This window comes from Prevotella phocaeensis (assembly GCF_900065875.1).
Lineage (GTDB): Bacteria > Bacteroidota > Bacteroidia > Bacteroidales > Bacteroidaceae > Prevotella > Prevotella phocaeensis.
Genome location: NZ_LT160626.1, coordinates 806,853 through 864,523, shown reverse-complemented (window position 1 = coordinate 864,523; position 57,671 = coordinate 806,853). Strand labels below are relative to the sequence as shown.

The 57,671-nt window shown below is 47.2% G+C and carries 37 protein-coding genes and 1 pseudogene (2 of these 38 cut by a window edge); 24 read left to right on the top strand and 14 right to left on the bottom strand.

Going from position 1 to position 57,671, the window contains the following annotated elements; all coding sequences use genetic code 11:
* From tsaB to BN3912_RS11600, 8 genes are all read left to right on the top strand, one after another.
* Positions 1 to 121, top strand: partial view of a tRNA (adenosine(37)-N6)-threonylcarbamoyltransferase complex dimerization subunit type 1 TsaB gene (gene tsaB / locus BN3912_RS11630; RefSeq protein ID WP_036859312.1) — the 3' portion only. 575 nt of this gene lie to the left of the window's left edge; only the last 121 of its 696 coding nucleotides appear in the window; its start codon lies off the left edge, out of view; it ends in the stop codon at positions 119 to 121.
* Between the two features lie 7 nt (positions 122 to 128).
* Complete coding sequence (locus BN3912_RS11625; RefSeq protein ID WP_004368795.1) at positions 129 to 722, top strand: DUF4290 domain-containing protein; 594 nt, start codon at positions 129 to 131, stop codon at positions 720 to 722.
* A gap of 6 nt (positions 723 to 728) precedes the next feature.
* Complete coding sequence (gene murA / locus BN3912_RS11620) at positions 729 to 2,039, top strand: UDP-N-acetylglucosamine 1-carboxyvinyltransferase (protein WP_004368796.1); 1,311 nt, start codon at positions 729 to 731, stop codon at positions 2,037 to 2,039.
* Positions 2,032 to 2,556 (top strand): ribosome maturation factor RimM, encoded by a 525-nt coding sequence (gene rimM / locus BN3912_RS11615; RefSeq protein ID WP_023983877.1) that lies wholly within the window; start codon positions 2,032 to 2,034, stop codon positions 2,554 to 2,556. Before murA ends, rimM begins: the two co-directional genes overlap by 8 nt.
* A 1-nt stretch (position 2,557) precedes the next feature.
* Positions 2,558 to 3,712, top strand: coding sequence for a 1-deoxy-D-xylulose-5-phosphate reductoisomerase (locus BN3912_RS11610; protein ID WP_023983878.1), 1,155 nt, complete (start codon positions 2,558 to 2,560; stop codon positions 3,710 to 3,712).
* A 70-nt stretch (positions 3,713 to 3,782) separates the two neighbouring features.
* Positions 3,783 to 5,180: an RIP metalloprotease RseP gene (rseP, locus tag BN3912_RS11605; RefSeq protein ID WP_023983879.1), complete on the top strand. Its 1,398-nt coding sequence runs from the start codon at positions 3,783 to 3,785 to the stop codon at positions 5,178 to 5,180.
* An 18-nt stretch (positions 5,181 to 5,198) separates the two neighbouring features.
* Complete coding sequence (locus tag BN3912_RS12595) at positions 5,199 to 5,321, top strand: hypothetical protein (RefSeq protein WP_262502685.1); 123 nt, start codon at positions 5,199 to 5,201, stop codon at positions 5,319 to 5,321.
* Between the two features lie 167 nt (positions 5,322 to 5,488).
* Positions 5,489 to 6,835: an alpha/beta hydrolase family protein gene (locus BN3912_RS11600; RefSeq protein ID WP_023983880.1), complete on the top strand. Its 1,347-nt coding sequence runs from the start codon at positions 5,489 to 5,491 to the stop codon at positions 6,833 to 6,835.
* Between the two features lie 172 nt (positions 6,836 to 7,007).
* Here BN3912_RS11600 and BN3912_RS11595 read toward each other — a convergent pair whose 3' ends face one another.
* Positions 7,008 to 7,283: a hypothetical protein gene (locus BN3912_RS11595; RefSeq protein ID WP_004368802.1), complete on the bottom strand. Its 276-nt coding sequence runs from the start codon at positions 7,281 to 7,283 to the stop codon at positions 7,008 to 7,010.
* 191 nt (positions 7,284 to 7,474) lie between these two features.
* Positions 7,475 to 8,662, bottom strand: a complete 1,188-nt coding sequence (locus BN3912_RS11590) for an acyltransferase family protein (protein ID WP_036859489.1) — start codon at positions 8,660 to 8,662, stop codon at positions 7,475 to 7,477.
* A gap of 187 nt (positions 8,663 to 8,849) precedes the next feature.
* Here BN3912_RS11590 and gpmA point away from each other — a divergent pair, with 187 nt between their 5' ends.
* Positions 8,850 to 9,596, top strand: a complete 747-nt coding sequence (gene gpmA, locus BN3912_RS11585; RefSeq protein ID WP_004368804.1) for a 2,3-diphosphoglycerate-dependent phosphoglycerate mutase — start codon at positions 8,850 to 8,852, stop codon at positions 9,594 to 9,596.
* Between the two features lie 140 nt (positions 9,597 to 9,736).
* On the opposite strand, the gene BN3912_RS11580 is transcribed toward gpmA, so the two are convergent.
* Positions 9,737 to 10,387 (bottom strand): NAD(P)-dependent oxidoreductase, encoded by a 651-nt coding sequence (locus BN3912_RS11580; RefSeq protein ID WP_023983882.1) that lies wholly within the window; start codon positions 10,385 to 10,387, stop codon positions 9,737 to 9,739.
* Positions 10,388 to 10,659: 272 nt separating this feature from the next.
* On the opposite strand from BN3912_RS11580, the gene BN3912_RS11575 reads away from it, so the two are divergent.
* From BN3912_RS11575 to BN3912_RS11565, 3 genes are all read left to right on the top strand, one after another.
* Positions 10,660 to 11,016, top strand: coding sequence for a winged helix-turn-helix transcriptional regulator (locus BN3912_RS11575; protein ID WP_004368806.1), 357 nt, complete (start codon positions 10,660 to 10,662; stop codon positions 11,014 to 11,016).
* A 10-nt stretch (positions 11,017 to 11,026) separates the two neighbouring features.
* Entirely contained in the window at positions 11,027 to 11,992 is a 966-nt protein-coding gene (locus tag BN3912_RS11570) for a transporter (RefSeq protein ID WP_004368807.1), read from the top strand.
* Positions 11,993 to 12,245: 253 nt separating this feature from the next.
* Positions 12,246 to 14,435, top strand: coding sequence for a glutamine synthetase III family protein (locus BN3912_RS11565; protein ID WP_023983883.1), 2,190 nt, complete (start codon positions 12,246 to 12,248; stop codon positions 14,433 to 14,435).
* 117 nt (positions 14,436 to 14,552) lie between these two features.
* Here the strand turns inward: BN3912_RS11565 and BN3912_RS11560 are convergent, their stop codons facing one another.
* The gene (locus BN3912_RS11560) at positions 14,553 to 14,951 is read right to left on the bottom strand and encodes an HU family DNA-binding protein (RefSeq protein ID WP_023983884.1); all 399 of its coding nucleotides are present in this window, start codon (positions 14,949 to 14,951) and stop codon (positions 14,553 to 14,555) included.
* 342 nt (positions 14,952 to 15,293) lie between these two features.
* Between BN3912_RS11560 and BN3912_RS11555 the strand changes: the two genes are divergently transcribed.
* The 4 genes from BN3912_RS11555 to BN3912_RS11540 all read left to right on the top strand — a co-directional run bounded on the left by BN3912_RS11555 (position 15,294) and on the right by BN3912_RS11540 (position 21,603).
* A complete protein-coding gene (locus BN3912_RS11555; RefSeq protein ID WP_004368811.1) occupies positions 15,294 to 15,929 on the top strand; it encodes an HdeD family acid-resistance protein in 636 nt (211 codons plus the stop codon).
* A gap of 202 nt (positions 15,930 to 16,131) precedes the next feature.
* Positions 16,132 to 18,951 carry a TonB-dependent receptor domain-containing protein gene (locus tag BN3912_RS11550; protein ID WP_023983885.1) on the top strand — a complete coding sequence of 940 codons (2,820 nt, stop codon included), beginning with the start codon at positions 16,132 to 16,134 and terminating at the stop codon, positions 18,949 to 18,951.
* 17 nt (positions 18,952 to 18,968) lie between these two features.
* Positions 18,969 to 20,402 (top strand): tetratricopeptide repeat protein, encoded by a 1,434-nt coding sequence (locus BN3912_RS11545; RefSeq protein WP_023983886.1) that lies wholly within the window; start codon positions 18,969 to 18,971, stop codon positions 20,400 to 20,402.
* 205 nt (positions 20,403 to 20,607) lie between these two features.
* Positions 20,608 to 21,603 carry a YqiA/YcfP family alpha/beta fold hydrolase gene (locus tag BN3912_RS11540; RefSeq protein WP_023983887.1) on the top strand — a complete coding sequence of 332 codons (996 nt, stop codon included), beginning with the start codon at positions 20,608 to 20,610 and terminating at the stop codon, positions 21,601 to 21,603.
* A gap of 163 nt (positions 21,604 to 21,766) precedes the next feature.
* On the opposite strand, the gene BN3912_RS11535 is transcribed toward BN3912_RS11540, so the two are convergent.
* Positions 21,767 to 23,116: an MATE family efflux transporter gene (locus BN3912_RS11535; RefSeq protein WP_023983889.1), complete on the bottom strand. Its 1,350-nt coding sequence runs from the start codon at positions 23,114 to 23,116 to the stop codon at positions 21,767 to 21,769.
* 373 nt (positions 23,117 to 23,489) lie between these two features.
* Between BN3912_RS11535 and BN3912_RS11530 the strand changes: the two genes are divergently transcribed.
* Positions 23,490 to 25,253, top strand: coding sequence for a 1-deoxy-D-xylulose-5-phosphate synthase (locus BN3912_RS11530; protein ID WP_023983890.1), 1,764 nt, complete (start codon positions 23,490 to 23,492; stop codon positions 25,251 to 25,253).
* 239 nt (positions 25,254 to 25,492) lie between these two features.
* On the opposite strand, the gene BN3912_RS11525 is transcribed toward BN3912_RS11530, so the two are convergent.
* The 9 genes from BN3912_RS11525 to BN3912_RS11485 form a co-directional block, all read right to left on the bottom strand.
* On the bottom strand, positions 25,493 to 26,377 hold the full coding sequence (locus BN3912_RS11525; protein WP_023983891.1) for a carbohydrate kinase family protein: 885 nt from the start codon (positions 26,375 to 26,377) through the stop codon (positions 25,493 to 25,495).
* Positions 26,378 to 26,454: 77 nt separating this feature from the next.
* On the bottom strand, positions 26,455 to 27,612 hold the full coding sequence (locus tag BN3912_RS11520) for an MFS transporter (RefSeq protein WP_023983892.1): 1,158 nt from the start codon (positions 27,610 to 27,612) through the stop codon (positions 26,455 to 26,457).
* A 13-nt stretch (positions 27,613 to 27,625) separates the two neighbouring features.
* Positions 27,626 to 29,425 (bottom strand): glycoside hydrolase family 32 protein, encoded by a 1,800-nt coding sequence (locus BN3912_RS11515; protein ID WP_023983893.1) that lies wholly within the window; start codon positions 29,423 to 29,425, stop codon positions 27,626 to 27,628.
* Between the two features lie 186 nt (positions 29,426 to 29,611).
* Positions 29,612 to 31,207 carry a glycoside hydrolase domain-containing protein gene (locus tag BN3912_RS11510; protein WP_023983894.1) on the bottom strand — a complete coding sequence of 532 codons (1,596 nt, stop codon included), beginning with the start codon at positions 31,205 to 31,207 and terminating at the stop codon, positions 29,612 to 29,614.
* A 17-nt stretch (positions 31,208 to 31,224) separates the two neighbouring features.
* Entirely contained in the window at positions 31,225 to 32,619 is a 1,395-nt protein-coding gene (locus tag BN3912_RS11505; RefSeq protein ID WP_023983895.1) for a DUF4960 domain-containing protein, read from the bottom strand.
* Positions 32,613 to 34,346, bottom strand: a complete 1,734-nt coding sequence (locus tag BN3912_RS11500; RefSeq protein WP_004368825.1) for a RagB/SusD family nutrient uptake outer membrane protein — start codon at positions 34,344 to 34,346, stop codon at positions 32,613 to 32,615. Before BN3912_RS11500 ends, BN3912_RS11505 begins: the two co-directional genes overlap by 7 nt.
* A 15-nt stretch (positions 34,347 to 34,361) precedes the next feature.
* The gene (locus BN3912_RS11495; protein ID WP_023983896.1) at positions 34,362 to 37,466 is read right to left on the bottom strand and encodes a SusC/RagA family TonB-linked outer membrane protein; all 3,105 of its coding nucleotides are present in this window, start codon (positions 37,464 to 37,466) and stop codon (positions 34,362 to 34,364) included.
* Between the two features lie 163 nt (positions 37,467 to 37,629).
* Positions 37,630 to 40,272: a substrate-binding domain-containing protein gene (locus tag BN3912_RS11490; RefSeq protein WP_023983898.1), complete on the bottom strand. Its 2,643-nt coding sequence runs from the start codon at positions 40,270 to 40,272 to the stop codon at positions 37,630 to 37,632.
* Positions 40,273 to 40,444: 172 nt separating this feature from the next.
* A complete protein-coding gene (locus BN3912_RS11485; RefSeq protein WP_023983899.1) occupies positions 40,445 to 41,143 on the bottom strand; it encodes an alpha/beta hydrolase in 699 nt (232 codons plus the stop codon).
* Between the two features lie 262 nt (positions 41,144 to 41,405).
* Between BN3912_RS11485 and BN3912_RS11480 the strand changes: the two genes are divergently transcribed.
* The 7 genes and pseudogenes from BN3912_RS11480 to BN3912_RS11455 all read left to right on the top strand — a co-directional run.
* Entirely contained in the window at positions 41,406 to 44,966 is a 3,561-nt protein-coding gene (locus BN3912_RS11480) for a glycosyl hydrolase 2 galactose-binding domain-containing protein (protein ID WP_023983900.1), read from the top strand.
* 74 nt (positions 44,967 to 45,040) lie between these two features.
* A complete protein-coding gene (locus tag BN3912_RS11475) occupies positions 45,041 to 47,257 on the top strand; it encodes a CotH kinase family protein (RefSeq protein ID WP_023983901.1) in 2,217 nt (738 codons plus the stop codon).
* Positions 47,258 to 47,276: 19 nt separating this feature from the next.
* Positions 47,277 to 47,526 (top strand): annotated as a pseudogene (locus BN3912_RS12270) (phage integrase SAM-like domain-containing protein); the annotation flags it as partial.
* Positions 47,527 to 48,038: 512 nt separating this feature from the next.
* The gene (locus tag BN3912_RS11470) at positions 48,039 to 51,275 is read left to right on the top strand and encodes a SusC/RagA family TonB-linked outer membrane protein (protein WP_023983902.1); all 3,237 of its coding nucleotides are present in this window, start codon (positions 48,039 to 48,041) and stop codon (positions 51,273 to 51,275) included.
* Between the two features lie 12 nt (positions 51,276 to 51,287).
* A complete protein-coding gene (locus tag BN3912_RS11465) occupies positions 51,288 to 53,114 on the top strand; it encodes a RagB/SusD family nutrient uptake outer membrane protein (protein WP_023983903.1) in 1,827 nt (608 codons plus the stop codon).
* Between the two features lie 19 nt (positions 53,115 to 53,133).
* A complete protein-coding gene (locus tag BN3912_RS11460; protein WP_023983904.1) occupies positions 53,134 to 56,175 on the top strand; it encodes a SusC/RagA family TonB-linked outer membrane protein in 3,042 nt (1,013 codons plus the stop codon).
* Positions 56,176 to 56,180: 5 nt separating this feature from the next.
* On the top strand, positions 56,181 to 57,671 hold the 5' portion of the coding sequence (locus tag BN3912_RS11455) for a RagB/SusD family nutrient uptake outer membrane protein (RefSeq protein ID WP_023983905.1). The gene runs 264 nt beyond the window's last position; 1,491 of the gene's 1,755 nt are visible here — the first part of the coding sequence; its start codon is at positions 56,181 to 56,183; the stop codon falls past the right edge of the window.

Here is a 57,671-nt window from a genome sequence, read left to right as displayed (position 1 = left end):
CAAGAACATGTTACCATTGGCCGAAAAGCGCATGGCACAAGGTGTATTCGAAGATGTTGCATACTTTGTGCCGTTTTACCTGAAAGACTTCGTGGCCAAAACACCCAAGAAATTACTCTAATATAGATATGAAGATAGAAGGATTAGACTATAATACCAAGCGCGAAAGGCTCATCTTGCCGGAATACGGGCGCGAAATACAAAACATGGTCGACTATGCCGTGGCGCTTACAGACCGCGAAGAACGCCAGAAATGCGCCGAGGCAATCGTGCAAATAATGGATCGTATGTTCCCTCAAAACCGCGAGAACGAAGATTACATGCAAAAGCTATGGGATCATCTTGCCATTATGAGCGACTTTAAATTGGATATAGACTACCCGTATGACGTATCTCAAGCCAAGGAAATAGATACGAAACCGGAGCCTTTGAAGTACCCTATGCAGAACATACCCGTAAGGCATTACGGCAATATGTTGTTCGAACTCTTCGAACAACTCAAGCACATGGATGCGGGAGAAGAGCGTGACGAGCTCATCAGAGTAACCGCCAATCAGATGAAACGCAACCTTGTACAGTGGAGTCATGGCTCGTCCGACGATGAAAAAGTGGCCTCCGATCTCGCACGTTTTACCGACGGAAAGGTGCAATTAGACCTCGATACCTTTCAATTTGATAAGGTAAATGTGAAAGAAACCGAGAAGAAACGCAAGAAGAAATAAGCGCCTATGGAGTCTTTTATTATAGAAGGCGGGCACTATTTAAGCGGTACGATCACCCCGCAAGGTGCTAAGAACGAGGCTCTGGAGGTTATCTGTGCGTCGTTGTTGACGCAGGAAGAGGTGACGATCGATAACATTCCCGACATTTTAGACGTAAACAACCTCATTAAACTGCTGCAAGAAACAGGTGTAAAGGTTACACGCAATTCGCGTAACAACTACACTTTCCAAGCGGATAATCTGCATTTAGACTACTTACAAAGCGACGATTTCGTTAAAAAATGCTCGTCATTGCGAGGCAGTGTGCTGATGATAGGCCCGTTACTCGGCCGTTTCGGCAAGGCTACCATTGCCAAACCGGGCGGCGATAAGATAGGTAGACGCCGCTTAGACACCCACTTTCTCGGCTTTAAAAGGCTGGGCGCCAAGTTTATTCGTAACGAAGAACGCAACATTTACCATATTGAAGCCAAGCAACTCAAAGGATGTTACATGCTTATCGATGAGGCCTCGGTCACAGGAACGGCCAATATAATTATGGCGGCCGTGCTTGCCAAGGGCACCACAACGATATACAACGCGGCTTGCGAACCCTATATACAGCAACTGTGTCGACTTCTGAACGCGATGGGTGCCAACATCAGCGGCATTGCATCCAATCTGTTGACCATCGAAGGGGTAAAAGAACTGCACGGAGCAAGGCACTCTGTTTTGCCCGACATGATAGAAGTGGGCTCTTTCATCGGCATGGCAGCCATGACAGGCAATGGTATCAGGATTAAAGATGTATCGGTGAAAAACCTCGGCATGATACCTGAAGCCTTCAAAAAACTTGGGGTTAAGATCGATATAGAGGGCGACGACCTGTGGATTCCGCACCAACCGCACTACCAAATCGAATCGTTTATCGACGGTACCATCATGACCTTGGCGGATGCTCCGTGGCCCGGACTCACGCCAGACCTACTGTCTGTGTTGCTTGTAGTGGCCACCCAAGCCCGCGGAAGCGTCCTCTTCCACCAGAAGATGTTCGAAAGTAGGCTGTTCTTCGTAGATAAACTCATCGATATGGGGGCACAAATCATCCTTTGCGATCCGCATCGAGCGGTGGTAGTAGGCCATGATCATAAGCTCAGACTGCACGCCGGGCACATGACAAGTCCCGATATACGTGCCGGAATTGCACTGCTTATCGCCGCTTTGAGTGCCAACGGAACCAGCCGCATTGCCAATATAGCGCAGATAGACCGCGGATATGAAGACATCGAAAAGCGACTCAACGCCCTTGGAGCGAAAATCAAACGCGTGAATGATTAAACAAGAAGACGTTTACAAGATAGGGAAACTGGGCAAACCCCACGGGGTGAAGGGAGAAATCAGTTTCATATTCAACGACGATGCGTTCGACCGAACGAACGCAGAATATCTTATTATCGAAATTGAAGGTATCCTGATACCGTTCTATATGGAGGAATACCGGTTTCGCAGCAACGAAACAGCATTCATAAAATTTTGCGATATCGACACTCAAGAGCAGGCCAAAGAGCTCACGGGGCACGATGTGTATTTCCCAAGAGCACAGGCCGATGCTGATAGAAGTACCGTATCATGGGCACAGATGCACGGTCTAAGGCTCATAGATGCCATATCTGACAAGCCTATAGGTACTGTCTGTCGCGTAGATGATACCACTCTAAATGTTCTCTTCGAGGTAAACATCGCCGACGGACGCACGGTCCTCATCCCCGCCAACGAGGATTTTATAGAAGAAATCGATACGGATAAGCGGGAAATAAGAATGAAACTGCCGGACGGCATCTTAGACTTAGAATAAAATGAAACAACAGATATGTATCTTAGGCTCTACCGGTTCGATCGGTACGCAGGCACTCGACGTCATCGATCAGCACCCTGATCTTTACGAAGTCTATTGCCTTACGGCCAACAACCGCGTGAAAGAGCTCGCAAAGCAGGCACGCAAATTCCGGCCAGCTGCCGTGGTTATCGCCAACGAAGCGCACTACAAGGAGCTTTGCACGTTGCTCGAAGACCTCACAGATATTAAGATATACGCCGGTAAAGAGGCACTCGACCAGATTGTAGAGGCCGGTCCGATAGACATGGTGCTTACTGCTATGGTCGGTTTTGCGGGACTTTCGCCCACTATACATGCCATCAAAGCCCGTAAGAAGATATGTCTTGCCAACAAAGAAACACTGGTTGTGGCCGGCGAACTTATCTGTTCCTTGGCGCAGGAATACCATGCACCGATACTGCCCGTAGACTCTGAGCACAGTGCAATATTCCAATCGATCGTCGGAGAGGGCGATAATACAATCGAAAAGATACTGCTCACCGCCTCCGGAGGGCCATTCCGCAACCATTCTTTGGAACAAATGAAAACCGTAACCGCGGCAGATGCCCTCAAACATCCTACGTGGGAAATGGGCTCGAAGATTACTATAGACTCGGCATCCATGATGAACAAAGGCTTTGAAGTAATCGAAGCGAAGTGGCTCTTCGGCGTTCCATCAGAGAAAATACAGGTACTTGTGCACCCTCAAAGCATCGTTCACAGCGCCGTTCAGTTTACTGATGGAGCCGTAAAGGCACAACTCGGCGTGCCTGATATGCGCCTCCCGATACAATATGCGTTCTCTTTTCCGAAACGACTCCCACTGAACAGCGATCGTTTAGACCTGTTCAAGCAGCCGTTGGAGTTCTTCGAACCCGACTTAAACAAGTTCAAATGCCTCGCTCTTGCCTTCGAATCTATCCGACAGGGGGGCAACATGCCCTGCATAGTCAATGCTGCCAACGAGATTGTAAACGAAGGTTTCCGCCACGGGAAGTGCTCTTTTCTCGGCATGGGCGACGTTATAGAACAAACAATGCAGCGGGCTACGTTCGACAGGAGTACCGACTACGACACTTACATACAGACCGATGCGGAAGCACGGCGCATAGCTACAGAATTAATGAACAAGTAATTTACGGAAGAAACGAACCGAAGAACCGGCGTTCTTTGTCGTTTCTCCACTCTTAATCCCATCAAACAACATGGAAATATTTTTGATCCGATTGCTACAGTTTATACTGGCAATTTCGCTTTTGGTACTGCTCCACGAGGGCGGACATATGTTTTTCGCCAAACTCTTCGGCGTAAGAGTAGAGAAATTCTTTATCTTTTTCGATGCCGGAATAGGCAAATGGAACGGAAGTTTGTTCAGTTTCAAACCAAAAAACAGTAACACTACCTACGGTATGGGGTGGCTCCCGCTGGGCGGTTACTGTAAGATATCGGGCATGATCGACGAGAGTTTCGACACCGAACAGATGAAAAAGCCCGCACAGCCATGGGAGTTTCGGTCGCATCCCACATGGCAAAGGCTGCTTATCATGATAGGCGGAGTGCTCGTGAATTTCCTTTTAGCCCTCTTAATTTATTCGATGGTGCTCTTTCACTGGGGCGAAGAATACATTCCCATGAAAGATATGTCGATGGGAATGCGGTTCAACAGCGAGGCTAAGGCCATCGGATTTCAAGATCACGACATTCTCTTAGGTACCGATAAGGGCGACTTCAGAGGCCTTAATGCCGATGTGTACCGCGACTTGAGCACTGCCAAACAGGCGCGAGTGCTGCGCAACGGCAAGACTGTAAGCATCGACATGCCGGGCAATCTGAACCTTTTGGGCATGCTGAAGACCACGCCTGTGTTCGCCAGTCCGTATATTCCGGCCGACATAGACAGCGTTGCAGCGGGCACACCTGCCGCGCGTATCGGTATGAAGAAGGGCGACCGAATTATCGCGTTCAACGGAAAGAAGATGAGTACATGGAACGAATTTTCCGACGAGATGAGCCGGCTGAAAGACCAGATGACGGCTGCCAAGACGCACGAAGACAGCATGAAGATACGACAAACCAGCCTTCTATTCGTGCACAAAGGCGATAACAAGGCGATATACAGGGCATATTTCGCGCTCACACCCGACCTGAAGCTCGGCGTAGACAAGTCTAATCTTGCCGATTACTATAAGCCTATCACCGTTAGCTATGGCTTCTTCGAGAGCTTTCCCGCAGGTATCAAATACGGGATCAACGTACTTGGCGGTTACGTAAGCGACCTTCGTTACGTGTTTACGGCCGACGGAGCCAAGTCGCTCGGCGGGTTCGGCTCCATCGGAAGCCTCTTCCCGCCCACATGGGATTGGCACATGTTCTGGCTGATGACGGCATTTTTGAGCATTATCCTTGCCTTCATGAACATCTTGCCCATACCTGCACTCGACGGAGGCCATGTACTTTTCTTGCTTTATGAGATGGTTACGCGGCGCAAACCGAGCGAAACGTTCATGATACGTGCCGAATATGCCGGCTTCGGCATACTGATATTGCTCATGATTATAGCCAATCTGAACGACGTGCTACGCTTTTTCGGCCTCATGCAATAGCGCGAATTTCATCGCTACATGATAACAACAATCGCAGAAGTCTCGCAGGATTTCTGCGATTTTTCGTACCCCTTTGCCAACCGCGTGCAGCACATACTCCTTACAGATATGCCGTCTAAGGCAGGCAGATGGTATATCTAACGCGCATAGCCCATAGGTGTAAGAAACACATCCCCCTGCTCCGCCCGATTTTCTGCCATAAAACATTAATGTTCGCGTGTGCATATACATGAAAAATATAACCTTAGTTCTGCCTATAAAGAAATAAATTCGTACCTTTACCCCCGCAACATAAGAAAAATATCTTTATGAAAAACTACCGAAAGATACTGCTGCCGATGCTGCTCTGGGCCGCATGCAGCATCGCCGATGCACAGGAATTGCAAGGCGACTGGAAAGGAATATTAGACGCAGGCGCCATGAAACTATCGATCGAATGGCACTTCGACAAGGAGAAGAGCACCATGAGCAGCCCCGATCAGGCCGCATTCGATATCCCTACCACGTGCAACTTGCTAAGCAATGATAGTGTAGATGTGGCGGTAAACGCAATAGGAAGCCGTTACGCAGGGCGACTGCAAGGCGATTCCATCGTAGGAACGTTCACTCAAATGGGGCGTTCTTTCAAACTCAACCTGCACAGAAAGGAGGCCGACAAAGTGCGTCCGCAGACACCGAAGCCACCGTTTCCCTACACCACAGAGGAGGTTTCGTTCACCAACAGTCAGGCTCCGGCCACGCTGAGCGGTACGCTCGTCGTGCCCAACAGCTTCAAGAAGGGCAAAACACCCGTAGTGCTAATGGTGACGGGCAGCGGACTCGAAGACCGCAACGAAACGCTCTTCCGCCACCAGCCGTTTCTCGTGATAGCCGATTACTTGGCACGCAACGGTATCGCCTCGCTCAGATACGACGACCGTTCGTACGGGAAGTCTACGGGAAATGCCACAAATGCTACCACCAAAGATTTCATGGAAGACGCCCGTGCAGGCCTCACGTATCTGAAAAACCTGCACCGTTTCGGTAATATCGGCGTGCTCGGTCACAGCGAGGGCGGCACGATAGCTTTCATGCTTGCAGCCAATGGCGATGCCGACTTTATCGTATCCATTGCCGGAATGGCCGTTACAGGCAAGGAACTTCTGCTGAAACAACATCACGACGTGTTGCTCTTACAGGGCACGCCCGAGGAGATAACGAAAGAATACATTGCTCGTCTCGGGCGAATATACGACTATCTCGCGGTCAATCCTCCATGTCCGAACGACAAAGCAGCCATTGCCGACATACTGAAAGGTACCACCTTGCCGCCCGACATCGTAGGAAGACTCACGCCATGGGCCGACAGTAACGTATGGATACGTGCTTTTATCGCTCTCGATCCTAAGGTTTTTATCGAGAAAACCGCATGCCCTGTGATGGCTATCAACGGCGAGAAAGACACGCAGGTAAACGCTACGGATAATCTGAACATTATCCGCAGTGCGCTCAAACCCGACAAACGTAATCTGATTAAAGCCTATCCGGAGCTTAATCACATGCAGCAGCACTGCACCACAGGCAACATGCAGGAGTACGCCACCATAGATGAAACCGTGGCGCCCGAAGTGCTTGCCGATATTGCCACATGGATCAATAGCCTTAAAAACAAATAACCGACAGGCGTACATTCAAGATACACCTGCCGGAGAAACACGAATTGAGCTTGAATAAGGCAGGCTGCACCTCAACAATACGAAACAAGTTTCATTGTTTTCGGCTTGCACTGTCTTTATTAGATATGACCGATGGCCGCGCCCCGCGGGACAGCCGTCGGTCATACCTTTATTACTCTGTGCCGAAATAACGCTGCGCCATCCGTCTGATAGCCTTCATGGAAGGCTTCGAAAAACCGCTGCTATCTTTCATAATAAACATATTCAAATCGTAAAACTCGCACCCGTTGCAATTGTCGGGCATATCGATAACGGTTTCGTTGATACCGGGCAACACTGCCAGCTTCACGCCCTTGGGGAAACTGTCGCGGTAGGTAATGTAATTCCATATCAACTCCGTCACGTTTACGATATACGCCTTGATGTCCTGAAATCTTCTTTGTACCATAACATTTATCCTTTTGGTTACGACAAATGTACGGCATTATTCCCGACAGACCAAAGGGGGAACCTATCTTTTCAGATAGTTTTCAAGTCGTTAAGATAAAAAATATAACAGTTCTTAATTATGTTTATCACCTCGTCTTATCGCATTCGAAAGGCTTCGGTACGCCATATCGCACGCATATATTCAGCAAATTACGGCTGAACCTGCTCTCCGTTCTTCTTCGAAACGACAAACAATCTGTTCTTGAGCCACTCGCGTACGGGAACATCGTACAGCTTGTAGGCCGCATAGGCTATAGACACGGATACGACAAACACTCCTACACCGATTATTATGTGTTGCCCCAACGGAGCATTCTCGTGCTCCTGAAGCCACGACAGCTGCAGATAGATCAACGGATAATGGATGATGTAAAGCGGATAGGAGATTTCTCCGAGCAGCTTACAAGCCTTTGCAGTGCGCTTATCCGTAATGTTACTGCCCGCTCCAATGGCCACTATCAGCGGGAACATCGCCAAAATGCAGAAACATTCGTACAGTCCGTTCAGCCAAGACGTATCGCCTGTACCTACATGAGGTATCGCCAAGAGCAGCGAAACGAGGCCTGCACACCACCAAAAGCCGCCGCGCAAACTGATTAGCCTATTCATTCGTGCCAGCAACAAGCCCATAAAAAAGGGATAGAGCAAACGGGTAGCGCCCACAAACAGATGCACCCCATCGAGTCCCCAGCCCCCAATCACGGTATAGGCAGCCCAATCGTGAGGCTTCAGAATACCGAAAACATCGATATTCAGACATAAATTAACCGTAAGAAAGGCAAAGAAAGCCACGCAAACCGCAAGGCCTATCTTCGACAAACGGCGTATGAACAGGGCGTAGAGCAAGTTCGCAACATACTCATACATCAGCGACCATGCCGGCCCGTCGAGGCTGTATGTCTCTCCCCATCCGCGTATATCCATAGAAGGTGCGGCGGGTATCATCAAACACCCCAAAACATACATCAGCAACACCGTGTACCAAGGCGTCTCAGAGATAAGTGGAAACTTGTCTCCCGCACCGAAATAGAAGCAGAAGAGCCCCAACGTCATCCCGAAAATTACCATGGGATGCAGGCGTACAAGGCGCCTCTTGCAGAAATTCCACACCGACATGCTGCCCCAACGGTCGTCGTATGCGTAGCCTACAACAAAGCCCGAAAGGACGAAAAAGAAATCTACAGCCAGATAACCGTGGTTCACTACGTACTCTTCAATGCCCGAAGCGTAGCCTTCGAAGATATGAAATACAACGACAAGCATTGCAGCAACGCCGCGAAGGCCGTCCAATATCTCGTAACGAGGCTTGGATTTTAAATAGATATTGTTCTTGTTCATAGCGGTTACAAAGATAATCAAAAAAGTTGAGAACAGTCCAGCAGCATAATAAAAACATACACCTATCCGCCACAGACCGCATATCTGTTCGGGATATCCATATCGTGTAAATGAAACAAAAATACGTTGCAAGTTCTCAAAAAATGATTACCTTTGCAGACAGATATATTTTAAACGCAAATTAAACATGAAAAGAATCGTATTGGTACGTCACGGTGAAAGCCAGTGGAACAAAGAAAATCGTTTTACAGGTTGGACGAATGTAGACCTGAGTGATAAGGGTGTAGAGGAAGCAAGCAATGCAGGCAAGTTGCTCAAAGAGCAGGGCTTTACCTTCCAGATAGCCTACACATCATACCTGAAACGCGCCATCAAGACGCTCAACGGCGTGCTCGACAGCATGGACTTAGACTGGATACCGGTTAAAAAGTCGTGGCGTTTGAACGAAAAGCATTACGGAAATCTGCAAGGTTTGAATAAAAGTGAGACGGCAGCCAAGTTCGGTGATGAGCAAGTTCTTATCTGGCGTCGCAGCTTCGACGTTGCTCCGAACCCGTTAGACGATGCCGATCCCAACAGTGCAACGCGAGATAAGCGCTATGCACAGGTGCCCGACGCCTACATTCCGCGCACTGAATCGCTGAAAGATGCCATCGCTCGCGTGATGCCTTATTGGGAATGTGAGATATTCCCCAGCCTTAAAGAGTACGATAGCATTATCGTTACCGCTCACGGAAACAGTCTCCGTGGCATCGTGAAGCACCTGAAAGGTATCTCGGATAAAGATATAGTGGCACTGAACATACCTACTGCCACGCCTTACGTATTCGAATTCGACGATAACCTGAACCTTGTAAAAGACTATTACCTCGGCGATCAGGATGAAATCCGCCGCAAACAAGAGGCCGTAGCCAAGCAGGGAAGTGCCAAATAAGCACCCGCAAAAAATGCTGCATCGTGCGCCCGTCAACCGCGGAACACCGATGCAGCATTCTTTTTTACTGTATGTCTTTACAGTACGGATATCAAATATTCTTTATTTTTCTTCCGCTCTTCATCCAAGAACAAGCCGGTTTAATAGCCGATAGTAAACAATTCTTTGTGATGGACCGGTACTTCTAATTCGTCGACCATAGCTTTGGCATAGTCTTGAACCGATATATGACTCTTACCGTTGGTATCGACTATCAAGTCTTCTTTGCCGAGGCGATATGATCCTGTACGCTTTCCGTCGGTATCGAACTCGCCAGCCGGTGCAAAGAAAGCCCAGTCTATTCCGTCTTCTTTGGCAAGGATATTCAGATAAAAGTCGCCAAGTGTGCGCACCGTACTCATAATTTCTTGAGGAATGGCACCCGAGTCAACAACGCGAAGCCCCGGCTTTACGAATAATACTCCTGCACCCCCGACCATCAGCAGACGCCCTACTCCGCTCTTTTTGGCAGCCTCTACAATCTTCGGTGAATTGGTTTTAATCAAATGAGCAATATCCGGATTAGTCCATCCCGGATGGTATGCGCTGATAATAGCATCTTTACCGCGGGCGATATCGGCAATTCTATCCACGTCGGCCACATCGGCTTCTACAGCAATCAGATGTTCGTGTTTCGGCAATTTAGCCACGTTGCGAACTACAGCCGTTACCTGATGTCCGCGTTCAAGCAACTCATTGAGCACCGCAGAACCCACAAAACCGGTGGCACCTATTAGAACTACATTCTTCATAACTTGTTTCCTTTCTTTTTATGTTTGTTGTTTATTCCTTTTGTCGAGTACAAAGATAGTACAAAAACATAACTTCTGCAAGAACGAACCGGTAGGTTACATAGTTACCGAACGGTAGGATTTGCCTTGAAAAGAGCATTCCTTGAAAAGAAGTTTAACGCAGATTAACATGGTATCTATTGGTAACTAAGTTCAAAAATGCTACTTTTGCTGTCAACAACTCTAAAAGACGGTGCCGCAAACCGGTGCCTATAATATAATAAGGTGTAGATATGGAACAGATTACAGATACGAGTATAGACTTTCGGGCATGCCCTGTACGCAACGTATTAGGGCGTTTCAGCGACAAATGGTCGATGCTTGTATTGATGGGAATACATGAGAGTAAGACCGGTATTCTGCGGTTCAGCGACCTTAAACGCAGGATACCCGACTGCTCGCAGAAGATGTTGTCGCAAACGTTGAAGAACCTTGAGCGCAATCATCTGGTCAACCGCCGGCAATATCCCGAGGTTCCGCCCCGTGTGGAATATAGTCTTACCGACACAGGGAAGAGCCTCATGCCTCCCGTGAATGCCCTTGTGGAATGGGCATTAGACCATTTCAACGACGTTGTGGGTAACTCCTAACCCCGCCGCCATGAGCATCTCCCGCCTGATCAAGAACTGGACGTTGCCGTTGTCTATGGCTACGGGCGCCATAGTTTACCTCGTCTTTGCCGGCACACCGGCGCTTGCAGGGGCGGCGAGCGCATTGTCTCCCATCCTCGACGCCATCCTTCCGCTGTTTATGTTCTTGGTGCTGTTCGTCACGTTCTGCAAGGTCGACTTTCGCAGACTGATCCCTGTGCGCTGGCATCTGTGGGCTGGAGTGTTCCAAGTGCTGTTCATCGTAATTCTTACAGCCCTCATACTGGGGTTCAACATGCAGGGGCAAAGTCTCATACTTGCCGAAGCAATGCTCACATGCATCATCTCTCCCTGTGCTTCGGCCGCCGCCGTGGTGACACAGAAGCTCGGTGGAAACCTCGAAGAGATGACTACTTACACTTTCATTTCTAACTTTATCACCGCTATCTTTATTCCCATCTGCTTCCCGATGATAGACAAAGCGGCCGACATCAGCTTCATAAGCGCCTTCATGAGCATACTCTACGAGGTGGCTGTGGTGCTGCTGGCGCCCATGCTGCTGGCGTTCATCGTGAAACACTGCATGAAGCGTTTCCATCGTTGGGTAGTAGGAGTGAAAGACCTTTCATACTATTTGTGGGGTTGTTCGCTCGTGCTGGTCACAGGGGCCACGGTGAGAAACATCGTACATGCCGACACCACCGCCGCTTTTCTCATCGTCATCGCCGTGTTGAGCCTGCTGCTGTGCATCATGCAGTTCGCCGTAGGCCGCCGTATAGGGCGCTACTTCGACAGCACGATCAATGCCGGACAGGCGTTAGGGCAAAAGAATACGGCCTTCGCCATCTGGATAGCCTACACATATCTGAACCCGCTATCGTCGGTAGGTCCGGGCTGTTACATTCTTTGGCAGAACTGCATCAACAGCATAGAACTGTGGATATGCCGCCGCAAGGGGCTCGAACGGAGCTCATAGACATGCAGTCTATCCCCGTTAAGCGTGCCGTCTACCGGCACTATGCGATATGTCTGTCGCCGACAGGCATACCACCTGCAATTTGCCGGCCATACCGATATGCGGAATAAAAAATCTGCCCGCAACGGCTCATCTGTTGCCGAAATGTTGTAATTTTGCAAAGGAGCCGCCCGCAGGCATGGTGCACAGCCGCGCAAGGCGTAACCGCAAGGAGAAGAACAATAACACGTTAACGATAAAAGAACCCAAAACAATGGCAAACCTAAGATTTGAAGTAGTGGCCGAAGCATTCAGAAAAAAACCGCTCGAGATAACGGCACCGAGCGAAAGACCGTCGGAATATTTCGGCAAGTACGTATTCAACCGCGCCAAGATGTACAAGTATCTGCCCGTCGGAGTATATGAAAAGCTCACCGATGTGATAGACAACGGCGCCCGACTCGACCGCTCCATAGCCGACGCGGTGGCCGAGGGAATGAAACGCTGGGCCGAAGAAAACGGCGTCACCCACTACACACACTGGTTTCAACCGCTCACCGAAGGCACCGCCGAGAAGCATGATGCCTTCGTAGAGCACGACGGCAAGGGCGGTATGATAGAAGAGTTCTCGGGCAAGCTGCTCGTACAACAGGAACCCGATGCCAGTTCTTTTCCCAGCGGAGGCATACGCAACACCTTCGAGGCCCGCGGCTACTCGGCATGGGATCCCACTTCGCCCGTGTTCATCATCGACGATACGCTCTGCATCCCCACCATCTTCATTTCATACACCGGCGAGGCGCTCGATTACAAAGCCCCTCTGTTGCGCTCGCTCCACGCCGTGGGCAAGGCTGCTGCCGAGGTATGCCGCTATTTTTATCCCGACGTAAAGAAAGTTACCACCAATCTCGGCTGGGAACAAGAATACTTCCTCGTAGACGAGAGTCTCTATTCGGCCCGCCCCGACCTCATGCTGACGGGGCGCACACTGATGGGCCACGATTCCGCAAAGAACCAACAAATGGACGACCATTACTTCGGCACCATCCCCGACCGCGTACAGGCGTTCATGAAAGACCTTGAAGTGCAGGCGCTCGAACTCGGTATACCCTGCAAGACAAGGCACAACGAGGTGGCTCCCAACCAGTTCGAGCTGGCCCCCATCTTCGAAGAATGCAACCTTGCCGTAGACCATAACATGCTCCTCATGTCGCTCATGAAACGTGTTGCCCGCAAACATGGCTTCCGAGTGCTGCTCCACGAGAAACCTTTCGCTGGTGTCAACGGTTCCGGAAAGCACAACAACTGGTCGCTCTCCACCGACACGGGCATCCTGCTCCACGGTGCCGGCAAAACCGCCGAAGACAACCTGCGTTTTGTGGTCTTCATCGTAGAAACGCTGATGGGTGTGTATCGCCACAACGGCCTGCTCAAAGCCTCCATCATGAGTGCCACCAATGCTCACCGGCTCGGGGCCAACGAGGCGCCTCCCGCCATCATCTCAGCCTTTCTCGGTAAGCATCTGAGCGATCTGCTCGAGCATATCGAGAACAGCCACAAGGCCGACCTCTTCGTATTGCAGGGCAAAAAAGGAATGCAGCTCGATATCCCGCAAATTCCCGAACTTATGATCGACAACACCGACCGTAACCGCACCTCGCCTTTCGCCTTTACCGGCAACCGCTTCGAATTTCGCGCCGTAGGCTCCGAGGCCAACTGCGCATCGGCCATCATTGTGCTCAACGCCGCCGTTGCCGAAGCGCTCACCGACTTCAAGAAACGCGTAGACGCCCTGATAAAGAAGGGAGAAGACAAAGTGTCGGCCATCATCGACATCGTGCGCGAAGACATAAAAACCTGCAAACCCATCCATTTCGACGGCAACGGATACTCCGACGAATGGATCAAGGAAGCCCGCCGCCGCGGCTTAGACTGCGAAACCAGCTGCCCCCTCGTCTTCGACCGCTATCTCGACGCCGACAGTGTAAGAATGTTCGAAACCACCAACATCATGCACCGCAACGAGCTCGAGGCCCGCAACGAAGTAAAATGGGAAACCTACACCAAGAAAATACAGATCGAAGCCCGCGTCATGGGCGACCTCTCCATGAACCACATCATCCCCGTGGCCACCCATTACCAGAGCCGGCTTGCCAAAAACGTGCAGAACATGTATGCCATCTTCGACCAAGCCGAAGCCGCCCGCCTCACCGCACGCAACGTAAAAATCATCAAAGAAATCGCCCGCCGCACGCAAACCATAGAAACCGGCGTAGAAGAACTCGTCGACGCACGCAAGGTGGCCAACAAAATCAGCCACGAGCGCGCCAAGGCCATCGCCTACCACGACACAGTGGAGCCCAAGATGAAAGAAATACGCTACCAGATAGACAAGCTCGAACTCCTCGTGGCCGACGAACTCTGGACACTTCCCAAATATCGCGAACTCCTCTTCATCCGGTAGCCCCGCCCTACGGTGCAGCCTCTGCCGCCGGCCGCACCCAAAAACGATGGCCGATTTCGCATGTTCCCCGTATCGATAAGAAAACAATAGGCGGAGAACAAGAAACGGCGCTCCCCTCTATGCGTTGGGCGTGAACTCCTCGAACCCGACCGAGCGGAGCGAATTCTTGAAAGCAGGCTTGGGCGTGAAGATGATTTTGGCCGGTCGGATGTCCGACACATTGAACGACTTGGCGTTCTCCACCGACTTGCTGCCGAACGAGGCGCGGAACGTGCCCAGTTCGCCGCACTCCACAGAGAAACCGCGCTCGGTAAGCCGCGAAATCACCGTGTGCAGCCGGCTCAGAACAGCCTTCACATCGGCCGCGTCAACCGTCGAACCGTCAGACATCTCTTTTACAAAATCCTCGAACCCGATTTTGCCGAGGTTCACAGGCTGTGCAATATAAACCTCCTTGCCTTTCTGCGCACCAATGTTGAGCTTGCGCTTCACCAGTTTGTACTTTAATTTTGCCATACCTTTAATTATTTAGTAATCAAACAATTATCTTTGCAACAAAGATAGTAAATTTTTCTTGGCGAACAAAATAATTTTTTATCGCGAAGAAAATAAAAATTCTTCGCGATGAAAATATCTTTTCTTCCTGAAGATTTATAGAAAAGACAAAAATAGTACTTTGTTTTCTTGCTTACCTTTAAATCTCTTGCTAACAACATAAGAATGTGAATATCCAACAACTCTCCAATATTAACAACCCTGCGAAATGCAACAAAAGTTAAAATATCGGTCTGCGGAGACAGACTGCATAAAATTTGTTGTATATTCGCTTCTATCAATCACCTTATAATAATTTTCATTATGGAGTATTTACTTAAATCATTTACGAAAACCGTAAAACATTGGTACTTCCCGCTGATTTTGGGAGTGTTGTTCATCATCTGCGGACTTTACGTATTTGTCTCGCCTGCGGAAACATATCTTACACTTGCGCTGCTGTTCGCCCTGTCGTTTCTGGTATGGGGACTGTCCGACATGTTCTTTTCCATCGACAACCGTAAGTCGTTGCGCAGCTGGGGATGGTATTTTGTAGGGGGCCTTGTTTCACTTTTGATGGGTTTTTATCTGCTCATCCACCCTGTAGTATCAATGGAAGTGCTGCCATTTGTGGTAGGATTCATGCTGCTTTTCCGCTCATTCGAACTGCTTGGCTTCGCTTTCGAGGTAAAAGAGGCGGGCGTACTAAATTGGGGCAATCTGGCTATCGCGAGCGTATTGGGCATTATTGTTTCGTTCGTACTCCTTGCATGGCCCGTATTTACGGGTGTATGGCTGGTGGTGCTTACGGGGTTGGCGTTCATCTTTACAGGCATAGCATCTATCATACTTTCGCTCAACCTAAAGAAGTTGAAAGCATGGGGCGACAAGCTGTCGGGTGATCTGAAAGATAGAATCGAGAAACTGAATAGCGAAATCAAGGAAGCATTGGGCAAATAATCCTGCAAACCGATGAAGAATATACTCCTCTCCCATAAATGGGAGGGGAGTTTTTGCTACTGCCGAACACAATGAAAAACACCGAACTTTATTTGGCGGTTCCATTTTAAATACCTACATTTGCCCCGCAAAAAGAGAACATTAACGGTAATTATTCACTTATATTAATTGCCCCAATGGGGGTAAAAAGATTGTTATAAACATGAAAATCAAATTATTTTGCTGCATGTGCATCGTGCCATGTGCATCATTGGCTATGTCCGGATTAGGAAAAGGCCATGACGTTATCGCAAAAAGCACACTTACAAAAACGAAAGAAAAGAGTATCCGCCTTGAAAAGCCAAACGGTCTAAGCATGGAACTCGATAGTTTCAACCTCGACGAAGTGGTTGTTACGGGGCAGGGAAGTGCCATTCAAAGAAGACGATTGTCATCGAACATCACAAAGATTTCTGCCAAGGAACTGCAGAAGATGCCTTCTTATCGTATCGATCAGATGCTGCAGACGGCACTCCCGAACGTACAGATCACACTTTCGGGCGGACAACCGGGAACAACATCCATCATTAAATCCCGCGGGTTGTCGTCGGCTTTCTCTAATTCTACACCCGTCATCTACATAGATGGCGTAAGGGTTGACAACCTCAACACGGGCTCCATCCTTAACTATTCCAAAAACGGATACGGTGCAAATCCTCACACTCTGGGCGACATGCCTATGGGCGAAACGGCTGCGTCGGGCTCTATCAGCGATATTCCTCTCGAGAATATCGATCATATAGAGTACGTAACGGGTGGTGCGGCGACTACTCTCTACGGTTCCGATGCTGCAAACGGCGTCATCCAAATATTCACCAAAAAAGGCGGCACGGGCGGTTTTCACGCATCGTTCAGCACACAATTGGGTATTGATGTGGCCACTACGCAGTTTTATCACTTCCGCAGAACCAAAGATTTGCTCAATCAAACCGGTTTCGAACAGCGCTACCGCATCGGTTTCGACGGCGGTAACGAGAAGTTCGGTTACAGTTTTGGCGCCAGTATGAGCAACAATACGGGCATTGTTATCCATAATGCGAACGAGAACAAAAAGTACGACTTGCGCTTCGGCTCCCACATGCGCATCAACAAGATGCTGGAGTATCAAAATTCATTCGGCATGGTTATTGAAGATTTCCGCCGCAGCCGTAACGGAAACCAAGGCTTTTACACTGGCTTATGGTTTACAGAAGGCGCTGCTGCAACCAATTTCAAATACACCGCAGCCGATGGTTCAAGAAAGAACTTCGGTGCCGATATCGATGCAGCCGACGACTATTCGTACAATCAGATGAAAGCTTTTGTCAACAAAGCCGAGGCGCTTCAAAACTACAAAGAGAATATCAAACGCTTCCAGACATCACAGATGCTGCTCTTCACTCCCATGAACAATCTTACGTTCAAAGGTACTCTGGGCGTAGACTACCGTGCAAACAATAACAAGGAGATTGTTACCAACGCTTATCTCATCCATACACAGGTGAAGCCCGAAGGAACATCCGACGCCGGAAGAATCAACAACTTCGACCGCAACTACTTCGGTCTGACGATCGATCTGAACGGACAATACAAGTATTATTATAAGGAGTGGCTGAGTAATATCCTCACAGCAGGCTTCCAATACTTCAATACAAGAGATCATCAAGCCATATACAACGGCATGAACGTGCGCGATGGAGCGCAGATAATGAGCGGGGCCGGCAAGCAAACGGCCGACGAATGGCTCAGCTATTTGCATAACTACGGGTTCTATGCGCAGAACAATGTCGGCTTTCTGAACCGTTATTATCTCGACTTGGGCCTGCGCATAGATTACAATACAGCCTTCGGCGACAATGTCGGCTGGCAGCTCTACCCCAAGGTAGGCTTATCTTATGTACTCACAGAAGAACCTTTCATGCAACCTATTGTACGCAAGGGCATCATCGACAATCTGCGCCTATTGGCCAATTACGGCGTAGCGGGCAGCTATCCTCCACCCTTCGAATACCAGAAGACCATAGATGTGCTCTCGTTCCAAGGCAAACAGGCAGCGGTATTCGGTAAATACGGCAACCCCGACCTCGGTCCCGAAAAGAAGCATTCGTTCGAAGCAGGTTTCGAAGGCTCATTCTTCAATAACCTCGTTTCGCTGGGTTTCACCTATTATTATGCCCGTACAAAGGGCGCACTTTTCAGTGTACCCACATTACCATCATCGGGACAGTCGTCTTCCTATCTCGCCAATATCGGCGACATAGAGAACAAAGGAGTGGAAATCACAGTAGGTATCACGCCCGTCCGCACGAAAGACTGGACCGTGAGCGCCCGCGCATCGTTCAATACCAACCGCAACAAAGTGCTCAGTACCGGCGGAACGCTACCTTTCAGTATAGGAGGATTTGGCCCGAGCACCATACAAAACGTTGTCGAACAGGGCAAGCCGGTAGGTTTTCTGCGCGGAAATAAAGCCATACTGAACGAAGACGGCACGCTGAAAGAGGTGCTCCGTATGCAAGACCTCGGCACAACAATCCCCACGTTCTACGGCAATTTCTCCATTCAGGCACGCTACAAGGCATGGCAGTTGTACGCAAGCGGCGACTATCAGGCGGGTTCTTACGTACATTCTTTCGACAGGCAGTTCCGCTTCATGAAGGGTTTAAAAGACACAGCCATACCGGAGACGGCACTTAAAGGGCTGAACCAGAAAAAAGCATGGCTCAACTTCACCAACTATTTCGTAGAGAAAGCCGACTTTCTCAAGGTGCGCAACATCGGTATAGACTATACCCATGCCTTCAACTCCAAGCGTTTTCCGGTGAAAAGTCTGCAAGTAGGCCTCAACGTATATAATCCTTTCTGCCTTACAAAGGCTTCCGTAGATCCGGAAGCTACCATTTCAGGAGCGCATTCGCAGGGTGCTGTCGCCGCCGGAGGGCTGAACTATTCCACTTATTCCTTACCGCGACAGTACGTAATGTCATTAAAATTTGATTTCTAACCGAAAGTTTACAAACAATGAAAATAATAAATTTCATCCTCGCAGCATGTATCTGCGTCTCGTTGTCCTCATGCGATCTCGTGAAACCCGAGGGAATTGTCAACCCTAACGTAGACGAAGACACCTATTTAAATACCCCCAATGCCATGGAAACATGGGTAAACGGCACCGAAAAGTCGTTCGCGCAAGCCGTCGGCACTTTCTGTCTGCACACGGAAATCATGACAGACAACTACTTCAACAACTACACCCGCGAGAGTAAGGTGTTCGATATTCCGCAGCTGCTCTATACCGATCCCGACATTGCTACGCTGCAACGTTACGTGGGGAACCTGCGCGAATCAGCCGATTACGGTATCGACAAGGTGCAGAAACACGATACCAACACTACCCGACCGCAACTTTTCAAGCTGTATTATATCAAGGCTTACTCGTATATTCTTGCCGGAGAAAACTTTCGTGCGCTGCCCGTAACCACAGGAGGCGAACCGAAAACATGGAATGAACAGTTGCAATTGGCGCTGCAAACACTCGACAAAGCGCTCGAATACGCTGTAAGCGATACCGACAAGGCGTTCATCCATACGCTCAAGGCCCGTTCCTATTACCGTTTGGGCGATGCAGACAAAGCCATCGAAGAGGCACAATCGTCGCTCAATCTATCGGATAATTTCATCGTACAAGTTACATTCGACGGCGATAACGGTATATCCAACGCCATGCAAGACGACATCTGGGGCACCATGTATCAGCCCCTACCGCGCTTAGACTTCCTTGATCCCAAGTATTTTCAGCTCATTTCCACCGACCAGAAGCCCATCTGCATCGCCAAGGCAGAAGAAAATTACCTGATACTTGCCGAGGCTGACCTCGCTAAAAGTCGATTGAGCGATGCTAAAAGTCGATTGGTGAGACTTATCTCTTTGGTCGAGACGCGCCCGATACAACATAATCTGAACGATCAGCTCGAGGGCAGATACAACGGAGGCTTCAAACATTACCCTAACAGTGCCGATTATGTGGTGGCAGCATCTAAGGATGACGCCTATAGAACGGGCCTTGTGCTCGACAGGCGTGCCCCCAACCTTATCAATGTGCCCACAGTATCGGGCACATCGGTAACGGAAGATATGGTCAGGGCATGCACCACGGTCGATTCCGCACTCGAACTAACGTACCTGATGCGGCAGGAAATATTTATTGCAGAGGGCAGGCGTCTGGCCGATCTCGGCATCCGACTGCCGATAAGCGAGGTAGAAGCGGCCGGTAAACCGTTGTCTGCTCCTTATACACAGGCGCTCATTCCTACCTTCATCCCCTTGGAACAGGGCATGGATGCCTTTGATATGGACGATACAACGCACCGCGTAACCATCAGATATAACATGAACCGAGTGATTGTAGAGAACAAAGCAACGGAATACGTGGCACCTTTCTTTAACAGACCATAAGTGTAAAACCAACAGACTATTGCTCTATGCGGCTTATTCGGCATGCCTAACCGCCGTAGACCAGCTAAATAAGCCGCATAATATTTTGTATTGTCGGCTATATATGTTACCTTTGCAAAAGACAGGCAGAACCTCAACGAATTGAAGCACATTGCTTTGTATTCGTTTGGCACCGTCTTTGCAACACACAAGCGGCAAGATTTCAATGGAAAACCAGTATATCAAGCAGTATTCCGACATCATGTCGGGCAAGACGATACTATATGTTCACGGCTTCGGATCGTCGGCGCAATCGGGAACGGTAAAGCGCATACAAGACACGCTCCCGCAGTCTAAGGTCGTTGCCTACGACCTGCCGTTGCATCCCGAAGAGGCTATGTCGCTGCTCCGCCGTGTGTGTAGCGAACAAAGTCCCAGCCTTATCATCGGCACTTCGATGGGAGGAATGTACACGGAAATGCTCTACGGCTACGACAGAATTATCGTTAATCCGGCTTTCAGAATGGGAGAAACGATGCACGAACACGGTATGATGGGCAAACAGACGTATCAAAATCTGCGGCAAGACGGCATACAGGAGTTCATCGTAACCAAGGCCTTGGTAAAAGAGTACAAGGAGATAACGGAGCAATGTTTTGCCCATGTAACCGCTGAAGAGCGAAATCGCGTGTACGGACTGTTCGGCGATCAAGACCAAGTGGTGCATACGTTCGACTTGTTTCGCGAACATTACCCCAATGCTATCCGCTTTCACGGAGAACACCGCCTGACGGATAAATCGTTCTTCCACAGTGTTATGCCCGTTATCCGCTGGATAGACGACCGGCAGGAAGGCCGCGAGCGTCCCATAGTCTACATACACGACAACACTTTACGCGATGCGTACGGCAAACCGAAGTCGAGTTTAAACAAGGCGTATGAGTTTCTGATAGAGAAATACGATGTATATATCGTGGTTCCGGCACCCACCAACAACCACTCGATGATAGATGCGGCGCAAACGTGGACGGAAAATATCCTCGGCGCACCGGCCTACGACCGCGTAATTTTCTGCAACCAACGCCGGTTGCTTTATGGCGATTACTTCATCGATGCCACGCCCTGTAAAGAGTTTATGGGCACTACGATAACATTCGGTAGCGATGATTTCAAGACTTGGGAAGACGTTATCGTCTTTTTCGAGCGCCTCGGAGGCCAGTAAAAAGACATATAAGAAAAAGACAAACCTTTTATTTAATTATTCAAAACACGTAGGAGTCCGGTTATCATAGCATGGTAATCGGACACTTTTTTATATTTTTTCTTCTCTAATATATAATGCCCCGCTATTACGTATTCATCGCCTGTTCGGCATGCATGCTCCATCACGCAGCCCCGCTGCCGCGAACAATGCGGCACAGATAGCGGCGGTAATAGTAATAATAGAGCACGCCGGCAATGGTAAGACCGAAAGGGAAGGCCGACCAGATGCCCAAGAGTCCCCAACGGAACGTGATACCGAAGAGATAACCCAGCGGAAGCGAGATGACGAAATAGGCCACGAAAGCCACATACATCAACGGTTTTACATGCGATATACCGCGCAAGGCGTTGGCATAGGTGCACTGAAGACCGTCGCCGAACTGATAAACAACAAGCGGTATGATGACCTGCGACACCATCAAACAAACCTCGCTGCTGTCGGTAAACCAACCGCCTATGGCGCCTCGCAGCAGCATCACGGGCACCGAAACGGCAAAGGCAATGAGTAAAATCAGATGAAATCCCGCCACCGTAGAGCGGTTCAACGCTTCGTAGTCGCGCTGTCCGGCAAAGTAACTCACGCGGATTGCCACCGCTGCAGCCATGCCGTAATAGACCATATAGAAGAACTGAGACACGGTAAGCATCACCTGATGAGCCGCTAAAGCTGCGGTACCGATCCATCCTACTATCACTGAACTGAGGCTGAACGCCGCCGCTTCCATCCCCATCTGCAATCCCAATGGCACACCGAGTCCGCACAGATGGCGCATATCTCCGCGGTTTATCTGTCCTGCAGCGAAACCTTGGCGGTATATACGGTATCTCTTCGATCGAAAAACAATGACGACGAATGCCACAGCCATGAGCATTCGCGACAACATAGTAGACAATCCGGCCCCCAAGAGGCCCATTTCGGGCAGCCCGCACTTGCCGTATATGAGCAGGTAATTGCCGATTATGTTCAACAGGTTGCCACCCAAGAGTATCCACATGGCCGTTTTAGTATCGGTGGTTCCGTCGGCAAGCTGCTTAAATGTATTGAAACAAGCTACGAAAGGTATCGAAACAAGGTTGACAAGGAAGTAAGGCTTCATCAGCGGAAGCAGTTCTTCGGGTTGTCCGAGATGGCCGATATTCAGGTAAAGCAATGCCATTACGGCCATCAACGCCACCGACAAGAACAGATTGGCCGCCAGACTGTTCTTCAACATAATACCTATCTTGCCCTTTTCACCCTGCCCGTAAAGGCTCCCCACGATGGGGGTAAGCCCGTAAGAGAAGCCCATCGAAAACAACAGAACCAACACAAACATATTGTTGACGAACGCTGCAGCGGCGAGTTCCGGCATACTATGCCGCCCTATCATCAATGTGTCGGCAAATCCGAGGATAATTGTTCCGAGCTGACCTACTATAATCGGCACGCCTAAAGAGGCAAGTGCGCGGTAATGGGTGTAGTATTGTTTCATTGAAAAGTGTATATCGTATTATAATAAATAATGTAAACTTCGCAAATATTGCTTATAACAGGGAGCGACAGAAGTAAAACTCCCCGTGCCTGTTGTTATTAACGGATAAATGTATAATTATTGTCTAAAGATTTCGGAACTGCTGTATATTTGCCTCCGAACAGCCAGACAAGACTGCCGTTTCCACTGCCTCTGCCAAATTCAGAAACAGTAAAAAAACAATAAAGAACTTACGGAAACGCCATAAATTCAAGGATAACGCAATATTTAAATATAGGTATTCGTGTAAATTGTATTCATCTATCCGTAAAATGTTTAATATGTTTTACAAACAATCGTTCTACCTTTGCACCCAAGATATAACGAATGTATTATGTATATAGAGAAAATTCAGTCACCAAAAGACTTAAAAAAGCTGACGATAGAGCAGCTTAACGTTGTTGCAGATGAGGTTCGTGCCGGAGTGTTGAACCGTGTAAGCCATCATGGAGGGCATGTCGGCCCTAATCTTGGGTTCACCGAAGCCACCGTGGCATTACATTATGTGTTCGATGCGCCCGAAGATAAGATCGTTTTCGATGTGTCGCATCAGAGTTATCCCCATAAGATATTGACGGGAAGAGCCAAAGGTTTCCTCGACGACAACAGCATGGATGCCATTTCGGGATACAGTTCACCATCGGAATCTCCCGTTTACGATAACTTCGAAATAGGGCACACGTCGACTTCCATCGCGCTTGCATCGGGATTACAGAAAGCCCGCGATATCCTTGGAGGCAAGGAAAACGTGATTGCGGTCATAGGTGATGGCTCGTTAAGTGGCGGAGAAGCGTTCGAAGGACTTGATACCTCAGCGGAATTGGGTACCAATATAATTATCGTTGTCAATGACAACGAGATGAGTATTGCCGAGCCACATGGCGGCATTTACAGGAATCTGAAACTCCTGCGCGATACGAACGGCAAGGCTGAACTGAACTACTTCAAGGCTTTCGGGTTCGATTATCATTACTTGGAGAACGGACATGACGTGGCTGCACTCGTAGAAATGTTCCGCAAGGTGAAGGATACACCGCGCCCGACCGTGGTGCATATCCATACCGAAAAGGGGCACGGTTACAAATATGCCGTAGAAAATAAGGAGGCATGGCACTATAATATGCCTTTCGACCTGCAGACCGGTGAACGGAAGAACCAAGGTACAGGCGGGGAATATATGCCGGTGCTGCTCGGTAAATTCCTACTCGAAGAGATGAAGAACGATCCTAAACTGGTAGCAATTACCGCAGGTGTGCCTATGGCAGTAGGCTTCGGACCAGAACAGAGACGCCAAGCAGGGCGCCAATTTGTCGATGTAGGAATAGCAGAAGAGGAGGCTGTCGCACTTGCATCGGGCATGGCGAAACGCGGAGCGCACCCCGTATTCAGCACATATGCCACGTTCTTGCAGCGTACATACGACCAAATGGCGCAAGACTTATGCGTTAACGGCAATCCGGCTGTTATCAATGTGTTAGGTGCATCTATCTTCGGAATGAACGATTTCACGCATATATGTTTCTTCGACATACCGATGTTCAGCCATATACCTAACTTGGTTTACCTTGCCCCGACTACTTACGAGGAGATGATCGCCATGGAGAAATGGGCAATACGGCAAGACAAGTATTCCGTGGCGGTGCGCATACCTGAATGGAACGTGGCGCACAGTGATGAAAAGTACGACGAGGATTACTCGAATTTGAATACTTTCAAGGTGGCACATCGCGGAAGCAAGGTAGCTATTATCGCTGTGGGCGACTTTTATCAGAAAGGTGAAAACGTGCAGAAAGCACTGGCTGCCGACGGTATAGATGCTACGCTGATCAATCCCCGTTACCTTACAGGCACAGACGAAGCACTGCTCAACGACCTTAAATGCGACCATAACCTCGTGGTTACCATAGAAGACGGAAGCCTCGACGGCGGCTTCGGCGAACGCATCGCCCGCTTCTACGGCCCTTCTGCAGTGCGCGTAATGAACTTCGGTGTAAGGAAAGCCCTCTACGACCGCTACGATGTGAACGAATTGATGCGCGAAAATCATCTGACAGATGAGCAGATTACCACCGACATCAAACGCGAATTGGTTTCGTAAATACGGAGAATAGGATTGTAAGACTGCAGATTTCTCTCTGCAAGTTCGGCAGAACCATGTTCTTGGAAATACCCTATAAAACAGATACACCTGCGGTCCATAGCCGATGGACAGTAGATGTAAGCGTCTTAGGCAGTATGCTTGGGGATAATGGTACTGCCGAATATTTATTATAGGCGAAATAAATGTATAAAGAAAGCGCGGTTTCCATGCATGAAAACCGCGCTTTCTTTTGTCTCTCAACCCTTGATGCGTTCGATAAATTCTTTAGGCAAAACAGGCATAGCCCCGTTCTGTGTGCATACAAAAGCACTCACATCTACCGCCAATCTATGGGCTTCGGCAATAGGAAGTCCGGCAAGTATGGCTGCTGTAAACGAGCCCGTAAACGAGTCGCCCGCCCCTACAGTATCGGCAACCTCTATCTTTGGCGTCTCTCTAAACGACATGCTGCCGGGCGCAAACACATAACTACCGTTCACACCGCACGTAAGTACGAGCATATCCAGATTGTATTTGCCGAGGATGAGCCAACATTTATTCTCGATATCCAGTCCGGGATAGCCGAACATACGGCCGATTGTAACAAGTTCTTCATCGTTGATCTTAAGCACATTGCAAAGGCGTAGCGAGCTTTGAATAATCTCCTTGGTGTAAAAGTTCTGCCTCAGATTGATGTCAAATATCTTCAGACAGCCTTTCGGAGTACTCTTCAAAAATCTGTTGATGGTATTCTGAGAAACCTCATTCCGTTGTGCCAACGATCCCCAACATACGGCACGGCAGTGCTCGGCCGCCTCTTTAATATCGCCGGTAAACGGAATATTGTCCCATGCTACGCCTTCCTTGATGTCGTAGGTGGGCACTCCCTCAACATCGAGTACCACCTGTACCGTTCCTGTAGGGAAATCTACACGCGGCATAATGTACTTCAACCGCTTTCGATCGAACGCTTTTAAGGTCTCGTTTCCCAATTCATCGTTCCCTACAGCGCTGATTGCAAGCGATGGAAGGCCGAACTGTCCGACGTGATAAGCAAAGTTTGCCGGCGCACCTCCTAATTTCTTTCCTTCGGGGAGGCAGTCCCAAAGAGCCTCTCCCAATCCGATAATCAATTGTTCCATATCTTTCGGTTTTAATAGATGTTATTGTTGTAGCAGCCGTTTTTATGCTGTTGCTGCGGCAGAACGGCCGGTTTATTTTATTGCGCCACGCGCTTGATATAGGTAAAGAGGTAAACCACCCCCACCGCCATTACCGCCACAGCTCCTGCCTGATTGGTTATATCGCTGGCAAAGCCCATGAGCAAGGGGAATATCGTACCTCCGAAAAGGCCCATAATCATCAGTCCGGACACTTCGTTCTGCTTGTCGGGTACCGATAACAATGCCTGCGAATAGACGATGGAGAATATATTAGAATTGCCATAGCCTACGAGTGCGATCGACGCATAGAGTACGAATTTCGACGTATCTAAAAACATACCGATCATACTCAGTGCCATCATCGTTACACTGATGATGAAGAAAGTACGGTGCTTCATAACTCTAAGGAAGAAAGAACCCGTAAGACAGCCTATCGTACGGAAGATAAAGTAGAGACTTGTGGCAAAGGCAGCATCGTTGAGCGGCATGTGCAGCCGTTCTATAAGGAGCTTCGGCGCCGTTGTGTTCGTACCTACGTCGATGCCCACATGGCACATAATGCCGATAAACGATAGAAGTACGATCGGTTTGCCAAGGAGCTTGAAGCATTCAGCGAACGTTGAAGGCTTGCTTTCTGCCTTTTCGTTCTCGATCGGCGTGCCCAACAAAAGCAATGAGGCTATGATTCCGATAATCATATATATGGGAAACAGCACCCGCCAACCGAGCCCGAACGAGGGTATGGCCGACATTGCACCCCACATGGCAATATAGGGTGCCATGAACGAAGCTATGGCCTTGACGAATTGTCCGAAAGTTAGAGTAGAGGCTAAGTTATTGCCTTTGATAACTGAAGATACGAGCGGATTGAGCGATGTCTGCATAAGAGCGTTGCCGATACCCAGAAGTGAGAAAGACACAAGCATGATGCCGAAGCTCTCACCCAATAAAGGAAGGAATAAAGATACAATGGTTACGACAAGCGAAAGGAGCACTGTGTTCTTACGTCCGATCTTGTTCATCAGCATACCCGTAGGAACTGAGAATATCAGGAACCAGAAGAATACGAGCGAAGGGAATATATTTGCCGTGGAATCGTTTAGGGATAAGTCTTTTTTGACGAAGTTCGAAGCAATGCCGACAAGGTCTACAAAGCCCATGGCAAAGAAACATAACATCACTGGGATGAGTGTTAATTTAACGGATTTGCTCATAATTAATGTATTATTATTTCGTTATATTATAGATTGTTGCGGCTGTTTTATTGCCTTTCTCGTTATCAATAATAAGCACGTTGTAAGGCTCCGAGGGGAATACTGTGTTCGTAATGGCAAGACGCCCCTCTGCATCGAGCACCTCAATGCTACTCTTATCGACAAATATACGCAGTGTGGAAAGCTTTCCGCGAACCGGTGCAACCGTAACGGAACTAAAAGATTCATTAAACGAAGTGTCGCCGCTCTTCGTACGGTCTACGGCAAAAGTGCCCGCTTTTACATCATATGTCATAGAAACAGCTTCGCCTTTCCCGTTCTGCAGGGTAATAATGCTTCTCCCATTGATAGCAGATTTTATCTCCGTCACTATCTCGTATGCACCGTTACCGGCACTGAAAGTTTTCTTTCCTCTGCCTAAATCCTTGGCTATTGCCTTGCCTCGTAATGCCAAAAGCTCAGGAGAAGGGATGATACCTACGTAAGTTTCGCCTTGATATTCATAGAGGTATAAATCACGGGGCAGAGTATTAGCATTGCGATATTGCTTGGTCGGCACCTGATTAGCGTATTGCCAATTGCTCATCCATGCCATTATGATACGGCGATTATTAGGTGCATTGTCAAACGTAACGGCAGCGTAATGGTCTTTACCGTAATCCATCCATTTCGTAACCTGCGGTTCTGACTCGCATACAAAGCGGTGCCCGTCGAAATATCCAGTAAAATATTGAGTGGCATTTCCACCGAACGGACCTCCCGGATTGATATTGCAAATCAGCATCCATTTCTGTTTATCGGTGTTACGTACCGGCAATTGCATCAGATCAGGGCACTCCCATACCCCCTCATGATTACCGTATTCCTGCCCGAAACTACTCTCGTAAGTCCAGTCTTTTAGATTGGCAGACGAATATAAGCGCATCTCTTGTCCTGCTGCAAGGATAACAATCCACCGTTTGGTGGGCTCATACCAGAACATATGCGGATCGCGGAAGTCCGGTACATCTGCGGTAATGACAGGATTTCTATCGTATTTAACGAACGTCTTCCCATCGTCTGTGCTGTATGCAAGGCTTTGTGTCTGGCTTTCACCGGCCGAAGTGTACATGGCAACAATGGCACCTGCACCAAATCCGGCGGTATTGTTCTTGTCTACAACAGCACTTCCGCTGAACACAGTTCCCAAGGCATCGGGCGATATAGCTATGCCCTCGTCGGTCCAGTCTATCAGATTACGGCTCGTAGAGTGCCCCCAATGCATGTTTTCCCATTGGGATCCGTACGGATTGAATTGGTAATAAAGGTGATAAATGCCATCTTTATAAAACATACCATTAGGATCATTCATCCATCCATAGGCCGGCGAATGATGATAGACGGGGCGAAGACGTTCACGATTTGCCTTGTCAAAGACGTTTGACACCTTGATTTCCTTCCAACATATGAACCCCTTTATGGCACCTTCGTTACGTATATTGCCGTTCACATGTATGTCTAACACCGCACTTTTACCTTGATAAGCCGACAAGTCCAACGGAACGTAATAGTCTACATAGTCGGTTGCCAAGCGTACATTGAGTGTCTGTGTCGCATAGCTGCCGATCAGAACCTTGATATTGCTCATTTCAGCACGCTCTTCTACGGGAAGTAACAGGTACTTTCCGTCCAAAGAAACCCGCAACATGCAATGGTTATTGCTAAGAAACATCATGTCAACAGGCTTCTGACCATGCACAAACAGCGGATTCATTGCCAATAATCCCAGCGTAACCCGACGGAAAATGCGGCTTAAAATCTTGGTCGGTTTCATATTTTTCGATTGTTTATTATGTAGCACCGAACGTTATATACCATTCATCTACAAGGTTATTGTCTGATGCAAATATAGTTTATTTTTTCTATTTTACAGGTTGGGAATATTTATTTTTTTCTTCTGTTTTCGTTATCTTGCGGCACAACACGCATATTATGCCGCAAGAATACCATTTACGCCATCTTAATATTGGCTCACTTTAATATTGCTAACGGTAATCGAACCACTATAACAATTGATACTCCAGCAGTTCTTTTGGATACCGTAGATACGATTAGTATAATTACATATATCGTTGATGTACATTACACATACGCTGTTGTCCGTATAAATCGTTACATTGTAAGTGTTATCCGCAGGGCGCGAGAATATATAACCGTCGATGCCATCGATGAAACCCTTACCGGCTGTTCCCTCTTCTTCGAAGTTTATCTTGCGGTTGGCATCGCTTTCAGGGTTGACGACCAATGAATAAAATTTGTTCGAATCCGATCCGCGTACCAGCGATATGCCGAACTTATCTTCGTTACCATTGGTTTTTACGGTAAACGTTATCTTATTATGTCTGCCCAAACGATTAAACAATACATAGCTATTACCCGATAAACTATAGCCGTTTTCGTTCTCGGTAACACCGGTATTGCTTTTATCCATCAGCTTTACATCTTGCGAAGAGTCGTATTTTTTGGCTATTCCGGCCACTTCACCCAGCGTAAGAGTGCCGTCGGCATGTTGTATTACGCGCTGTACAACGAGGTTCCCGCCCCATTCGGGCTCATTGGGATATGCCCCGACTGCCGTGTTATCTTCTCCCGAACGCGTGGGACACCACCCCCAGATGTATCTGTCGGTACCGTCGGATGCCGTCTTTCCCGCATAAAAACCGCGGCTGTCGAGGAAACCTTCATGGCTATCGGGCCACTTACCTGCATCGTTTGCGGTACATGCCTTTAGCTCATCGAGCGTTTTCCCCTTAAAATATTGCACCTTACGTATGGCAGCATGCTTCTCGCTATATACCAAATACCACCAGTCGCCCATCTTGAAAACATCGGTACATTCATAAAATCGGTCCCACATCATGGTCATAAACGTTCCTGCACTGTTCCATGTTTTCAGATCGTTCGATGTAAACTCTGCCAATGTTCCTTTGTTATTTTTCTGCGTAGAAACAAGCATGTGATACACGCCAGCATCGTCTTTGAACACAAAAGGATCGCGGAAATCGTCTTTGCTATAGCCATAATCGATACCTTTCAGGAAGAACGTGCGGCTTTTATGCCATGTCTTGAAGTCGGAGGATGTAGCCATCATCACCACTTCTGTACACTCCGAAGAAGACGGTTGATACCTGTGCCCGGTATAAAAAGTATAATAAAGTTTATCGCTCTCCGAATATACGGTAGATCCGGTACCGAGTGCAGCGTCTTGTTCTGCCAGTCCTCCGCAGCTGATGAGTTCTCCTAACGAGGTATAGTCGGCCACATTCTTCGTACAAACACCCCATATAGGGTGGTACGTACCCGACGGATTGGGGCGATAGTCTTGCAGATAAAGTATCTTAAAGTCCTTTGCTATAGGATCATAAAACGGCATAGGATCGCCTACATATCCGCTATAAGGCTTATAATAAGTTGTCTGCTGTTGCTCGTCTGCAGAATGGAAATAAGTCGTAGTGTTCCAGTCTTTCTGCTCTGCAACCTCGTCCTCGCTGCTGCAACCGGCAAGAGGAACTGCCATACATGCTACGAATGCTATTGTATTGATCATCTGTTTCATGATGTATATCTTTCGTTTTACTTGTTTTTTAGATAGTTGAACGCATTGAGCGTCATCTTTGCAACATTCTTATGATAGTTCTCCGTTACATCGGCTATGCTGTACCAATCGTAACATCCAGAGCCTATACAAAGAATGGTTCCCTTGTTTGCAGTTGATGGGAACTCCCATACAACGATTGCACCATCGCCTCCGTAAGCCAAATCCTGTGCGCCCGTTTCGTTTCGCCACGTAGCATAATCGGCATAGCCTCCCCAGTCGGTACCGATATGCCACTGCGCTGTAGAATTCGTAATGCGGTAACCGGCATCGCAGGTATATACGTTATTAGGCTCGCTGCTGTTCATGATGAGATTTTGGAATAACGGATGTGCAGTATGTCCTTGTATGGAGAAGCTCCAAGGCGAGCTTACTGTTTCGGCACTGTTTTCTGCCTGTCCCCAGCAGTTGTTAGGACAAGCATCGTTCTTCACGGCTCCTATTTCTGCCGGCATATTGGTTGCGAAGCGGGTAAAGAGGAAAGAACCGCCGTTATCATAATAATCTTTCAGCCTTAGAGCGGCAGCCAAAGCCTCGGGGGCGGCGTTCTCGAAGGCCGATTTGCCATCTATACCGCCGTCTTTATGGTAATGCCACCATATTACCTTGCACTCACTGAGGTCTACCGTGCCGTTCTTAATATCGGTAAACGAAGCGTAGATGGAGTTCGGAATATTCTCTAACATCCATTTGCAAGCCGTTTGTTCTTCGATGTTGAGTTGATCCATCGTGCTTGCCAACCCCACATAAACGGCCGAAGGTTTACCGATGGGTGTAACGGTTACGGTATATTCGGCCGACGCCGTATTGTTTTCCACCTTGAATGTTACAGGTCTGCTGAAATCCATGGGCACGCCTGTAGTCGGCGTAATAGTTGCATTGTCGCTGATTTCTACCGTCGGAGTGAGGTTAGAGAGGTCTAATCCTTCGGGTACATATACCGCAATGGCCTTGTTGTTTTCGTCTATGATACCGGTATAGGTATCGTTGATTTTAAACGATTTTATCTTGGCCTCGTCGTGTTTTATAGATATAGTCCAATCAGAGTACACATCTACGTTGGTTACATGTATGGTATGCGGGGCATACATATTAAGTCTGTCGCCGCTCTTTATATCGCTTTGGGCTCCTTCACTGAGACTTAATGCCGTAACTTTCATACTGTCAGTCGCGTAGGTTTCCGGTATACGTACCGTAATAGTGCGGTTCGTGGCATCGATGGTGCCCTCGTAGTTGTCTAAGGCGAAAGCCGTAACCTCGCAGTTGCCGCCGAGTTGCATGTCTGAAACGTCGCTATTGTTGCACGAAGCAGTAGCAAATACGGCAAACAGAGCAAGCATAATGTTCGATACGATTGTCTTCATAATTACCATTCTCCTATGTTTTGTGTGTAATGCCCGTTCGATGCAGCTATCTGTGCATACGGTATCGGCAGGTATTCGTTCTTATTTTTAGTAAATCTGGCCGCACTGTATATGGAGCAGTCATTGGCCTCCTCGGCGTAATATTTGTTGATAACACTGTCGGCTTCTCCCCAACGTACGAGGTCGAAAAAGCGCTCGCTCTCCATACCGAGCTCTATTCTACGTTCCATTTTTACTATTTTCAGTGCCTGTGCTTGGTTGTAAGTGCCGGCATAGGTGCTCACATTCATCCTCACGCCATACCTGTTTTCATAGTCTGAAATGACGCTAAGACTCTGTTTGGCCCTTGTGCGAAGCCTGTTAACTATGGCAATGGCCTCTGCTATACGGCCGTCGTTGAGCTGTACAAGTGCCTCCGCACGCTCTAACATAACGTCTGCATAACGGAAAACGATACGGTTCATCGGTGTTCCCCACCACGAACCTTTAATCAGATAGCCACTTGCAGGATCGACATTCTGCTTCAACGTTACATAATAACCGTACAAACCATTGGAACGGCTCCACGTTGCACTCTCGTCCATCATATAGTCTTTGTTGAATTCATAGGGCAGTCCGGGCAAACCTACCGTAAGGAAAAGGCGCGGATCGGCATAGTCTGTCGACTTGTCATAATCGTTCTGATTGAACGTATCGATATAAGGAAGTCCGTTCCTATCGGTACGGAAAGCGTTTACAAGGTTCTGACTGGGCTTGTAGAAGTCGCATCCGCCGTCGGTAACCCCCGGGATATTCGGTACAATCAAGCCATAACTCCAATTCAGGTTGCCGTAGGTAGTTCCGTCGTTCATAGAATATTGCATGGCCCAAAGGCTTTCCTTACCGTTCTCGTATTGCGGTTCGGGGCGGAAGTTGTTATGGAAATCCGTCTCCAAACCATATCCCCCTGCGGTGTAAATGGCTTCCTCGGTGTATTCTACCACCTTTTTAAGATCGTCGTTCGATATACTTGTTACCTCATTAGTGCTTGCATTATCCTGATGATACGCCTTATAGAGGTACACTTTGGCAAGGAATGCGGCGGCAGCAGCCTTGGATGGACGGCCTACTTCGGCCTGCTTCACGGGCAACACCTTATATGCAGCTTCGAGATCATTAATGATTTGCTGCCATCCCTCGTCGTTCGAATACTCCGTGTTCGACAGGTTATTGTACTCTTGCGTAGTAAGATTTTCGTTCATAATGAAGGGGATGTGCTTATAGAGCCGCTTCAAAAGGAAGTGACCATAGGCACGTAAGAATTTCATCTCTGCCAAACGCTCTTCTTTCAGCGTATAAGTGGAACCGTCGGTCTGGTCGAGCAGAGCTATTGCAGTATTCACACGTGATATGCAGTTGTACAAACGTTGCCACATATCGCTGATGTTCCAGTTGGTAGTTAGTATGCCTTGCGAGATTTCAAGTTGGTGGAACACGTCTCCGTCGCTCGTTCCGTTTCCGCCTTTATAGGCATCATCGCTTCGTACATCGAAGTTCCACATCGAGAAAGAGGAATTGATGTCTTCGGCAGAAATCCATACGGCGTAGGCAGATATAACGAGATTGTCTACATATTTGGCATCCTTCACCTGATCGTCGCTAAGTGTTCCTTGAGGAACCTGCCTGTCAAGGAAGTCTGAACAGCTGCTGAACGACAGGAGCAATATAGCTGTACATATATATATTATCTTTTTCATATTAGTTTGCAGTTATTAGAATGTAACATTAATTCCAAATGTAACGTTAAGAGGAATAGGATATCCGTAGTTCGGGTTTTCCGGATCTACGCCCGTAAAGTTACTGCTATGTATCGTAAACAGGTTTTGTGCGCTTACATACATGCGCAGTCGCTCCATAAAGAGTTTACTTGCAATGCTCTTAGGGAAGTTGTATCCCAGCTGAATGGTACGCAGTTTCAGGTACGATCCGTTCTCTACCCAATAGGTAGATACGCGCTTTTCGTTGTTATTATCAGACAATGTAAGTGCCGGAATGTTGCTTCCTGTGTTCGTCGGACTCCATGCATCGAGCAGACGCGTGCCCTTGTTGAGGAAGCCGATATTAAGACCTGCCCAAAGATCAGTTTCTTTCTTAAGGTCGGAAATGATATCTACACCTTGAACACCTTGCCAAAACATGGTAAAATCAAAGTTCTTGTACTCCAAGTAGATGTTGAAACCGTAAGTAAAATCCGGCACCGGATTGTATATCCAATCTTGATCTGCTTCGGTTATCTTGCCATCATGATTAAGGTCTTTCCAACGAATACGTCCGAGACCTGCACCTTCTTGTGTGGCATGATTGTCTATCTCGTCCTGACTTTTAAATATACCATCGGCAACATAACCTACCTGTGCGCCCATCGGATGGCCGATCACGCTCTTTACACCGTTACCTCCGAACGTGCCGTTAGCAGCTACCGTGTCGGGGAGTTTTGTTATCTTGTTGCGGTATGTACCGATGTTACCGGTAATATCGTATTTAAGTCCGAAGCGTGTAGAGCCCCTATAACCTATGTTAAACTCCAGACCTCGGTTCTCCATCTCGCCTGCATTGATCCATTGAGTACTGCCTTCACCCATCGCGGCAATACCTGCCATCTGCACTAAAATGTCTTTTGTCTTCTTAAAATACCAGTCGAAACTGCCGTAGAGTGTGTTGTTAAGGAAAGCATAATCTAATCCTAAGTTCGTTTGAGTGGTTGTCTCCCACTTGATGTTGTCGTTTCCGATCTGGTTACGTTTAAATCCCGAGTTCAATGTTTTTCCGCCGTTGGTGCCTCCGATATCGTAGGAAGTACCGTAACTTTGCCCGCCATTTTCGTTTACACCATAGTTACTCACGTAAATAGTATAGCGTGCAATGTTGGAAATCTCTTGGTTTCCCGTCTGTCCCCATGATGCCCGAAGCTTCAAATCGTCGATCCATGAGGCTTGTTTGAGGAAGTTTTCATGATTAAGGCGCCATCCTATCGATACAGAAGGGAAGGTGGCATAGCGGTTGTTCTTACCGAAACGCGAAGAACCATCATGGCGTACTGTCAACGATGCCATGTATTTGTCGTCGTAGTTGTAGTTTAGTTTTCCGAAATAGGAAACAAGCGAGTAGCCCGAACCCGTTCCATAGCTCTGCGCAATGCCTACTCCGGCATCGGGCCACATATAGTTCGGGTTAAGTATAATGAAGCCCTCTTTGTAACCGGAGAAGTTTGTATCGTCTTCACGGTTAAGCTCTATACCTAACATGGCATCGGCACGATGCTTACCGATCTCCATGTTATATGTGGCAACAGCATTCCACATCCACTTTGTCCAGTGTTCCTGTTTGGCTTCCACAGCATTAGTAGCCTTGGCAACATTACCCTCTGTGATAGGATAAGTAAAGATACGTTGCATTTTCTGGCTATAATCTAAGCCGAAAGTCGAACGAACATTGAAGCCTTTGAATAGGTTGAGATTGACGAAGGCATCACCGAAAAGACGCCAATATGTATATCTATTGTCACTATTACGCTGCAAACGTGCCACGGGGTTCTCACGGTCAGGGTAACCACCCACAGGACCTGCGTACTCTCCCTTGTTGGTATATATGGGTAAGGAGGGGTTGAATTGCAGCACATTTTCCAGAAATCCGCCGGGTGCCTGTACTTCCGACGTGCGGTTAAGAGTAAAATGTTCACCCACGGTCAATACATCTCCGACCAGTTTATAGTCCGAATTCATACGGGCAGAGAAGCGTTCGAAGTCGGAACTCTTAATAATTCCCAAGTTTTTGTAGTAGCCCAACGAAAAATAGGAACTACCCTTTTCAGAGCCATTGCTTACGGCTACGTTATATTGTTGTATCACTCCGGTGCGGGTGGTCTCATCAAACCAGTCGGTATCGGCGGCAGGTGTCGTCCTTGCAGCATCCAAATATTTCGACATGGTTATACTATTAAGTACGGGATATCCCTGCGCATCGTAGCCCCAATTATACGTGTAGCCCAATCCGTTGGTATTCGGATTCATGCCATCGTTCACATATGCCTGCCACATCACTTGCCCATATTCCTTGGTATTGAGCACTTTCATCTTGTTGGCATACATGGATGCGGAGATCGAAGCGTCCACATCGATCCTAATTCTGCCATTCTTACCTTTCTTAGTGGTAATGATAATCACGCCATTGGCGGCGCGACTACCGTAGATAGATGCCGAAGCTGCATCCTTTAGAATTTGGATACTCTCGATATCATTGCCGTTAAGTTCGTGCATACCTGCCTTGGTTGGCACCCCATCAATAATATAAAGAGGATCGTTATTGTTTAGGGTTCCGATGCCTCGAATGCGCACCGTGGCACTTCCAGAGGGCGCTCCGTCGGCGGTAATGTTCATTCCCGGCACTCGTCCTTGCAGTGCTTTCATGGGATTATTCTCGTTCTGTTTGGCGATCTCATCCACATTTACTACCGATATGGCACCTGTCAGATCGGCTTTGCGCTGGGTAGTGTAACCGGTAACGATAACTTCATTCAGTGCCTGCGCATCCTCTTTCATGGTGATATTCATATCGGGAGCAGCTTTCACCGTAACAGTTGTGAAACCGACATAAGAGATATTAAGCGTTGCACCCAACCTGACATTCAGTTTGAAATCGCCATCTACGTTGGTCAGAGTGCCATTGCTTGTGCCCTGTTCCATAACAGAAGCCCCGACAATCGGCTCTCCGTCGGCAGCAGACACAACGCGTCCTTTTACTTCCATGCCTTGTGCACTTGCCGAAACACAGCATACAAACAGCATGAAGCTAAATAGTAGTAACTTCACATACTTCATATTGGCATACATTTTTAGATTTAGATATTAGTTTCGTATGCCGCAAAGTTATGATAGAAGGAATAAATTGCAAGAAAGAAATCGTTCATACGATACAATAAATCGTTCATGTAACATTTTTAGGATTATTTGAACGATTTGTTATATCTATGCCTTAAGCTTGTTAGACCGACTGCATATCGCCGGGAAGCACCCCGAAATACTCTTTATAGCATTTGGAGAAATAAGACGGAGACGAGAAACCGACATCGTATGAGACCTCTGCAATAGTTTTAGATGTTGACTTGAGCAGCCGTTCGGCATGCTTCAATCGGGTAATGCGGATAATCTCAACTGGGGTAGAGCCTGTAAGTGCCTTGATTTTACGGTAGAGTTGTACGCGACTAAGCCCCATCTCGGCGCTCGCGGTCTCCACACTAAAGTCGGAATTGGCAAGATGTTTCAATACTACAGCCCTGAACTCAGACAGGAACTCATTCTCCGCATCGGCAGCAGATTGCGGCATATCTTCACTGTTACTGTAGATATATTTCAGATGGCGCCGGCTCTCGAGCAAGTTTTTTACACGAGATTTCATCACTTGACCATTGAACGGTTTGGCTATATAGGCATCGGCACCGCAATCGTACCCCTCGGCTCGTTGCTCTTCAAGTGCGCGTGCGGTAAGCAAAATTACAGGAATATGACTCGTAATGGTATCGGCTTTTACCCGTCGGCAGAACTCCAAGCCATCCATGACAGGCATCATCACATCGCAAATAATGATATCCGGCACGCTCGTCATTGCCTTTTTCAATCCTTCTTTGCCATCGGCAGCCTGCGAAATATCATACTCTTCGCCCAATAGAGCCATGATATAAGCGCGAACATCCATATTATCGTCGATCACAAGCAACCTCGGCTTCTCCTTATTATCCGCATCCGTAACTTTGCTTGTCATCATCTCCGTGGCTGCATCGAGTGCTGTCATATCCTCATTCTCCTCCTCCATAGGCGTATAAACCGACTGTGTTTTCACAGTTCCATGGTCGTTGTTGGTCAACGGGAGCGTTACCGTGAAAGCGGTACCTTTGCCTTCTTCACTGTCTACAACGACCGTACCGTGGTGCAATTCGGCAAAAGATTTCACAATGGCAAGCCCTATTCCCGTGCCTCCTTCATAGGAATCTTTCGCCTGATAGAACCTCTCGAAGATACGACTCAGTTCGTCTTTGGCGATTCCCATGCCCGTATCTGTCACGCAGATGCTCACTTTATCACCGTCAGTTGTAGCTTTGAGCGTTATCCGTCCGCCTTCTTGTGTAAATTTCACGGCATTGCTCAACAGATTATAACATATTCTTTCCACCTTATATATATCTGCACGCATGCGTATGTCGTCGCTGCATTCAAGTTCCAAAGCAATCTTTTTCTTCCTTGCAGTGGCAGCAAACACATCTATCCACTGTTTCAAGCAGTCCGAAAGATTAAAATCGCTCAACGTGAGTGTCATCTTTCCGTTCTGTATCTTGCGGAAGTCAAGTATTTCTCCCACCAATCGGGTAAGGATATTCACATTACGCCTGACTATTTGCAACATGGTACGTTGCTGACGGGTAAGGTTTTCATCGTCGATAATATGCTCCACCGGATCGGCAATCAGCGTGAGCGGTGTGCGCAATTCGTGACTGATATTGGTGAAAAACTGCAGTTTTGCATTGGTTGCTTCTTCCTCCATACGCCGTTTCATAACGGCTGTACGGTAAATATAGGTAATAAATCCGATGAGCAACAGCGTAATGATACAGAAAAGAACGATATATACTTTCTGATGATTATATTGGGCTAAATAAGTATCCACTCGGTCGTGAAGCGAATAGAGGCGGCTCCTTTGCTTGCTCATCTCCTCGTTTTGCATCAATAGAACGCCAGCATTGTCGCGTGTAACGAGGGCCCCTTTCAGATAGTTGTCGCGTTTATAAGACTTACCCTCAAGAATATTCATGGCCAATTGCAACACAAGGTCGCCGCGTGTGGGGTATATATACGAGGCAGAAAGCCATCCGTCGCGCACGTTTTCCAATCCTCCGCCTGCTACAGGCAATGCATCGATACCCACATACACTATGCTGTCGAGCCCATGTTGCCGTGCCGCTTGCAATGCACCTACGGCCATGCGATCGTTCTGCCCGAAAACACAGTCGATATTTCGACGTTTCATTAGGATACTGTCCATTGCCGAGTATGCCCTATCTTTCAGCCAATCGGCATAGCGCATATCTATAAGTCTGATATTCGGATATTTGCCAATGGCCTTCATAAAACCTTTATGACGTTCTATGGCCGGTGAAGAGCCGTTGAGGCCTGCTATTTCGACCACGTTTCCCTTTCCACCGAGCTTACGAGCTATGTATTCGCCCATTGTACGGCCTGCCTCGAAGTTATCGGCGCCTATAAAAGCGGTGTACTTCTTAGAGTCTGTCTTACGATCAAATAGTATTACGGGTATTCCCCTATCGTATGCTTTGTCGATAGCAGGCGAAATTGTATGCACTTGATTGGGAGATACGATCAACAGGTCTACCCCCTGTCGGATGTATTCGTTGATCTGTTCGATTTGTCTGCGGTCATCATCGTTGGCAGATGCAAATCTGATGCTCACGTTATCATGAAGATACGTCCCCATTTGCAATTCCTCGTTCAGCTTTTCGCGCCATATATCTTCGCTACATTGCGAAACACCTATAACATATTGCTCTTTCTGTTTGCCGCATGACGCCATCAAAAGCGAAAGAAGAATACATACTAAGAACTTTTTAAATCCCATCAGACTTTGTTATTGGTTTGCTGTAAGAAAAACGCAGTATGAAAAATGCTGTATCGGCGACTTCTTTTTCTATTGCCGTTCGGAAAGATTATCGCCCGAGGCCGCCGTCACAAAACTACGAAAAAAATATGATTAATCGAAACATTCTCTATGTAAAAGTAACGAAAGGATATCAAACATTGCCACACTTTCCCATCAGCCACGCAAAAGCCTTTGCCGTTCGTCCGCCGGAGTCTTTGAAATGATTGCCCTCGTTCCATTCGAGCGTGCATGCAATCCCGTGCGCCCGTAATTGCTCATACTGCATCCTAATGGCCCCACCCACCTGTGCCATCACCGCATTACGTACTTTCTCTTCCTTATCGCCGAGACTTAAATACACGGTTTGCGCCTTCATTCTACGGCTCAGGATATAGCTCTTCCAACGGGGAAACCATACGGAAGGCGACGCAGCAGCAATACCTTCGAAACACGGACTGTTATAACCTGCCCACAAGGCAAACAGTCCGGCAAGGGAATAGCCCCCGAGCAGACAACGCATGTGCTGCATATCGTATCCACGGGCAGCCGACAACCACGGCATAAGTACATCCGTTATAAACGCAAGAGTGCCCTGTGCACCCTCGCCGAAAGGCATTCTGCCGAATACGGCAGGTGCAGCCCACGGCGACAGCTCGCATTGCCAATCTTCTATTTTCACGGCAACAAGCACAAAAGACCTGCTTGTCAGCGAACATATTGTTTCCATTTCGCGCTCCAACGCAGCCAAGTCGTGTTCGTCTACCGGCTGCAACAGCAGAAACTCCGGCCGTTCCTGTTCGTACAGAGTGCATGCTCTGTCGCCGATTGTGAATACCGTTTTCTTCATCATACAACATGTGTACGCCTATAATATGCTGCGGCGTGCGGCTACAAAGATACAACAAAGAATTGAAAAAACAAACGGTTTGCCGGTCGTGCAACGGCGCATGTCTGCCACAGAAACACTGTCTATTTTCATTATACGGTACATTTGTCGGCGTCAGACATACGGTCTGTTCGCATTAAATACCGTATCTGCTCTCGTAAAACGCAAAAAATATTCCGCATTTTCATATTTTTTACTATCTTTGCCACCGATAAACACCTTTTCTATGAAATTATACCGACCATTATACATCATTGCTATTCTATTGCTGTTTGTCGCTATAAGAGTCGTAGGTGCCGACTATACGCGCGGTATAGGTAAATATCCGGGCTCGCCGAAAGAGAACTTTGCCCCCGCGATGCAGGCAGACAATGCCTATCGCAACGTGGCCTTGCACCGCATGGCCTACCATTCGTCGGCCTACGACTATAATCTTACGGCGCAATTACTGACCGACGGTATCATCTGCAAGGGCAATGTGGTGAGCATGGACGCCTCGACCAACCGCGGCACATTGCCTGTGCGCGAACGCGAGTGGGCTATAGACGGCGGAGCGTATTCGCGGAATATTCTCTACGGCAGCGATGCCTACCTGCAATACGTGTGGCACGGAATGGCCGTACATGCCGATCGGGTGAAGATACAAGCCACGGTTGCCTATCGTGAAAGCGAGGTCAAGGAAGGTTACGCCATAGAGGCACTTACGCAAGATGCAGACAAGAAATGGCGTGTTGTGGGCGGAGAAACGGGCAAAGGGCTGCCCGGAACAGCATCGAAATATAAGGCTCACAGCGATCCTAATAAGGTAACGGATGACGATATACTGCCTGTACGACGGATAGAAACCGAAATAGCGTTGAATAAAGAGAAAGGCGTGTTCGATACCTTTAGGTTGCAACTGCGTATGAAAGGGGCTGTACATTGGTCGGTTACCGAAATAAAGTTCTTTAAAGGCACCGAACCCGTAACCGATGTGTTGCCTTCGTCGGCTTTCAGTAGCGCGTGGATGAGCGCCGAAGGCGGCGAACAATGGGCTTACATCGACCTCGGTGCGCCGACAACTTTTGACCGTGTGAACCTTTATTGGTGCGGCAAAGCGGCACAGGGCGCCTTGCAGACATCGGATGATGCCGCGAATTGGACGACCATTGCCCCATTACATGGCGGCAAAACCGGTTTTGAAACGGTGAAATGCAAGGGGCGCGGGCGCTATGTCCGCGTGCTGTTACGAGGTAACAAACCTGACGAACGTTACATATTGAGTGAAATCGAGGTGTTCGGACGAGGCGGCCTAACGGCCCGACCGCACAGTATAGCGGGAACAAATGGCCGTAAATTCATGCTCGACGGCGGCAACTGGCGCTTGCAACGGGCATCGGAAGTAAAGCAAGACGGGGCACATGTGTCGTCTTTAGATTTCGACGACAGCCGTTGGATTACGGCTACGGTGCCCGCAACCGTACTTTCTTCTTATGTTAATATTGGTGCCTTGCCCGATCCGAACGCCGCCGATAACCTGTTTTACGTATCGGAATCGTTCTTTAATGCAGACTTTTGGTACCGTAATACGTTCGAATTGCCTCGACAGATGATAGGTAAACGACTGTTTCTTAACTTCGACGGCATTAATTGGAAGGCCGATATCTACCTTAACGGCAATAAGATAGACCGCATAGAGGGAGCTTTCGTGCGCGGCAGAACAGATGTTACGCGGCTCTTGCACGCAGGAACGAACGTGCTGGCCGTGCGCATCGTGAAGAATGCACACCCGGGAGCGGTGAAAGAGAAGAACGAAATAAATACGGATTTCAACGGGGGTATTCTCGGTGCAGATAACCCCACATTCCACGCAACCATAGGTTGGGACTGGATATCTACCATCCGCGGGCGTAACATCGGTATATGGAACGATGTTTACCTGACGCGCGAAGAGGCTGTAACTCTGCGCGATCCGCTCATTACGACAACACTCAACCTGCCCGACACGCTGGCTACGATGACGCCGGCAGTACGGCTTTGCAACAACGAGTCGCATGCCGTAAAGGGCATACTCCGCGGGTGGATCGGTAATATTCGGTTCGAAAAAGAGGTGTGTCTGCCTGCTTCGGCCGAGGTGGAAGAGTCGTTCTCGCCCGACAGTTTTGCCATGCTTAAAAACCGGAAGATGCACCTATGGTGGCCGAACGGTTACGGTGCACCTTATTTATATAAGGCTGGGTTCAGCTTTACGATAGACGGAGCGGCGACAGACTCCATCGATTATCGCGCCGGAATAAGACAGATGAGCTACAAGGGTGCCGAAACAAAGCTGAAACTTTATGCGAACGGCAGGCGCGTAGTGCCTTTGGGCGGCAATTGGGGGTTCAGTGAAAACAACCTGAACTACCGCGGAAGGGAGTACGACATAGCAGTGAAGTATCATAGGGATATGAACTTCAACATGATACGCAACTGGGTAGGACAGACAGGCGATGAGGAATTTTACGACGCATGCGACAAATACGGCATCATGGTGTGGCAGGATTTCTGGTTGGCCAACCCTGCCGACGGCCCCGATCCTAAGGACAACCGTATGTTCATGCGCAATGCATACAACTATGTAAGCCGTATTCGCAGCCATGCAAGTATTGCCTTGTACTGCGGACGCAACGAAGGATTTCCGCCGAAAACATTGAATAAGGAACTCAGGCAGTGCGTGGAGCAGCTCCATCCGGCGATATTGTACATCCAAAGCTCGGCTGACGAAGGCGTAAGCGGGCATGGTCCTTACCATGCATTGCCTGCCAAAGAATATTTCGAGCGGCAAACGGGTAAGCTGCATTCGGAACGCGGCATGCCCGACGTAATGACCTACGAAGGACTGGCACGCACGCTAAGGTCGGAAAAGCTATGGCCTCAAGGCGACGCATGGGGTAAACACGACTATACGATGCAGGGTGCGCAGCGCGGAGAAGCATTCAATAAAATCGTTGAAACGGCTTTCGGAACGGTAACGGATGCCCTGCATTTCGCCGCTCTTGCACAGTGGGAGAACTACAATGGCTACCGAGCAATGTTCGAAAGCGGCAGCCATGACCGCATGGGACTGCTCATCTGGATGAGTCATCCGTGCTGGCCAAGCCTGACATGGCAAACGTATGATTATTATTTTGAGCCTACTGCGGCCTTTTTCGGGTGCAAGAAAGCATGCGAAACGGTACATATACAGTGGAATGCCCTTACACATGTGGTTGAAGTAGTAAATATAGGAGCCGGTTGCCATGAAGACCTGACGGCGGAAAGCCGTGTACTCGACGTGAACGGGAAGCCGCTCGATTATCGGATAAACAAGCTGTCTTGCGATGCCGATACTACCGTCTTATGTAATAAGGTGGATGCTCCACAGGGTACGAATGGCGTGTATTTTATCGATCTGAAACTGAAAGATGCCCGCAAAAAGGTGGTTTCGGAAAACTTCTACGTATGCAGTACTGCTGACGGAAACTATAGAGAACTGAACAATTTGGCGAAATCGCGCCTGAAGGTGTCGGGTGTATGGAGCGAAAACAGCGTAACGGTGCGGTTGAAAAATATCTCTGAAGTGCCGGCAATGATGCTGAGACTGAACCTGAAAGCAACAGACGGCGAACAGATATTGCCCGTATGCTACAGCAACAATTACATTCATCTGATGCCGAACGAAGAGAAAAAGATCGTTATTTCGTGGAAAGAAGAAGATTTGCGCGGGCTAAAAGAGAAAATAGAAATCAGCGGCTTCAACATCGACACGCTGGAATACTCCCGATAGGCATGCTTTACTCTCACTTTTTAAATATATTTCTGAAATAAATTACCATGAAAATAAAATATACAAATACTAACATGAAGAAAAGAATATTGATATCCTGCGCAACTTGTCTGGTCTGCCTGTTTGCAACAGCCCAACAATGGGATAATTATAAAAGTAGCCTGCGTAATCGGTATGTGAAGATTTCGAAGACCAATCTGCCGATTGTATTCATCGATGTAAGTGGGAATATCATTCAAAGAAACACCAGAATACTTGCTCGTATGAAAGTAATAGACAACGGAGCAGGGCAGTATAACTACGGCGATACGGTGGCCCATCCCAACCAGACGGTGGATTACGAGGGATATGTGGCACTGAAATACCGAGGAAACTCATCGTTTACCAGTTCTGACAAAAAGCCCTATTCTTTCAAGACATTGAAAACGAATGTACTGCCCGATAACGGAGGCAAGAAAAAGAAGGTAAAATTGATGGGCATGACAGCAGATAATGACTGGGCATTGTTGGCACCTTTCTCTGATAAAAGCATGATGCGCGACGTGTTGACGTTCGAGCTGGCCCGACCATTTTACGATTTCGTGCCTCATGCGAGATATTGCGAACTGATATTGGATGGCACTTATTACGGCATTTTTATACTTACCGAGCGCCCTACAAAAGGAAAAGGACGATTGAATTTGAATGATCCGGGAGCGGTAGACGGCGATCTGACGGGCGATTATCATGTAGAAATCGACCGAAACGATGATCCTTATTACCCGTCCAAGTACCATCCGTTAAACGGAAAGAATGGTTCTGTGCTTGCCGATAAAACCATTAAATATCAGTATAAGGATCCGGAAGAGGAAGATTTTGCGGAACTTCCTGCAGGTACCAAAGCCGCTTTAAACAGTGAGATAGACAAAATGGAGGATGCTTTCCATGCAAGTAACTATAATGAGGCCGACGGCTACCGGAAGTATATCGACGTGACATCGTTCATAGACTATATGCTTGCCACTGAATTTGCGTTCAATATCGATGGTTATCGCTTGAGTACAGGCCTTTATAAGTATAGTTCAGCACGAGCAAACAAAGAGGGTAGCGACGCAAGATGGAAAACTCTTTTGTGGGACTTCAATATTGCATATGGCAATGCCGACTATTATAACGGCGAAACTACTAATCTTTGGCAGTACGACTTTAACAGCAGAGAGCCGTCGGATGGAGAACTTGTTCCGTTTTATTGGTACAGATTGCTGGATGATCCGGCATATATAGCAGAGATGAAAATCCGTTGGAAAGAATATCGCGAAGGCTCTTATGCAGATGAGAATATCGTTTCGAAGATCGATTCCATCGCTTCATTGCTGACATCCTGCGGTGCTATGGATCGTAATCAGCAGGCTTATCAGATTATCGGCAGGAAAGTATGGCCGAATTATTATAATGGTAGCACTTATGCAGCAGAAATAGAATACTTGAAGGATTGGATAAAAAGACGTCTGCAGTTTATGGATAAGGCACTTCTCCCGCATGAACAAAGAGCTTCCGAACCGGTGACGATGAAAGCAAGCAGCTATACCGACGACATTATAGCAGAGACCTTACCTGCACAAGCCTCTACCACGGCGCCTGTAGACCGTAATGTGCGTAGTTTTTATTCAGCAAAGATAAAAGCGGAAGGCGGACTGCCTATAGACCGTATGATTACCTCTTCTTACGAGAAAATCAAATATCGGTTGGCGCCTTACGACGGTAATAATGTCATCAGACTGCAGGAACAAGGTAAGTCGATGACGATAGAATTCGAGAAACCATTTAGCACAAGCCTGTTATACATGCTTGCTACCAGCGGTGGAGGAACTTCTATTGTAAATATAACCTTGAACTATGCCGACGGCACATCATCTCCGACGACAACACTCGAGATACGCGATTGGTCTGTAAGAAATCCGCAAGGTACCGAGGCGGTAGTCGGATTGGGCAATATCAACCGTGACAACGACGTGATGAGTACCGACAATCACTATTGTCTATTCGATCATTCGATACAGGCCGATAAGAATAAAACGATTACTTCGGCCACCATCACGCTGAATAATGATGCTATCGCCTCGATACTTGCCTTTTCTATGATCACGGAAGCACCTACCGATATTGTTCATGTGGCAGAAAAAGAAACGATAAAGTCTTATGCCATAACTGGAATCTTCTCGGTTTCGGGCATAAAGCAACAGACTCTGCAAAAAGGACTTAATATCATCAGATACAATGATGGTACTGTTCAAAAGGTGATAGTGAAATAAATTTCTTTTCAAAAAATAATATCCTCTCTATGAATTTAGCATTAAATCCGACTTGTTAACCAAGGATATGATGGAACACTTTGTTGAATATCTGCAATCAAGAAGTGTGTGTGAAGGGGCAAAAAGCATCTATCAACGTTTTAAGAAAGTTGTGCGTTATGCCATTGACCATGAAATGATGTTAAAGATATTTGTAAGGTATGATGTGTAAGGCGGATGAGCAGACTTTACAAAAAGATGTGTTATCAATGGATGAAATCCAATTCCTTAATCCAATACCATTGTAATATCTCTTTTAGTTGCGTACTATCAATGCAACTTTTCTTTCTCTGAATATTACCAATGAGAATATTGTTGATCTACATAATGCAGTAATTCAACACTTCTTGGATTTTGTCAAGATGTATTTTAGACTGTTATCTTCCATATTGTTATTTCTAAGGTGAATTATACCTGTAAAGATAATATTATAAGGGAAGATAATATTGAGAATTGACAGAAAACAAACAAGGACAAAAGTAATATTAATAAGATTATAACTCGTTATGCTAATAATCATGTATGCAGGCATTTATAATTCACTAAATACATAATAACCGCTTCCAACCTGCAAAATATGATAAATCTGTTAATGACTTTTGAAACATTTGAGACATAGCCTGTACTGCACTATTACAATATATTTGGAACAAAGATATAAATAATTAAAACATTTGAAAAGCAAAAAAAACTTAGAACAAATTACCTTTGCAACCAGAAAACCTAAATAATTCAAAACCTCATGAACATCAACCCCATGTTTAAGAAACGAATTCATGGCCATACAGGAACGGAATCGTATGTTCCACAGAAGACTTTCAGCCATCCCATAGGATATTTATTACTCATCTTTATGATTTTATTTTGTATGGAAATCTCGGCGCAGACACAATCTGCATCGGGTACTGTGACAGACAAAAACGGTGAACCGCTTATAGGCGCCATCGTAAAAGAAGTAGGAACAAAGAACATGTCGGTTACCGATTCCGACGGCAAGTTCAGTCTCAACATATCAAAGAACAAAGCCATACTGATATTCACCTATCTTGGATATACGGAAATTCAAGCACCAGCATCCGCTCATATGAGAATAGTAATGAGTCCCGAGTCGAAAAAATTGGACGAGGTTGTCGTAGTAGCCTATGGTGCCCAGAAGAAAGAGACCGTGACAGGCTCCATTGCATCCATCAACGACAAAGAGATCATGAAGAGTTCCGCGCCGACAGTTGCAGCAGCCATAGCAGGAAAGATCCCCGGATTGACAACTCTTCAAACTAACGGCGAGCCGGGTAGGGACAATGTAACAATGTATCTTCGAGGTGTTGGCACAACGAACGGTGCCGCCCCGCTGATTCTGGTTGACGGAGTCCCACAGGAGAACATTCGTGCCATTGACGCAAACGAAATAGCATCACTCTCCGTGCTCAAGGATGCATCGGCAACAGCTGTATTCGGCGTAAGAGGTGCCAATGGTGTCATCCTTATCACGACCAAGCGAGGTGAAAAAGGCAAGGCAACGGTGCATGCCTCAACCACATATTCGGTGCAGTCGTTCGTCAGAATGCCTAAGACGTTAGACTCTTACACCTTTGCCACACTGAATAACGAAGCCCGCTCCAACGAAGGCAAGGCCGTAGAATTCAGCGAATCAGACCTTGAGAAATTTGCCATGTGGCAGAACGGTGGCCCTACTAACCCCGACGATCGGTACTGGTATCCTAACACAAACTGGCAAAATATTATCTTCAAAGACCATGCTTCCATGACCAGAACTAATGTAAACATCTCAGGAGGTACTGACCGTGTACAATATTTTGTCAATGCGGGTTACCTCTATCAAGGTGGTATGTACAACACAGAGTCAAAAAAACAGTTAGGTTATGATGCCCAGTCGAAAATGAACCGGTACAATTTCCGCTCAAACCTCGACATCAACATCAGCAAATGGGTAAAAGCCTCGGTAGACCTTTCAAGCTTTATAGAAAAAGTAAACCGCAACAACGGCGTGCAGGATGCTATGTGGGCTGACGCATTGACAGCACGGCCCACGGCCCCCGGACCAACCACCGTTTCTAATTATCTTGTCTACGATGGTGTCAACTACCGTCAGGCAAAAGCCGGTCAGGTACTTTTTGATCCTGCACAAAGCGCAAGCTCCTCTTATGGTCAACTCAACCGTAGTGGCTACAGCCTCGCTACTAACTCCGGCGTCAACGCCACAGCCAACGCTACACTTGACATGGGATTCCTCACGCCAGGCCTTTCTCTGAAAGGACAGGTGTCTTTCATTTCCAGGTCGACAAGCACCACAACTGCCGCAAAGTCATTTGTACTCTACTACTATACACGTGAGACTAACGACGAGCAAAAGGTTCCTTACTACACCTTCAAGGGGCAGGATGATGAGGACGGCCAGATAAGCCTGTCAAAATATACCAGCAGCAACTGGTTTCTGAACGCTCAGTTACAGTTCAATTACGATCACATCTTTGGAAAGAAACATGATGTGAAAGCCATGCTGCTTCTACAACGTGACAAAGAGGAGAAGGCAAGCACCGACCTTTATTATAATATGGTAGGTTTCTCGTCTCGCTTCACATACGCTTACGACGGCCGCTATATGGCCGAAATCAACATGGGCTACAACGGTTCTGAGCAGTTTAGTCCTGACCATCGATTCGGCTTCTTCCCCGCGTTCTCAGTAGGATGGCTTATCACTAACGAGCATTTCTTCCCTCAGAACAATATCTTAAATAAGATGAAACTCCGCGCTTCCTACGGTAAGGTCGGTAACGACAAGATGGGCAGCGGCAGATTCCTGTATCTGGATAACATCAGCTCAAGCGGAAGCAACTATGACTATCTCTTAACGATGTATAGCTTGGGTAACGGTAAGAAAATCAGCATCTCTTATATTGGCAACAAAAACCTGCAGTGGGAAACAGCATGGAAACAGAACTACGGTATTGACCTCACCTTGTTTAAATACCTAAATCTTACCTTCGACTACTTTCGAGAGAATCGTGACAATGTACTCATCAGCCGCCATACCGTACCCATGATCGGTGGACTTACAAGTAGTCAGTTACCCCGCGTAAACATGGGTAAGGTAGAAAACCATGGTTATGAAGCCATTTTGAACCTAACCATGCCCGTTACCAAGAATATTCTGTGGAGCCTTAATGGTAATATGGGCTACAGCAAAAATAAAATCAAAGACTTTGACGAAGCCATTTACGGTGAGGATTATGCTTACCGCACCCGAAGTACAGGCTATTCCGTAGGACAACTGTGGGGATACGAGATTGACTATTCAAAAGATATGAACACAGGACGTGACGGAACAGGATATTTCTATAGTCAGGAAAGTATCAAGAAAAGCGGACTTACTTACGAGATAGGAAATCCTCTCCCTGGTGATTTTATATACAAGGACCTTAATGGTGACGGAAAAATTAATAACCGTGACATTGCTCCAATAGGATATTCATCGGTATTGCCTCGCATTACCTTCGGTTTCAGTACGAGTATTGAACTATACGGTTTCGACTTCTCCATCATGTTCCAGGGCGTCTCTAAATTCTCGAAATATTACTCTGGCTGGGGTATCTTTGAGGAGACCGGTGGAAAGTACTTCACAGACATGCATTTAAACAGATGGTCAGTAGGGCGTTACACCAACGGCGAGAAAATAACCAGCCCGAGACTGGCCAATTCAACCTCTACGAGCCACTGTGCCAATTCCTATTATATCATGGATGCCAGCTACATTCGTTTAAAGAATCTTGAAGTAGGATATACGCTACCCAAGAGTATTACACGCAAAATCAAGTCAGAGAATATACGCTTCTATTTCTCAGGTGATAATCTGTACACATGGACACACTTACGGACAAAAAGCTTTGACCCCGAGCAAAATAGTCTGCTCACGTATCCCATCATGAGAAACTGGAATTTTGGCTTTAACATACAGTTCTAATTTATATATACGATGAAGAAAATAAAGAAATATGTGAACTACATAAACCTATGTTTTCTTATAGGCATGATAGCAGCATGTAGTGACACCCTGAATATAACCCCTGACGGTCGTTTAACCATGAAAGACGTATGGGCTGACCCTGATCTTTCAGCGCAATTTATGAGCAATCTCTATAACAACATTCCGCACAAAGGAAGAAGGTATTTTTGGTTTGACAACTTCCCCATTGCCTTGAGCGACGAAGCTTGGTCCAACGACGACGTTGAGGGACATGGCCCTGTGCTTTGCTATAACGGTCAAGCAAGTGCCTCTTTGCACCCCATCGACTACGAATACCACAGCGGCTTTGATGCCGACTACTGGGAAAAATACTGGCAGCAGATACGTCTGTGCAACATTATGCTCGAGAATATCGACCACTGCACACTTAATAAGGAAGACGACCGAGAGAGATGGCGTGGAGAGGCTTATACCTTGCGAGCATACTTCTATCTGCAGCTTATTAAGTGGTACGGCCCATTACCTTTGGTAGACGCCGTACTTCCCACCGACTTTGACTATAGCAAGATGAAGAAAGCTACGGGCGTGGAATGCTGCAAGGCTATTGTAAACGATTGTGAAAAAGCATTATCCTCAGGTATGCCATGGCGCATTACTGCAACCGATGAGAAAATGCGTGTTACCAAAGCCGTAGCAGCAGCCATACGCTCAGAGGCCGCTCTACTGGCTGCCAGCAAGATATTCAACGAAAATAACAACTCTGAACTCTGGGAGTATGCCTATGAGAAGAACGAAGATAGTTTCAACCAGTTAATCAGCAATGGCTATGAACTATACACGATACTACATAGCACCAACGGAGAATATCCCAACGCATACTGTGAGTATTTTTCACTACTGCTGGATGATGCCCTTTCAAATAACCCCATTGATAAAGAAACAATTTGGGAGAATGACTTTGTACACGAGCCGTATTATTATGTATCCGGATGTCCTCTCCAGTCAAACTACATGACAGGAGATGTACCCTCACAGCAGTTGGTAGATGCCTATGATATGTTAAAGACCGGAAAGCCCGTACTTAACCTGTCGAAGCCATATAACGATGAATGCTGTCTATACCCCAACTACAATGAAGGCTCAGGATATAATCCAAACAAACCTTACGATGGTCGTGATCCGCGTTTTTACGCTACGGTAAAGTATGACGGCTCTAAATTACAGATTGGTGACGAGATTAAAACGATAGAGACCTATGAAGGCGGAAACTGCTCACGCATGGATGCCAGCCGTACACATACTCGTACAGGATACTACCCATGTAAATATGCTTACTATCGGTCGAGTACAAAGTATGCCGGTCGTGACGGAGGTTGGAAATACTATCGATTGGGAGTCGTCTATCTGAACCTTGCAGAAGCAGCCATTGAGGCAGGGCATATAGACGAGGGACTAAGACTTATCAATGACATCCGTCATCGGGCTGGTTTCTCACCATCTGTTGATGTTACCGCGTCAAGTCTAGACGAAGCCCGCCTGCTCATCAGGCATGAACGTCAAGTCGAACTTGCATGGGAAGAATATCGCTTCTTTGACATACGCCGATGGACCGCTGCCAATGAAAACCTTGATAATGAAAAATATCTGACAGGAATGAGTATCAAGAAGAAAGGACTTAGGAAAACTTATACTCGTATATTAATCGGCACGACAGACTCTTCTAAGCCCAGCAAGATGAGCTATGAAGCCAAATGGCACTGGCTGCCTATACCTGCAAAGGAGGCAGCTCTGATGGAAAGCAAGACGGGTGTTAAATGGCAAAACGAAGGATGGTAATAAAAAACAAGAATCGATTATGAAAAAGAATATTAGGTTTGCACTTCTTGCTACAGCTCTTGCATTTCCTGCTACTATGATCGAGGCGAAAACCGTTAAGGGTATTGTGACAGACGAACAGGGAAATCCCTTGTCAGGAGTAGTTATTGAAGTTCCTAACGAATTGGGATATTTTACAACAAATGCTGAAGGCATATTTGACTTGAATATCAACAATGATGTCAGAATCCTAACACTCCGCTATTGCGGATACAAAGACACTCAGGTAAAAGTTTCAGAAGACGGGAATGTAAAAATCGTCATGAAAAGTGATCAGTCGCTATCTGACGAAATGATAAACGTTGCCTTGAACCGCAAAGAACGTCGAGAGACCTATACAGGAGCTGTCTCAACGGTAAAGTCTGATGTTATCAGCAGAACACCATCCATTGGCTCCGACGTCACGCTGGAAGGACATCTATCCGGTGTCACACAAATGCAGAATTCAGGGGTAGCTCCAAATGACGGAACAGCATATTACGTAAGAGGATTCAACTCTTATACGGGTAATGCCATTCTTGTCGTATTGGATGGTGTTCCGTCGCCCACGCTGTCCATCAACTCTCTTGACTCCGAAAGCATCGAGTCGGTCACCATTTTGAAAGATGCTGCCGCAAAAGCACTTTATGGTCCTGTAGGCGCACAGGGTGTGATCCTCGTCAATACAAAAAAAGGAATATCTGGAAAAACCGAAATAAATGGCAACGCCAGCTTCTCGCTGACCTCACCTACTTATCAGCTCTCTACCCGAGATTCTTACAGCTATGCTACCCTGCGCAATCAGGCTCTGATAGCAAACGGATTACCCAAAGCCTTCAACGACAGCGAGCTACAGAGTTATCAGGACGGTACGGGAACAGACAATCGCTGGACCGACATCCTACTTAACCACCCTGTGGTCGTACAGAATTACAATGCCAATATCAAGGGCGGAAACAACCGTGTACAATTCTTTGTTCATGGCGGATACATACACCAAGGAGGTATTTACAAAACCAACTTTGATAGTAACAAATATAACCCCACCAATTCCTATCAGCGTTTTTCACTTGTTTCTAATGTTGACGTAAACGTATTTAAGTTTCTCAAAGCCTTCATCTCAACCAACCTGAGATATTCAAACAACAATCAATCGGCAGAAAGTGTATCGAGCATTTACAACGAAATAATCAGGCAACCTGCCACCTTGATCGGGCCTACGACTTCCGATGGCAAAGTACTCACCAACGAATATTTTGGAAACCCTGCCTTTGGACAGATTAATCGCACGGGACAGTACACGTATAGGACAACGAATATAAATGCCAACTTCGGTCTCGATCTCGATATGAGTTTCATTACACAGGGACTAAGTGCACGAGGGCTGATAGGTTATCAATCAAATTATTATGATGTATTCAAGAAAAACCGTACCTATGCCCGCTACACATATGACAATACCGGGAAACTCGTGATAATGGGCTCTTCAATAGATAGCCCCATCAGCATCGCCAAATATACGAGCACATTCTATTTCATGAACATTCAGACCTTCATCGACTACAAGGGAACGTTCGGCATTCATAGCATAGAAGCCACAGCCGGTTATCTAGCAGAGGACCGCATCTCCGATGGAACCAGTAGAAACTGGAGCTTGCCCATGAATAGGATATCCTGGGACCTGCATGCGAAATATGGATTACTTGACCGATATTTCATCCAGTATGATTTCAATCATTCTGGTTCTGAGCAACTCAAAAAAGGTAACCGCTTCCACTCATCGAATACCATTTCTGGCGTATGGGTAATTTCAAAAGAGCTATTCATGCAGAAAGTCAGCTGGTTGAATATGCTCAAACTTAGGAGCTCATACGGGAACCTAACTTACGACAACTTTTATTCTATTGGACGCTTCCTATATCTTGATGACATACGCAACGAACAGGGCGCAGGTGTCATCAACAGCCTCTATACGGCAGCCCTTATCAAAGAATATCAGCGAGGAAATGCCTATCTGCACTGGGAACGCTCCAAGCAGCTGAATATTGGCGTGGACTTCACCCTCTTCAATGCCCTTTCAGTATCATTGGATTACTGGAACAATCAACAGACCGACATGATCGTCCGAAGTGAAATTGTTCCTGAACTCCTCGGAGTATCTAATTCTTATCTGCCATACCAAAATATAGGAAAAATGAACAACAAAGGTATTGATCTGAATCTCAATTACCTGATCAAGAAAGGAAAAGCCTTGATCATAAACTTTAGTGCCAACCTTGGCTATAACAGAAATAAGGTACAGAATATAGATGAGTTAGACCTCTCTGCCGACAATTATGCTTATCCTTATCGTAGAACAGGCTTCTGCCGTGGCCAGAGCTTCGGTTATGAGATCGACTACAGCAACGGTAATGGTTTCTTTAACAGCAAAAACGAGATTATCAATTCTGGCCTTACTTATTCAGGAACTGCACCTCGTGTCGGTGATTTTATCTACAAGGATCAGAACGGTGATAAGGTAATTGACGAGCGCGACTACGTTCCACTTGCTTCTACGAAAGCCGTACCATCTGTTGCCTATGGATTTGGCACTGACGTGACATACAAAGACTTCGATCTCCACATATTCTTCCAGGGCATTGGAGATTATGCAAGAGTATATAGTGGCCTCGGTATCTATGAAAACCAGTCTCAAGGTGTGTACAACACCCACCATGAACACGCGTGGACGGCAGAGCGCTATGCAGCAGGCGAGAATATCACCTACCCCGCCCTTACAACGACGACATCTTCCAACCTTGTCTCTAACAGTTTCTTCACTTCCAGAAGTGACTTTCTCCGTTTGAAAAATCTGACCTTTGGTTACAACCTTCCACACAGTCTAGTAAAGAAACTCCATCTCGAAAAAATCAGGGTTTACTTCAGTGGTGAGAATCTCTTCACAACAACAAAGTTAAAGTTCAAAAACATAGATCCTGAGACAGGAACAGTAGGACTGCCTATCAACAAAATATACAATTTCGGTCTTAACATAAATATCTAATCGAAATGAAGAAATTACATAACAAACTTATTGGTGCCTTTGTTCTGCTGGCATATGCCATTTGGTCGCTATACGGATGCACAGATGTGGCAGAGCATCCCGATGGTCGTCTCGACATGGAAGAGGTGTTTACTAACCCTACCCGCGTGGCAGGATATCTGAACAGTTGTTATATCGGAATCACAAGAGCCCGTGGTGACAACTACAGCAATTACACCATGCTTGCCAGCTGCACGGATGAGGCACATGACGTAAAGGATGTTATCGGTAGCGTAGCCTCTTTATGGAATAACGGCAGTGCAAACGCATTCAGCAATCCGCTTGCCGCACCTGAAATATGGAATTATTATGAATATATTCGTTCTTGTAATGTCTTTTTGGAGCACATTCCCACAGCACGAACCTACAGCGAGACTGAGCGTCAAGGCTACGAAGGACAGGCATACGGATTGAGAGCATATTACTATCTGTCGCTTATCAAGAACTATGGCGGTGTACCCCTCATTCTGAAAGATACAAGAGATGACAACTTTGATTATTCCTCTCTAAAGCGTAACACTTTCAGCGAATGCGCTCGTCAGATTATATCCGACTGCAGGCGCGTTGTTAACAACATTATTCTTGGCTACCACTCTGGCGGTTCTGATGCCGAGCGCTCTATGATGTGCAAGGGTATGGCTTATGCCATCATGTCAGAGGCCGCTCTATATGCTGCCAGCCCACTCAACAATGACGGAACGCTCGACTGGAGCGAAGCTACCAAACTCTGCAAGGAAACCGTCGACTCTCTTGAAGCGCATGGCTATTCTCTTTACAAGGCAAGCACAAACGATGGCGCCAGCTACAATGCATATGACGCTTACTTCCACTCAAAAAGTGACGTAAAAGGAATATCAGATCCAGAAACTATTCTTGAGGCCCGTAACCAAATGAACATTTGGAAATACCAGGGGATGCCCATCATCTCCGGCCAGACCTATGCCGGCTCGTGTCCCTCACAAGAACTTATCGACTCCTATGAAACTATTGACGGCAAGCAACCCATTTTAGGTTATAGCGACGAGAATCACCTACATCCTATCATCAACACAGAGGCAACTTTGTATGACGAACATAACCCTTATGCTAACCGTGACCCGAGAATGAAAGCAAGTGTATATTATCATGGAGTGCCAACAGTTCCCGAAGGCTCCACATTAGTTAGCACGGCTGACAATGAAAACTGTGCCATATCCCAGAACAATGTAAGATATACAAGAACTGGATACTACCTACGTAAATATATCAACTGTAACTCGAACAGAACATTAAACAGCGACGGTTACTTCAAGATATTCCGCATGGCTGAAATGTACCTCAACTATGCAGAGGCTGCCAACGAAGCCACGGAGTCAGTAGCTCCCAACGAAGCTGTAGACGCTGTGAACAAAGTGAGGGCACGCGTGGGCATGCCCAAAATACCTTATGGTCTTTCTAAAGAAGAATTCAGGATGAAA

What these genes read in the sequence shown, in the direction of transcription:
- BN3912_RS11475 (WP_023983901.1), top strand. Translation starts at nt 45,041, where the DNA reads ATGAAGAAAAGAATATTGATATCCTGCGCAACTTGTCTGGTCTGCCTG.
- BN3912_RS11490 (WP_023983898.1), bottom strand. Translation starts at nt 40,272, where the DNA reads ATGGGATTTAAAAAGTTCTTAGTATGTATTCTTCTTTCGCTTTTGATG.
- BN3912_RS11565 (WP_023983883.1), top strand. Translation starts at nt 12,246, where the DNA reads ATGGCAAACCTAAGATTTGAAGTAGTGGCCGAAGCATTCAGAAAAAAA.
- BN3912_RS11560 (WP_023983884.1), bottom strand. Translation starts at nt 14,951, where the DNA reads ATGGCAAAATTAAAGTACAAACTGGTGAAGCGCAAGCTCAACATTGGT.
- BN3912_RS11550 (WP_023983885.1), top strand. Translation starts at nt 16,132, where the DNA reads ATGAAAATCAAATTATTTTGCTGCATGTGCATCGTGCCATGTGCATCA.
- BN3912_RS11540 (WP_023983887.1), top strand. Translation starts at nt 20,608, where the DNA reads ATGGAAAACCAGTATATCAAGCAGTATTCCGACATCATGTCGGGCAAG.
- BN3912_RS11555 (WP_004368811.1), top strand. Translation starts at nt 15,294, where the DNA reads ATGGAGTATTTACTTAAATCATTTACGAAAACCGTAAAACATTGGTAC.
- BN3912_RS11515 (WP_023983893.1), bottom strand. Translation starts at nt 29,425, where the DNA reads ATGAAACCGACCAAGATTTTAAGCCGCATTTTCCGTCGGGTTACGCTG.
- BN3912_RS11530 (WP_023983890.1), top strand. Translation starts at nt 23,490, where the DNA reads ATGTATATAGAGAAAATTCAGTCACCAAAAGACTTAAAAAAGCTGACG.
- BN3912_RS11610 (WP_023983878.1), top strand. Translation starts at nt 2,558, where the DNA reads ATGAAACAACAGATATGTATCTTAGGCTCTACCGGTTCGATCGGTACG.
- BN3912_RS11465 (WP_023983903.1), top strand. Translation starts at nt 51,288, where the DNA reads ATGAAGAAAATAAAGAAATATGTGAACTACATAAACCTATGTTTTCTT.
- BN3912_RS11520 (WP_023983892.1), bottom strand. Translation starts at nt 27,612, where the DNA reads ATGAGCAAATCCGTTAAATTAACACTCATCCCAGTGATGTTATGTTTC.
- murA (WP_004368796.1), top strand. Translation starts at nt 729, where the DNA reads ATGGAGTCTTTTATTATAGAAGGCGGGCACTATTTAAGCGGTACGATC.
- BN3912_RS11505 (WP_023983895.1), bottom strand. Translation starts at nt 32,619, where the DNA reads ATGGTAATTATGAAGACAATCGTATCGAACATTATGCTTGCTCTGTTT.
- BN3912_RS11495 (WP_023983896.1), bottom strand. Translation starts at nt 37,466, where the DNA reads ATGAAGTATGTGAAGTTACTACTATTTAGCTTCATGCTGTTTGTATGC.
- gpmA (WP_004368804.1), top strand. Translation starts at nt 8,850, where the DNA reads ATGAAAAGAATCGTATTGGTACGTCACGGTGAAAGCCAGTGGAACAAA.
- BN3912_RS11510 (WP_023983894.1), bottom strand. Translation starts at nt 31,207, where the DNA reads ATGAAACAGATGATCAATACAATAGCATTCGTAGCATGTATGGCAGTT.
- BN3912_RS11485 (WP_023983899.1), bottom strand. Translation starts at nt 41,143, where the DNA reads ATGATGAAGAAAACGGTATTCACAATCGGCGACAGAGCATGCACTCTG.
- BN3912_RS11570 (WP_004368807.1), top strand. Translation starts at nt 11,027, where the DNA reads ATGAGCATCTCCCGCCTGATCAAGAACTGGACGTTGCCGTTGTCTATG.
- BN3912_RS11590 (WP_036859489.1), bottom strand. Translation starts at nt 8,662, where the DNA reads ATGAACAAGAACAATATCTATTTAAAATCCAAGCCTCGTTACGAGATA.
- BN3912_RS11460 (WP_023983904.1), top strand. Translation starts at nt 53,134, where the DNA reads ATGAAAAAGAATATTAGGTTTGCACTTCTTGCTACAGCTCTTGCATTT.
- BN3912_RS11525 (WP_023983891.1), bottom strand. Translation starts at nt 26,377, where the DNA reads ATGGAACAATTGATTATCGGATTGGGAGAGGCTCTTTGGGACTGCCTC.
- BN3912_RS12595 (WP_262502685.1), top strand. Translation starts at nt 5,199, where the DNA reads ATGATAACAACAATCGCAGAAGTCTCGCAGGATTTCTGCGATTTTTCG.
- BN3912_RS11480 (WP_023983900.1), top strand. Translation starts at nt 41,406, where the DNA reads ATGAAATTATACCGACCATTATACATCATTGCTATTCTATTGCTGTTT.
- BN3912_RS11580 (WP_023983882.1), bottom strand. Translation starts at nt 10,387, where the DNA reads ATGAAGAATGTAGTTCTAATAGGTGCCACCGGTTTTGTGGGTTCTGCG.
- rseP (WP_023983879.1), top strand. Translation starts at nt 3,783, where the DNA reads ATGGAAATATTTTTGATCCGATTGCTACAGTTTATACTGGCAATTTCG.
- BN3912_RS11500 (WP_004368825.1), bottom strand. Translation starts at nt 34,346, where the DNA reads ATGAAAAAGATAATATATATATGTACAGCTATATTGCTCCTGTCGTTC.
- BN3912_RS11535 (WP_023983889.1), bottom strand. Translation starts at nt 23,116, where the DNA reads ATGAAACAATACTACACCCATTACCGCGCACTTGCCTCTTTAGGCGTG.
- BN3912_RS11625 (WP_004368795.1), top strand. Translation starts at nt 129, where the DNA reads ATGAAGATAGAAGGATTAGACTATAATACCAAGCGCGAAAGGCTCATC.
- BN3912_RS11575 (WP_004368806.1), top strand. Translation starts at nt 10,660, where the DNA reads ATGGAACAGATTACAGATACGAGTATAGACTTTCGGGCATGCCCTGTA.
- BN3912_RS11470 (WP_023983902.1), top strand. Translation starts at nt 48,039, where the DNA reads ATGAACATCAACCCCATGTTTAAGAAACGAATTCATGGCCATACAGGA.
- BN3912_RS11595 (WP_004368802.1), bottom strand. Translation starts at nt 7,283, where the DNA reads ATGGTACAAAGAAGATTTCAGGACATCAAGGCGTATATCGTAAACGTG.
- rimM (WP_023983877.1), top strand. Translation starts at nt 2,032, where the DNA reads ATGATTAAACAAGAAGACGTTTACAAGATAGGGAAACTGGGCAAACCC.
- BN3912_RS11545 (WP_023983886.1), top strand. Translation starts at nt 18,969, where the DNA reads ATGAAAATAATAAATTTCATCCTCGCAGCATGTATCTGCGTCTCGTTG.
- BN3912_RS11600 (WP_023983880.1), top strand. Translation starts at nt 5,489, where the DNA reads ATGAAAAACTACCGAAAGATACTGCTGCCGATGCTGCTCTGGGCCGCA.